Annotated in this window: 48 protein-coding genes (2 of these 48 only partly in view); 29 read left to right on the forward strand and 19 right to left on the reverse strand. The window is 64.3% G+C overall.

Annotated features, from left to right (window positions below; translation table 11 throughout):
• The 5 genes from AC0L3P_RS19710 to hpaH form a co-directional block, all read right to left on the reverse strand.
• On the reverse strand, positions 1-253 hold the beginning of the coding sequence (locus AC0L3P_RS19710) for a fumarylacetoacetate hydrolase family protein (protein WP_473304170.1). It extends 617 nt beyond the left edge of the window; the window shows 253 of its 870 coding nt (coding positions 1-253); its start codon is at positions 251-253; its stop codon lies off the left edge, out of view.
• Between the two features lie 174 nt (positions 254-427).
• On the reverse strand, positions 428-1,411 hold the full coding sequence (gene hpaD, locus AC0L3P_RS19715; protein ID WP_473304174.1) for a 3,4-dihydroxyphenylacetate 2,3-dioxygenase: 984 nt from the start codon (positions 1,409-1,411) through the stop codon (positions 428-430).
• Between the two features lie 105 nt (positions 1,412-1,516).
• Complete coding sequence (hpaE, locus tag AC0L3P_RS19720) at positions 1,517-3,055, reverse strand: 5-carboxymethyl-2-hydroxymuconate semialdehyde dehydrogenase (RefSeq protein WP_275170576.1); 1,539 nt, start codon at positions 3,053-3,055, stop codon at positions 1,517-1,519.
• The gene (locus AC0L3P_RS19725; protein WP_275170577.1) at positions 3,048-3,446 is read right to left on the reverse strand and encodes a 5-carboxymethyl-2-hydroxymuconate Delta-isomerase; all 399 of its coding nucleotides are present in this window, start codon (positions 3,444-3,446) and stop codon (positions 3,048-3,050) included. Before AC0L3P_RS19725 ends, hpaE begins: the two co-directional genes overlap by 8 nt.
• Before the next feature lie 30 nt (positions 3,447-3,476).
• Positions 3,477-4,283: a 2-oxo-hept-4-ene-1,7-dioate hydratase gene (gene hpaH, locus AC0L3P_RS19730; protein WP_275170578.1), complete on the reverse strand. Its 807-nt coding sequence runs from the start codon at positions 4,281-4,283 to the stop codon at positions 3,477-3,479.
• A 109-nt stretch (positions 4,284-4,392) separates the two neighbouring features.
• On the opposite strand from hpaH, the gene hpaR reads away from it, so the two are divergent.
• The 16 genes from hpaR (at position 4,393) to AC0L3P_RS19810 (ending at position 25,397) form a co-directional block, all read left to right on the forward strand.
• Positions 4,393-4,911 carry a homoprotocatechuate degradation operon regulator HpaR gene (gene hpaR / locus AC0L3P_RS19735; protein WP_354057515.1) on the forward strand — a complete coding sequence of 173 codons (519 nt, stop codon included), beginning with the start codon at positions 4,393-4,395 and terminating at the stop codon, positions 4,909-4,911.
• 117 nt (positions 4,912-5,028) lie between these two features.
• Positions 5,029-6,114: a malate/lactate/ureidoglycolate dehydrogenase gene (locus AC0L3P_RS19740; RefSeq protein WP_473304186.1), complete on the forward strand. Its 1,086-nt coding sequence runs from the start codon at positions 5,029-5,031 to the stop codon at positions 6,112-6,114.
• A 141-nt stretch (positions 6,115-6,255) separates the two neighbouring features.
• Complete coding sequence (locus AC0L3P_RS19745; RefSeq protein ID WP_473304188.1) at positions 6,256-7,032, forward strand: HpcH/HpaI aldolase family protein; 777 nt, start codon at positions 6,256-6,258, stop codon at positions 7,030-7,032.
• Between the two features lie 169 nt (positions 7,033-7,201).
• Positions 7,202-8,725 (forward strand): UxaA family hydrolase, encoded by a 1,524-nt coding sequence (locus AC0L3P_RS19750; protein WP_275170580.1) that lies wholly within the window; start codon positions 7,202-7,204, stop codon positions 8,723-8,725.
• Positions 8,726-8,911: 186 nt separating this feature from the next.
• Complete coding sequence (locus AC0L3P_RS19755) at positions 8,912-9,433, forward strand: PAS domain-containing protein (RefSeq protein WP_473304193.1); 522 nt, start codon at positions 8,912-8,914, stop codon at positions 9,431-9,433.
• The gene (locus AC0L3P_RS19760; RefSeq protein ID WP_473304195.1) at positions 9,411-10,715 is read left to right on the forward strand and encodes a methyl-accepting chemotaxis protein; all 1,305 of its coding nucleotides are present in this window, start codon (positions 9,411-9,413) and stop codon (positions 10,713-10,715) included. Before AC0L3P_RS19755 ends, AC0L3P_RS19760 begins: the two co-directional genes overlap by 23 nt.
• A gap of 287 nt (positions 10,716-11,002) precedes the next feature.
• Positions 11,003-14,272, forward strand: coding sequence for a transglutaminase family protein (locus AC0L3P_RS19765; RefSeq protein ID WP_473304199.1), 3,270 nt, complete (start codon positions 11,003-11,005; stop codon positions 14,270-14,272).
• 27 nt (positions 14,273-14,299) lie between these two features.
• Positions 14,300-16,825, forward strand: coding sequence for a circularly permuted type 2 ATP-grasp protein (locus AC0L3P_RS19770; RefSeq protein WP_473304203.1), 2,526 nt, complete (start codon positions 14,300-14,302; stop codon positions 16,823-16,825).
• Entirely contained in the window at positions 16,822-17,700 is an 879-nt protein-coding gene (locus AC0L3P_RS19775; protein ID WP_473304205.1) for a transglutaminase family protein, read from the forward strand. The genes AC0L3P_RS19770 and AC0L3P_RS19775 overlap by 4 nt, the downstream gene beginning before the upstream one ends.
• 217 nt (positions 17,701-17,917) lie before the next feature.
• Positions 17,918-18,745, forward strand: coding sequence for a metal-dependent phosphohydrolase (locus AC0L3P_RS19780; protein ID WP_275170586.1), 828 nt, complete (start codon positions 17,918-17,920; stop codon positions 18,743-18,745).
• Between the two features lie 12 nt (positions 18,746-18,757).
• Positions 18,758-19,648, forward strand: coding sequence for an alpha/beta fold hydrolase (locus AC0L3P_RS19785; RefSeq protein WP_473304208.1), 891 nt, complete (start codon positions 18,758-18,760; stop codon positions 19,646-19,648).
• A gap of 137 nt (positions 19,649-19,785) precedes the next feature.
• Positions 19,786-20,412 (forward strand): GTP cyclohydrolase I FolE, encoded by a 627-nt coding sequence (gene folE / locus AC0L3P_RS19790; protein ID WP_473304210.1) that lies wholly within the window; start codon positions 19,786-19,788, stop codon positions 20,410-20,412.
• Positions 20,413-20,438: 26 nt separating this feature from the next.
• Complete coding sequence (locus tag AC0L3P_RS19795) at positions 20,439-21,962, forward strand: FAD-dependent oxidoreductase (protein WP_473304213.1); 1,524 nt, start codon at positions 20,439-20,441, stop codon at positions 21,960-21,962.
• Positions 21,963-22,090: 128 nt separating this feature from the next.
• Entirely contained in the window at positions 22,091-22,666 is a 576-nt protein-coding gene (locus AC0L3P_RS19800) for an HdeD family acid-resistance protein (RefSeq protein WP_354056349.1), read from the forward strand.
• A gap of 112 nt (positions 22,667-22,778) precedes the next feature.
• Positions 22,779-23,987 (forward strand): ABC transporter substrate-binding protein, encoded by a 1,209-nt coding sequence (locus tag AC0L3P_RS19805; RefSeq protein WP_354056347.1) that lies wholly within the window; start codon positions 22,779-22,781, stop codon positions 23,985-23,987.
• 195 nt (positions 23,988-24,182) lie between these two features.
• Complete coding sequence (locus AC0L3P_RS19810; protein ID WP_354206951.1) at positions 24,183-25,397, forward strand: acyl-CoA dehydrogenase family protein; 1,215 nt, start codon at positions 24,183-24,185, stop codon at positions 25,395-25,397.
• Positions 25,398-25,451: 54 nt separating this feature from the next.
• Here AC0L3P_RS19810 and AC0L3P_RS19815 read toward each other — a convergent pair whose 3' ends face one another.
• Entirely contained in the window at positions 25,452-26,789 is a 1,338-nt protein-coding gene (locus AC0L3P_RS19815) for an epoxide hydrolase family protein (protein WP_473304216.1), read from the reverse strand.
• A gap of 639 nt (positions 26,790-27,428) precedes the next feature.
• On the opposite strand from AC0L3P_RS19815, the gene AC0L3P_RS19820 reads away from it, so the two are divergent.
• Complete coding sequence (locus AC0L3P_RS19820; protein ID WP_473304218.1) at positions 27,429-27,920, forward strand: septal ring lytic transglycosylase RlpA family protein; 492 nt, start codon at positions 27,429-27,431, stop codon at positions 27,918-27,920.
• A gap of 101 nt (positions 27,921-28,021) precedes the next feature.
• On the opposite strand, the gene AC0L3P_RS19825 is transcribed toward AC0L3P_RS19820, so the two are convergent.
• Positions 28,022-29,992: an AI-2E family transporter gene (locus AC0L3P_RS19825; protein ID WP_473304220.1), complete on the reverse strand. Its 1,971-nt coding sequence runs from the start codon at positions 29,990-29,992 to the stop codon at positions 28,022-28,024.
• A gap of 749 nt (positions 29,993-30,741) precedes the next feature.
• The gene (locus tag AC0L3P_RS19830) at positions 30,742-32,481 is read right to left on the reverse strand and encodes a methyl-accepting chemotaxis protein (RefSeq protein WP_473304224.1); all 1,740 of its coding nucleotides are present in this window, start codon (positions 32,479-32,481) and stop codon (positions 30,742-30,744) included.
• A 224-nt stretch (positions 32,482-32,705) separates the two neighbouring features.
• On the opposite strand from AC0L3P_RS19830, the gene AC0L3P_RS19835 reads away from it, so the two are divergent.
• From AC0L3P_RS19835 to AC0L3P_RS19850, 4 genes are all read left to right on the forward strand, one after another.
• Positions 32,706-34,088: an ethanolamine ammonia-lyase subunit EutB gene (locus AC0L3P_RS19835; RefSeq protein ID WP_473304225.1), complete on the forward strand. Its 1,383-nt coding sequence runs from the start codon at positions 32,706-32,708 to the stop codon at positions 34,086-34,088.
• A gap of 150 nt (positions 34,089-34,238) precedes the next feature.
• On the forward strand, positions 34,239-35,825 hold the full coding sequence (locus AC0L3P_RS19840; protein WP_473304227.1) for a B12-binding domain-containing radical SAM protein: 1,587 nt from the start codon (positions 34,239-34,241) through the stop codon (positions 35,823-35,825).
• Between the two features lie 6 nt (positions 35,826-35,831).
• On the forward strand, positions 35,832-36,617 hold the full coding sequence (eutC, locus tag AC0L3P_RS19845; RefSeq protein ID WP_473304230.1) for an ethanolamine ammonia-lyase subunit EutC: 786 nt from the start codon (positions 35,832-35,834) through the stop codon (positions 36,615-36,617).
• A 206-nt stretch (positions 36,618-36,823) separates the two neighbouring features.
• Complete coding sequence (locus AC0L3P_RS19850) at positions 36,824-39,190, forward strand: efflux RND transporter permease subunit (protein WP_354056333.1); 2,367 nt, start codon at positions 36,824-36,826, stop codon at positions 39,188-39,190.
• Positions 39,191-39,311: 121 nt separating this feature from the next.
• Here the strand turns inward: AC0L3P_RS19850 and AC0L3P_RS19855 are convergent, their stop codons facing one another.
• Positions 39,312-39,809: a hypothetical protein gene (locus AC0L3P_RS19855; protein ID WP_106942534.1), complete on the reverse strand. Its 498-nt coding sequence runs from the start codon at positions 39,807-39,809 to the stop codon at positions 39,312-39,314.
• Between the two features lie 460 nt (positions 39,810-40,269).
• Here AC0L3P_RS19855 and AC0L3P_RS19860 point away from each other — a divergent pair, with 460 nt between their 5' ends.
• The 6 genes from AC0L3P_RS19860 (at position 40,270) to AC0L3P_RS19885 (ending at position 46,454) form a co-directional block, all read left to right on the forward strand.
• Positions 40,270-40,503, forward strand: coding sequence for a hypothetical protein (locus AC0L3P_RS19860; RefSeq protein ID WP_007593627.1), 234 nt, complete (start codon positions 40,270-40,272; stop codon positions 40,501-40,503).
• A gap of 194 nt (positions 40,504-40,697) precedes the next feature.
• On the forward strand, positions 40,698-41,582 hold the full coding sequence (gene hpnC, locus AC0L3P_RS19865) for a squalene synthase HpnC (protein WP_354206935.1): 885 nt from the start codon (positions 40,698-40,700) through the stop codon (positions 41,580-41,582).
• On the forward strand, positions 41,572-42,411 hold the full coding sequence (hpnD, locus tag AC0L3P_RS19870; protein WP_275170603.1) for a presqualene diphosphate synthase HpnD: 840 nt from the start codon (positions 41,572-41,574) through the stop codon (positions 42,409-42,411). The genes hpnC and hpnD overlap by 11 nt, the downstream gene beginning before the upstream one ends.
• Positions 42,411-43,667 carry a hydroxysqualene dehydroxylase HpnE gene (gene hpnE / locus AC0L3P_RS19875; protein WP_354206932.1) on the forward strand — a complete coding sequence of 419 codons (1,257 nt, stop codon included), beginning with the start codon at positions 42,411-42,413 and terminating at the stop codon, positions 43,665-43,667. Before hpnD ends, hpnE begins: the two co-directional genes overlap by 1 nt.
• A gap of 73 nt (positions 43,668-43,740) precedes the next feature.
• A complete protein-coding gene (gene shc, locus AC0L3P_RS19880; RefSeq protein ID WP_473304244.1) occupies positions 43,741-45,708 on the forward strand; it encodes a squalene--hopene cyclase in 1,968 nt (655 codons plus the stop codon).
• A complete protein-coding gene (locus AC0L3P_RS19885; RefSeq protein WP_275170606.1) occupies positions 45,705-46,454 on the forward strand; it encodes a phosphorylase in 750 nt (249 codons plus the stop codon). Before shc ends, AC0L3P_RS19885 begins: the two co-directional genes overlap by 4 nt.
• A 166-nt stretch (positions 46,455-46,620) precedes the next feature.
• Here the strand turns inward: AC0L3P_RS19885 and hpnH are convergent, their stop codons facing one another.
• Positions 46,621-47,781 carry an adenosyl-hopene transferase HpnH gene (hpnH, locus tag AC0L3P_RS19890; protein ID WP_007593619.1) on the reverse strand — a complete coding sequence of 387 codons (1,161 nt, stop codon included), beginning with the start codon at positions 47,779-47,781 and terminating at the stop codon, positions 46,621-46,623.
• Between the two features lie 35 nt (positions 47,782-47,816).
• Positions 47,817-48,743: a 4-hydroxy-3-methylbut-2-enyl diphosphate reductase gene (gene ispH / locus AC0L3P_RS19895; RefSeq protein ID WP_219684809.1), complete on the reverse strand. Its 927-nt coding sequence runs from the start codon at positions 48,741-48,743 to the stop codon at positions 47,817-47,819.
• A gap of 462 nt (positions 48,744-49,205) precedes the next feature.
• On the opposite strand from ispH, the gene hpnN reads away from it, so the two are divergent.
• Positions 49,206-51,794, forward strand: coding sequence for a hopanoid transporter HpnN (hpnN, locus tag AC0L3P_RS19900; protein ID WP_275170608.1), 2,589 nt, complete (start codon positions 49,206-49,208; stop codon positions 51,792-51,794).
• Here hpnN and AC0L3P_RS19905 read toward each other — a convergent pair.
• Positions 51,762-52,394: a DUF2147 domain-containing protein gene (locus tag AC0L3P_RS19905; RefSeq protein WP_473304249.1), complete on the reverse strand. Its 633-nt coding sequence runs from the start codon at positions 52,392-52,394 to the stop codon at positions 51,762-51,764. The genes hpnN and AC0L3P_RS19905 overlap by 33 nt on opposite strands.
• Positions 52,395-52,535: 141 nt before the next feature.
• On the opposite strand from AC0L3P_RS19905, the gene hpnO reads away from it, so the two are divergent.
• Positions 52,536-53,927 carry an aminobacteriohopanetriol synthase HpnO gene (gene hpnO, locus AC0L3P_RS19910; RefSeq protein WP_473304252.1) on the forward strand — a complete coding sequence of 464 codons (1,392 nt, stop codon included), beginning with the start codon at positions 52,536-52,538 and terminating at the stop codon, positions 53,925-53,927.
• A 2-nt stretch (positions 53,928-53,929) separates the two neighbouring features.
• On the opposite strand, the gene AC0L3P_RS19915 is transcribed toward hpnO, so the two are convergent.
• The 7 genes from AC0L3P_RS19915 to AC0L3P_RS19945 form a co-directional block, all read right to left on the reverse strand.
• Positions 53,930-54,235: a HigA family addiction module antitoxin gene (locus AC0L3P_RS19915; RefSeq protein WP_247349855.1), complete on the reverse strand. Its 306-nt coding sequence runs from the start codon at positions 54,233-54,235 to the stop codon at positions 53,930-53,932.
• Between the two features lie 12 nt (positions 54,236-54,247).
• The gene (locus tag AC0L3P_RS19920) at positions 54,248-54,529 is read right to left on the reverse strand and encodes a type II toxin-antitoxin system RelE/ParE family toxin (RefSeq protein WP_247447272.1); all 282 of its coding nucleotides are present in this window, start codon (positions 54,527-54,529) and stop codon (positions 54,248-54,250) included.
• Between the two features lie 69 nt (positions 54,530-54,598).
• A complete protein-coding gene (locus AC0L3P_RS19925) occupies positions 54,599-55,360 on the reverse strand; it encodes an anti-sigma factor family protein (protein WP_473304260.1) in 762 nt (253 codons plus the stop codon).
• Complete coding sequence (locus AC0L3P_RS19930; RefSeq protein ID WP_473304262.1) at positions 55,357-55,905, reverse strand: sigma-70 family RNA polymerase sigma factor; 549 nt, start codon at positions 55,903-55,905, stop codon at positions 55,357-55,359. Before AC0L3P_RS19930 ends, AC0L3P_RS19925 begins: the two co-directional genes overlap by 4 nt.
• Before the next feature lie 142 nt (positions 55,906-56,047).
• Positions 56,048-56,383 (reverse strand): cupredoxin domain-containing protein, encoded by a 336-nt coding sequence (locus tag AC0L3P_RS19935; protein WP_473304264.1) that lies wholly within the window; start codon positions 56,381-56,383, stop codon positions 56,048-56,050.
• A gap of 24 nt (positions 56,384-56,407) precedes the next feature.
• The gene (locus AC0L3P_RS19940; protein WP_473304268.1) at positions 56,408-57,352 is read right to left on the reverse strand and encodes a metallophosphoesterase family protein; all 945 of its coding nucleotides are present in this window, start codon (positions 57,350-57,352) and stop codon (positions 56,408-56,410) included.
• Between the two features lie 186 nt (positions 57,353-57,538).
• Positions 57,539-57,671, reverse strand: the end of a protein-coding gene (locus tag AC0L3P_RS19945; RefSeq protein WP_473304273.1) for a GMC family oxidoreductase. It continues 1,487 nt past the right edge of the window; only the last 133 of its 1,620 coding nucleotides appear in the window; its start codon lies off the right edge, out of view; the stop codon is at positions 57,539-57,541.

Here is a 57,671-nt window from a genome sequence, read left to right on the forward strand (position 1 = left end):
TGACGCCGATGCAGATGATCTTTTCCGGCGCGGGTACCGGCGGCAGCCAGATGATATCGCCGAGCGCGTGATCGGGCGTGCGGCCGGCGGCTTCTTCGGCGAGGCTCGCGAGCTTTCCTGCCGCGATCACCTCGCGCAGCGTCGGATAATCTTTGGCGTGGCGCGCGGAGAGCTCGACAACGCCGCCATCGACGACGGCGCCGTACTTCGTTTCACCCTTGACGGAATAGGTGGCGAGGCGAGGGAGGTTCATTTGCTGCTCTTCATTCCTCGTCGTCCCGGCGAAGGCCGGGACCCATACCGCGTGATCTCTCGATTGGAGAAGGTAGAAGTACCGAACAACGTGTCTTCGCCAAACGTCTCCCTGTGGCTATGGGTCCCGGCTTTCGCCGGGACGACGGCTTGGGAAGCTCGACAGTCACTGACATTAATCCGCCACCAGCACGTCGGCCACGAACTTCGGCTCACGCACGGCTTGCCCGGAGAACGGCGAGCCCTGCTCGAACCAGGAGCGCGGGGCCGGCGCGCCCCATAATGTCTGGCGGCGCGGATCGCGCAGCGACCAGCGCAGCGGCTCGTGGTCGTGGTCGCCGGTGAAATAGTCGCTGGTGTAGAGCTCGAGCCTGTGACCGTCGGGGTCGCGGACGTAGAGGAAGAACGCATTCGAGATGCCGTGGCGGCCGGGTCCACGCTCGATGTTCTTCACGAAGCCTTGCGAGGCCATGACGTCGCAGAGATGGATGATGTTCATCGCCGTCGGCGTCCAGTAGGCGAAGTGGTGCAGCCGCGGGCCCTTGCCGTTGGTGATGGCAAAATCGTGGACATTGCCCTTGCGATGCATCCAGGCCGCGGCGATGCGCCCGTTCGGTCCGTCCTCCTCGGCGTATTCGGTGAGACGAAAGCCGAGCCGGGCATAGAATTCGACGGTGTCCTGCACCTCGGCGGCGAACACGTTGAAATGGTCGAGCCGCTGCGGATGGCAGCCCCTGTAGAGATCGTAGCGGCGCAGCAGATGCGGCCGCCGGTCCATCGACGCATACAGCTCGATCTGGAAGCCGAAGGGGTCGATGAACTGCAACGTGCGGCCCTGGAAGGGCTGATCGACGAAGGCGTAGCCAAGACCGTTCTCGGACAGGAACTTCGCGGCCTTCTCCAGATCCCCGTCATTGCCGACCTTGAAGCCGAGGCGGTTGCAGGCAGGCGCCGCCGCCTTGCGCAACACCAGCGAGTGGTGCTGATGCTCCTCGGCGGCGCGCAAGTAGACGACCTTGTCGTCGGCGTCCTCGACATGCAGGCCGACAACGCTTTCATAGAACTCGCGGCTGAGCTTCAGGTCGGTGACGTCCAGCACGGCGTGGCTGGAGCGGATGATGTTGAACGGCGGCTCGAAGATATGTTGCGGTACGGGCATTGCGTTTCCCCTCTCTAGACCCGGTCATTCCGGGGCGTTCCCTTAGGACCGAACCCGGAATCTCGAGGTTCCGGGTTCGCTTCGCGCCCCGGAACGACGGTGGCTCTAAATTCCCAGCTTCTGAATCTTGTGCGTGCCTCGCGCGAGCGAGACGTGCTTGGTTTCCATGTAGAAATCGAACGAGTAATCGCCGCCGTCGCGTCCGATGCCCGAGGCCTTCATGCCGCCGAACGGCGTCGGCAGATGGCGGACGTTTTCCGAGTTCAGCCAGATCATGCCGGCTTCCAGCGCATCAGCGACACGCAGCGCGCGGCCGACATCGTTGGTCCAGACATAGCCGGTCAGGCCATAGCGGATGTCATTGGCGATCTCGATCGCGTCTGCTTCGTCCTTGAAGGGCAGCACGGTGAGGAAGGGGCCGAACACCTCTTCCTGCGCCACGCGCATCTTGCCATGCGCGCCGGTCACCAGGGTCGGCTCGACATAATGTCCGCCGCCCGGGCCGTCATAGGCCTTGCCGCCGACCGCGATCGTCGCGCCGTCCTGGCGTGCGACGTCGAAATATGAGCAGACTTTTGCGAGGTGCCGCTCGTGGATCAGCGGCCCGATCTCGGTTGCGGGATTGAGGGGATGGCCGACCTTCAGCGCTTTCACCCGCGCGGTCAGCTTCTCGATGAACTTTTCGGCGACGCCGGCCTGGATCAGCAGGCGGCTCGACGACGTGCAGCGCTCGCCGTTGAGAGAGTAGATCATGAACACGACGGCATCGAGCGCGCGGTCGAGATCGGCGTCGTCGAACACGATCACCGGGTTCTTGCCGCCGAGTTCGAAATGCACGCGCTTCAAGGTCGGCGCGCCCTGAACCATGATCGCCGAGCCCGTCGAGCTTTCGCCGACAAAGCCGATCGCCTTGATGGCGGGATGCTCTGTCAGCGCCTTGCCGGCCTCTTCGCCGAAGCCGTGGACGGTGTTGAGCACACCGTCGGGAACGCCGGCTTCCTTGACGAGCTTTGCCAGGATAGCCGCCGTGATCGGCGACCATTCCGCCGGCTTGTGCACGACGGTGCAGCCGGCTGCGAGGGCAGGGGCGATCTTCCAGGTCGAGAGCATGAACGGCGTATTCCACGGCGTGATCACGCCGACCGGGCCGATCGGCACGCGGGTCGAGATGTTCCAATGCTCGTCGCTCGGCGTGTTCTGGCCGTCGCGCGCCTCGCCGCATCGGTCGGCAAAGAAGCGGAAATTCTCGGCGGCGCGGATCGCGGCCTTGGCCATGAAGCGATAGGCCTGGCCGGTGTCGATGCATTCGAGCACCGCGATGTCCTCGGCATTGTCCTCGATGGCGTCAGCGACGCGATGCAGCAGCTTCTTCCGCATCGCCGGCGCCATGTCGCGCCAAGACTTGAAGGCAAGTGCGGCAGCGGTGGCGGCGCGATCGATATCCTCGGCGTTGCCGCGGGCGACGCTCGCGAGTGTCGCGCCGTCGACTGGCGATTTCGTCTCAAACGTCTCGCCTGAGATCGACGGCACGATCTTGCCGTCGATCATGTGGCCGATGCCGTCGGCGCGCAGCGTCTTCAGCAGCGGTGCGATGCGGTCGCGATTGGCCTGGAACACATCGGCTTTCGGCGTGGGCTTATCCATGGGCGGCCTCCGCTTTCAGGGCGTCGTGGATGTTGTTGCGCTTCCAGCTCGTGTCCTTGTCGTTGATCTGCATGTCGAACGAGAGGGCGAATTTCGAGCTTGCGAACACGGGATCGAGATGCCGGGAGAGCGCCTGGAAGACATGCTCGCCGGCCTCTTCGCGGGTTTTGAGGTCACGGCCTTCGCCAATGCGCAGCACCATGTCGAGAAAGCCGTAGTCCTGCCGCGCGTCCGCGATCGCATAATGCTCGCATTTGACGGCGCGGACGCGGATGCCGCCGAGCGGGAAGATGCCGGTCTCGACCGCGGCCTTGCGCACCACCTCGCACGCCGCGCCGATGTCGAGGCGGTCGTCGAGATTGGCCGAATATTCGATCGTGAAATGCGGCATCGCGGTTTCACTCCCTGTTTTTTTGTTCGTCTAAGCGAAGTAGCAGCTCACCGAGCCGTAGGCGCCATAATCGGCCTGAATTGTGTCGCCCTTGCGGGTCTCGATCGGACGGATGAAAGAGCCGGCGAGCACGATTTGTCCGGGCTCAAGCGCAAGGCCGAGCGGTGCGATCTTGTTGGCGAGCCAGGCGACGGCAGTCGCGGGATGATTGAGCACGCCCGCGGCAAGGCCGGTTTCCTCGAGCTGGCCGTTCTTGAAACAGAGCGCACCGATCCAGCGCAAATCAGCATCCAGCGGGCGGATCGGCCGACCGCCGAGCACGATGCCGGCATTGGCCGCGTTATCGGCGATGGTGTCGAAGATCTTTCGCGTCGCCTTGGTCCGGGGATCGACGCGCTCGATGCGCGTGTCCAGAATCTCCAGCGCCGGCACGACGAAATCGGTGGCGTTGAGCACGTCGAACAGGGTGCAGTCAGGGCCCGCGAGGCGCTTGCTCATGACGAAGGCGAGCTCGGCTTCCACGCGCGTCGCGATGAAGCGCTCCGTCGGGACGAGGCCGCCATCGGCGAAGAACATGTCGTCGAGCAATACGCCGGAATCCGGCTCATTGATTCCAAGCGCGCTCTGCATCGCCTTCGAGGTCAGGCCGATCTTGTGTCCCCTGACGATGCGCCCCTCGGCAATCTTGACGTCGACCCAGGCCTTCTGAATCGCGTAGGCATCAGCGATGCTGATGGCGGGAAAGTCCTGCGACAGCTGCCGGATCTGCGTACGGGTCTTCTCCGCCTGATGCAGACGGCTCGCGCAAGCTCGGATATCGTCGTTGGAAAGCGCCATTTGTGATCTTACAAAATGTGGAGCTCGAAGATACTTAACATGTTAAGTGAATGCGTCAACGCTATTTTGGCTTGCTGCACTGCAAACGTTTTGCGGTTGAAGGGGCATCATCGTGAAGAGACCGGCTGATCCAGCGGACGACGGCGCCACCGCCGCGCGACAGGTGCCGATGCGCGACTTCTCGCGTTCGTTGCCGATGTCGTTGCTGCGGGCACGCGAAGCCGTGATGCGGCAATTCCGTCCCTCGTTGCGTGAGCATGGGTTGACCGAGCAGCAATGGCGCATTCTGCGCGCGCTCGCGGCGATCGACACGGTCGAGGTCACGGAACTCGCGCGCACCGCGTTCCTGCTCGGCCCGAGCCTGTCGCGCATCCTGCGCGATCTGGAGGCGCGCAACCTGATCGAGCGCAAGACCGCCAAGGCGGACCAGCGCCGCAGCATGGTCTCGATCTCGGAAAAAGGCGTGAAGCTGATGGCGTCCGTGGCGCCGTCCTCCGAAGCGATCTATGCGGAGATCACGCGCCGCTTTGGCGCGCGCAAGCTCGTCGAGTTGCAGGGGATGCTCGGCGAGCTCGAACAAAGTCTCGCAGGGCTCGGTGCCGGCGAGGAGGCAAGTGCCGAGGAGTGAAAGCAGATATGCGCGAGCGCGCGGCAACAATCATGGACATCGCCGCATTTTTTCGCTCAAGTGCCGCTCAAGCCGATGACTGCAAAATCGGCGCCAGGTAGAGGCAAACAGACCCTCATGGTCACCATCCAGGTTCAGAAGCTGATCGACTTCGTCACCGAGGTCTTCGCGCATGCGCAGTCGTCGCCTGACGAAGCCCGGCGCATCGCCACTTATCTAACCGCGGCGAATCTGACCGGCCATGACAGCCACGGCGTGATCCGCGTCCCCCTCTATATCCGTTGGCAGAAGTCCGGCGCGGTCGTGCCCAACCAGAACGCCGAAATCGTGCTCGACACGCCCTCGCTCGCGGTGGTCGACGGCAGGTTCGGCTACGGCCAGACCGTGACGCCGCAGGCGGTCCGGATCGGCATCGAGAAGTGCAGGAAGGCGGGACTTGCCGCCGTCGCGCTGCGCAATGCCGGCCATATCGGCCGCGTCGGCGATTGGGCCGAGATGGCCGCCGCCGAAGGACTGATCTCGGTTCATTTCGTCAATGCCGCAGGCTCGCTGCTGGTGGCGCCGTTCGGTGGCGTCGAGAAACGGCTCTCCACTGCCCCCTATTGCGTCGGCATTCCGCGCGAGGGCCAGGATCCGATCGTGCTTGATTTTGCGACCTCAGTCGTGGCCGAAGGCAAGGTGCTGGTCGCGAGCCGCGGCGGCAAGAAGCTGCCGAAGGGCGCGCTGGTCGATGCCGACGGCAGCCTGAGCGAGGAGCCGGCCGTGCTCTACGGGCCCTACACGCCGGACGGGCCGCGCGATCACACCAAGGGAACGGGCGCAATCCGTGCGTTCGGCGAGCACAAGGGCTCGGGCCTTGCCTTCATGTGCGAGCTGCTCGGCGGCGCCTTGACCGGAACCGGGGCCACGTCCGGGGGTCGGCGCTTCGCCAACGGCATGCTGGCCTTCTACGTCGATCCGAAAGTGGTCGATACCTCCCATGTCTTCGACGCAGAGGTGTCGCGCTATGCCGACTTCATCCGTGCCACCAAGCCGGTGGCCGGGGTCGACCAGGTGCTGATTCCCGGCGACCCCGAGCGGAAAACCCGGGCTGAGCGGACCCGAAACGGCATCCCCTTGCCGGATGACACCTGGGCGGCAATAGTGAATACCGCCCGCGAGGTCGGCGTCAGCGAAGTCAGCATCCAGAGGGCGACCGCATAGGTCTTGCGTCATTGCGAGCGTAGCGCGACGCGCCAGTTCGCGGTAACAGCGGTTGTGCTGTCGCGACGCTCGTCATGGTGACGATGGTCCAAATCACACGGTCCAAATAACACGGTCCGAACAACAAAGAAGGAAGGCAACGTGGCGAACAAGGTCAAGGAAATCTGGAAGTCGGGCAAGGCCGTGGTCAACGCGTGGCTCGCGATTCCCTCCGGCTTCTCGGCCGAGATGATCGCGCAATGCGGCTTCGACAGCGTCACCATCGACATGCAGCATGGCGTGCAGGATTATCTGTCGATGGTGCAGTGCTTCCAGGCGATGGACAAGCACCCGATCACGCCGATGGTCCGCGTGCCCTGGAACGAGCCCGGCATCATCGGCAAGGTGCTCGATGGCGGCGCCTATGGCGTGATCTGCCCGATGGTCAACACGCCGCAGGAAGCCAGGAACCTCGTCTCCTATTCCAAGTACCCGCCGAAGGGCGTGCGCTCCAACGGCCCGATCCGCGCCGGCATGTACGGCACCGCCGGCTCCTACCAGAAGACGGCCAACGACGACATCGTGCTGCTGCCGATGATGGAGACCAGGACCGCGGTCGAGAACATGGAAGCGATCTTCGACGTCGAAGGCATCGACGGCGTCTATATCGGCCCGTCCGACCTCGGCTTCTCCTACGGCCTCGAGCCGAAGCTCGATCGCACCGAGCCCGAGATCCTCGCGATCTACGAGAAGATCATCAAGGAGTGCGGCAAGCGCGGCCTCAACCCGGGCATCCATTGCAGCGGCGCCGAGGGTGCCGCGCGCGCCATCAACATGGGCTTCAAGCTGGTGACGCTCTCGAACGAGGTCGGCCTGATGACGACCTACGCCAAGATGCAGGTCAACGCCACCCGGAAGGATTCCGGCGGCAAGGCCTGATCTCTCTCTGTGTCCCGGACGCGGTGCGGCGCGTAGCGCCGCTCCGCAGAGCCGGGACCCAGAAGCCAGTGAAGCAAATTACGTAAACAACCGGGCCCCGGCTCAGCAGCGCGCCGTTTCACGCTGCGCTGCGTTCGGGGCACGATAGTTTCGATACAGGAGACCTCCCATGACTATCAGCCCCGTCATTCGCCTGCATCCCGATGATGGCGTGCTGATCGCGCGCGCGAGCCTGCCGCCGGGAACGGTAGTCGCCGACGGCGTGACCACGGTCGAGCGCATTCCCTCCGGCCACAAGGTCGCGATCAAGCCGATCGCAGTCGGGGAGCCGGTGATCCGCTACGGCCAGATCATCGGCTTTGCGACCACGCCGATCGCGCCGGGCCAGCACGTGCACGTGCAGAACTGCGGCATGGGCGATTTCGCCAAGGACTATGCCTATTGCGCCGACGTCAAGCCGACGCCGAATTTCGATCTGCCGGCGAGCTTCGAAGGCATCCGCCGCCCGGACGGCCGCGTCGCCACGCGCAACTATATCGGCATTCTCACCTCGGTGAATTGCAGCGCGCATGTCGCAAGCCTCGTCGCCGATGTGTTCAAGAAGAATCCGTTCACCGGCGACAATCCGCTGGCCGATTTCCCTAATGTCGACGGCGTGGTCGCGCTGACCCACAAGACCGGCTGCGGCATGACGCAGAACGAGCCCTTAGCGCTGCTCCGCCGCACGCTCGGCGGCTATGCGCGGCACGTGAACTTCTCTCATGTCATCGTGCTCGGCCTCGGCTGTGAAGTGAACCAGATCGGCGGCCTGATGGAGGAGCAGAAGCTCGCGGGACGTCTGCGCGCGATGGACATCCAGGAGGTCGGCGGCACCCGCAAAACGGTGGAGGCGGGTATCGCCTTCGTGCGCGAAGCACTTGCGGAGTCGAACAAGGTGAAGCGCGAGTCCGTCCCGGTGAGCGAATTGACCGTGGCGCTGCAATGCGGCGGCTCGGACGGCTATTCCGGTGTCTCCGCCAATCCGGCGCTGGGTGCGGCCAGCGATCTCATCGTGCGTCACGGCGGCACCGTGATCCTGTCGGAGACGCCGGAGACCTATGGCGCCGAACATCTGCTCACGCGCCGCGCCGTCAGCCGCGAGGTCGGCGAGAAGCTGGTCGATCTCATGCGCTGGTGGGACGAATACACGACGCGCGAAGGCGCCGAGATGAACGCCAATCCGAGCCCGGGCAACAAGGCCGGCGGTCTCACCACCATTTTGGAGAAGTCGCTCGGCGCGATGGCGAAGGCCGGCACCACCAACCTCGTCGAAGTGCTGCGCTACGCCGAACCCATTACCAAGAAGGGTTTCGTGTTCATGGACACGCCCGGCTACGATCCGGTTGCCGCGACCGGTCAGGTCGCCGGCGGCGCCAATCTGGTCTGCTTCACCACGGGCCGTGGCAGTGTGTTCGGCTGCAAGCCGGCGCCCTCGATCAAGCTCGCCACCAACACGCCGATGTACAAGCGCATGGAAGAGGACATGGACGTCAATTGCGGCACCATCCTCGAAGGCGAGGAGAGCGTCCAGCAGTGCGGCCAGCGCATTTTCGATCTCATCCTCAAGACCGCGTCCGGGCAGCCGACCAAGAGCGAGAGTTTTGATTTCGGCGGCGCCGAGTTCGCGCCATGGGTGTTGGGCGCGACGATGTAGTCCCCTCGTTGCGCGTCGGCGGTAGCCCCACACTGCAAGCGACGCTCCTAAGTAATGATACGGAGCCGTCAAGTGATCACGGGCGTTCCCGCGGTCACACCTGATTAACATCTTCTGCCGTAATCCCTGGAGCGATGCGAGCTCCACTCATGTGGGGCGTTCGCCCTTCGTGAGGATTCGTCAACGATGACGCGTGCGATACGGCCGACCGGCGTGGAATATCTCCTCGGAGAGGAGGAGCTGATCGTGTCGAAGACCGATCTCAAAGGCCGCATCACCTACGCCAACGATGTCTTCATCCGGATGGCGAAGTACTCCTGGAAGGAGCTGATGGGCGCCCCCCACAGCCTGATCCGCCACCCCGAGATGCCACGCTCCGTCTTCAAGCTTTTGTGGGACACGCTTCAGTCCAGGCAGGAGATCTTCGCCTACGTCGTCAACCTCGCGAAGGACGGCAGCCATTACTGGGTGTTCGCCCACGTCACGCCGACATTCGACGAGCGTGGCAATATCGTCGGCTATCACTCCAACCGTCGCAAACCCGATCCTGCGCAGATCGAGCGTATCAAGCCGATCTACAAGGCGCTCTGCGCGGAAGAGGCGCGGCATGCCAATGCCAAGGACGGCATGCATGCGAGCTTCGAGGCGATGGTCGGGCTGCTCAAGCAACAGGGTGTCGGTTACGATGAATTTGTGCTCTCTCTCTAAGGCGCAGGGAGCGACCGCGCTCGCATCCGTCCTTGCCGTCGTTGCGTTCGTGCTCTCGCTCGCCGGCGCCACCGGAATTTCCGGCGCGGCGTTGCTGGGCGCGACGGTCGTGCTGCTCGTCTATGCCGTCTGGTGCCAGCACCGCACGGCGCTGGCCGTCGACGAGGTGGCAGACGTGTGCCGCAAGGCCGCGCGTGGCGACCTCGAGGCGCGCATCCTCAGCATCCGCCAGGCCGGACGGATCGGCGCCATTCAGAAGTCGGTCAACGACATGCTCGACATCACCGATGCCTATTTGCGGGAAGCTTCGGCGTCGATGGACTATGCGAGCCGCGGTAAATATTTCCGCAAGATCCTCGCGCGCGGATTGCCCGGCTCGTTCCGCCGTTCAGCCACCGTCATCAATTCCGGCACCGACAGCCTCGGCCGCCGCGTGGTCGAGATCGCGGATCTCGCAAAGCAGTTCGGCACGCATCTCGACCAAGTCGCCGGCACTCTGATGGGCGCGGCGACCGATCTCGAATCCGACGCCGGCCAGATGGCGGCGGCGGCCGAGAAGACCAGCCGGCAGACCTCCGGCGTGCTCAGTGCGTCCGACCAGGCCTCGCGCAACGTCGCCACCGTCGCGAGCGCCGCGGAGCAGCTCGCATCATCGATCGCCGAGATCAGCCGCCAGGTGGCCGGCTCGACCACGAGCACGGGGCGGGCGGTGAACGAAGCCAATCGTGCCGGCAGCGAGATTCGCACGCTTGCGGATGCGGCGATGCGGATCGGCGACGTGGTTAAGCTGATCAGCGAGATCGCCGAGCAGACCAATCTGTTGGCGCTCAACGCCACCATCGAAGCCGCGCGGGCAGGCGAGGCCGGCCGCGGCTTCGCCGTGGTCGCATCCGAGGTCAAGAGCCTCGCCAACCAGACCGCGAAAGCGACCGAGGAGATCAGCGCCAAGGTCGGCGAGATGCAGCAATCGACCACCAATTCGGTCGCCGCCGTCGAGGCGATCGCGCAGACCATCACCGAGATCAACGGCATCACCGCCTCGATCGCGACTTCGATCGAGCAGCAGGGTCTCGCCACCCGTGAGATCGCCCGCAACGTCCAGGAAGCCTCGGCCGGCACCTCGCAAATGTCCTCCAACGTCACCGGCATCAGCGAAGCCGCCGCCGACACCGGCCGCGTGGCGAGCCGCGTCAACAGCGCCTCCGAACGCGTCCATGGCGAGGTCGAGACGCTCCGGCGCGAGGTGACGCAGTTCCTGCAACGGCTGACGTCAGCGGCGTAGGACATCGCGGAGAGGACGCGCATTCTTCCCCTCTCCCCTTGTGGGAGAGGGTGGCTCGCCGCTCAGCGGCGAGACGGGTGAGGGGTCTCTCTCCGCGCGCACCTCTCACGCCGGAATTCGCGGAGGCGTACCCCTCATCCGGCGCTTCGCGCCACCTTCTCCCGCAAGGGGAGAAGGAAGAAAGCGACCGCCCGCACCTGTCGTAGGCACCCTTTGCCCGTTGTTAGTGCTTGATCGAGGTCACCAGCGGTGTTCTGCTCAAAAAAGCTGCTGGAGTACCGCACCCCGTGTCGATCTACGTCGCATTACACCACGTCACGCACTACAAATACGACCGCCCGATCGATCTCGGCCCGCAGACCATTCGTCTGCGACCGGCGCCGCATACCCGCACGCCGATCCTGAGTTATTCGCTCAAGGTCACTCCGGCCAATCATTTCGTGAACTGGCAGCAGGATCCGCTGGGCAATTGGATCGCGCGTTACGTCTTTCCGGAGAAGACGACCGAGCTCAAGATCGAGGTCGATTTCACGGCGCAGATGACTACGGTCAATCCGTTCGACTTCTTCGTCGAGCCCTATGCCGACAGCTTTCCGTTCGAATATACGCAAGATCTCAAGACGGAGCTCGCGCCTTATCTCGAGACCGTCAAGCCCGATCGGCTGTTCGCGAAATATCTCGACACGATCCCGCCCGAAGCCCCGAACACCGTCAATTTCCTGGTCGATCTCAACAGGGAGTTGCAGAAAAGGATCGGCTACGTCATCCGCATGGAGGCGGGCGTGCAGACGCCGGAGGAGACGCTCTCCTCCGCGGCTGGCTCGTGCCGCGACTCCGCCTGGCTCCTGATCCAGACCTTCCGTCACCTCGGTCTCGCCGCCCGTTTCGTCTCCGGCTATCTGATCCAGGTCCGTCCCGACATCGATCCGATCGAGGGACCGCCGGAGGTTGAGAACGATTTCACCGATCTCCACGCCTGGGCGGAGGTCTACCTGCCGGGCGCGGGCTGGATCGGATTCGACGCGACCTCGGGCATGCTCGCGGGCGAGGGCCACATCCCGGTCGCAGCGACGCCGCACTATCGCTCGGCCGCGCCGATCTCCGGCGGCGCCGGCTTCGCCGAGGTCGAATTCGCCTTCGACATGAGCGTCAAGCGCATTCGCGAGGCGCCGCGCATCACAAAACCGTTCTCCGACGAATCCTGGATACGGCTCAACGATCTCGGCGAGCAGGTCGACGGCGATCTTGCGGCGCAGGACGTGCGTCTGACCATGGGCGGCGAGCCGACCTTCGTCTCCGTCGATGATCTCGAAGGCGCCGAGTGGAACACGGACGCCGTCGGTCCTACTAAGCGCGGGCTCGCCGACGATCTGATCCGCCGCCTGCGCGCGCGTTTCGGACCCGGGGGCCTGCTGCACTTCGGTCAGGGCAAATGGTATCCGGGCGAAAGCCTGCCGCGCTGGGCGTTTGGCCTGTACTGGCGCAAGGACGGCGTACCGATCTGGAAGAATGCCGACCTCATCGCCAGCATCGAAAATCCGCGGCCGGCGCAGGCCAAGGATGTCCAGGCGTTCGTGGAAGGCGCGGCGCTGCGGCTTGGTCTCGATCCCGGCTACATCATGCCGGCCTATGAGGACACCGCGTACTGGCTGCAGAAGGAATCCGAGCTTCCCGTCAACGTCGATCCGTCCGATTCCAAATTGTCCGATCCGGAGGCCCGCGCGCGGATGGCGCGGGTGTTCGAGCAGGGGCTCAACAACCCTCGCGGCTTCGTGCTGCCGGTGCAGCGCTGGAATGCGGCGCCGCGCTGGCGTAGCGAGCGCTGGCAGCTCCGGCGCAGTCATCTGTTCCTGATGCCGGGCGATTCGCCGCTCGGCCTGCGCCTGCCGCTGGACTCGCTCGGCTATGTCGCGCCCGATCAATATCCCTACATCGTCGAGCGGGATCCGATGGAGGCCCGCGGCAAGCTGCCGGTGTTCAGCCTTCCGGCGCGTCCGGACTCGCCGGAGCGGCTCGAGCCCGAACAGCTCAACACCTCGGTCCCGGTCCGCACCGCGATGTCGGTCGAGGTCCGCGACGGCGTGCTTTGTGCCTTCATGCCGCCGGTCGAGCAGATCGAGGATTATCTCGAGATGATCGCGGCGCTCGAAGCGACGGCCGAGGAGATGCAGCTCCAGGTCCACGTCGAGGGCTATCCGCCGCCATTCGATCCGCGCGTCGACGTCATCAAGGTGACGCCCGATCCCGGCGTGATCGAGGTCAACGTCCAGCCGGCAAAGAACTGGCGCGAGGCGGTCGACATCACCGTCGGGCTCTATGAGGATGCCGGCAAGACACGCCTCGGCGCCAACCGCTTCCTGGTCGACGGCCGCCACACCGGCACCGGCGGCGGCAATCACGTCGTGGTCGGCGGCTCGAGCCCGCAGGACTCGCCGTTCCTGCGCCGGCCTGATCTGTTGAAGAGCCTGGTGCTGCACTGGCAGCGTCATCCGGCGCTGTCCTATTTCTTCTCCGGCCTGTTCATCGGCCCGACCAGTCAGGCACCGCGCATCGACGAAGCCCGCCACGACAGCATTTACGAGCTCGAGGTCGCGCTCACGCACGTGCCGCCGCCGGGCGTTCAGGCGCCGCTGTGGCTGGTGGATCGCTTGTTCCGGCATCTCCTCGTCGACATCACCGGCAACACCCATCGCGCCGAGATCTGCATCGACAAGCTCTATTCACCGGACGGCACGACCGGCCGTCTCGGCCTGGTCGAATTCCGCGCGCTCGAAATGCCGCCGGATCCGCGCATGTCGCTGGCGCAGCAGCTGCTGATCCGCGCACTGATCGCAAAATTCTGGCGCGAGCCGCAACAAGGCAAGTTCGTGCGCTGGGGCACCGCGCTGCATGATCGCTTCATGCTGCCGCACTTCATCTGGGAAGATTTCCTCGAAGTGCTGACCGAGTTGAAGCAGTCCGGCTATCCGTTCGAGCCTGAATGGTATCTCGCCCAGCTCGAATTCCGCTTCCCCGCCTTCGGCCGCATCCATCATGGCGGCGTGACGCTGGAGCTGCGGCAGGCGCTGGAGCCCTGGCACGTGCTCGGCGAGGAGGGCTCGGCCGGCGGCACCGTGCGCTATGTCGACTCATCCGTCGAGCGGCTCCAGGTCAAGGCGGAGGGGTTCGTCGAGGGCCGCCATATCGTCACCTGCAACGGCCGTCGCCTGCCGATGACCGCCACCGGCCGCTCCGGCGAAGCCGTGGCCGGGGTCCGCTTCAAGGCCTGGCAGCCGGCCTCAGGCCTGCATCCGACCATTCCCGTTCACGCGCCCCTGACATTCGACCTCATCGATACCTGGAACGGCCGCTCGCTCGGCGGCTGCGTCTATCACGTCGCCCATCCCGGCGGCCGCAGCTACGACACCAAGCCGGTCAACACCTACGAGGCCGAGGCGCGGCGGCTGGCGCGCTTCCAGGACCACGGCCATACGCCGGGCCCGATGCAGCCGCCGCCTGAGGAACGCACAAATGAGTTTCCGCTGACCCTCGACTTGCGGACCCCGCTCCTGCAATGAGTATGATGCGGGGGCAGGGAGAGGCGCATGGCCGAGGGCGCAGCCGAAGAGGACGACAAGGCGGGTAGGGCGCAAGGTCAACGTGATGGCCAGCGCCGCTTTGCGCAATGGGTCCGCGACTACAAGCGCCTGCCCGGCATCCCCGACGAGTTTCTCGGCCCGGACGGCAAGCCCCGCGCGGTCTGGAGCCGCTTCTTCGACGCCTTCGGCGCGCTCGCGCCCGACGAGGTCGAGCGGCGGTTCGGCATGGCCGACCGTCATCTCCGCGAGGCCGGCGTCACCTATCGCGCGCCCGGCGAGAGCGCCGACCGCGCCTGGTCGATCAGCCATCTGCCGCTGCTGATCGACGAGGCCGACTGGAAGCAGCTGTCCGACGGCATCACCCAGCGCGCCGAGCTGCTCGAGCTCGTGCTGCGCGACATCTATGGCGAGGGCCGCCTCGTCGCCGAAGGCGCGTTGCCGGCGGCCGCGATCGCGGGCAGCCCCGAATATCTCCGTCCCGTCTGCGGCGTGCCGCCGCCGGGCGGGCGCTATCTCTCGCTTTATGCCGCCGATGTCGGCCGCGGGCCCGACGGCCGCTGGTGGGTGCTCGGCGACCGCACGCAGGCGCCGTCGGGCGCGGGCTATGCGCTGGAGAACCGCCTGGTGCTTTCGCGCGCGTTCTCGGATCTCTACAAGTCGATGAACGTGCCGCGCGTCGCGCCGTTCTTCGAGGCGTTTCGCGACAGCCTTCGCGCGCGCGCCGACCGCGACGAGCCGCGGATCGGCGTGCTCACGCCGGGCAGCTTCAGCGAGACCTATTTCGAGCACGCGACGCTGGCGCGCTATCTCGGCTTCCTGCTGGTCGAGGGCGACGATCTCGCCGTCAGCGACAACCATATCCACATTCGCACGGTTGCGGGTCTCAAGCGCCTCGACGTGCTGCTGCGCCGCGTCGATTCCAATTCGCTCGATCCGCTCGAGCTCGATGCCTCCTCGCGGCTCGGGGTCGCCGGCCTGATCGACGTGCTGCGCAAGGACGGCGTCGTCGTCGCCAACATGCCGGGATCGGGCGTGCTGGAGGCGCGCGCGATGCTCGGCTTCCTGCCGGCACTCAGCCGCCGCCTGCTTGGCGAGGAACTGAAGATGCCCCACATCGCGACCTGGTGGTGCGGCCAGCGCTCAGCGCGCGACGAGGTGTTGTCGCGGCTCGACGAGGTCGCGATCGAAGGCGCCTATCGGCGCGGCGTTCCCGGTTTCGACAGCAACGGTCCGGTGCTCGCGAGCGAGCTCGACGCCGCCGGCCGCCGGCGCCTGAGCGACGCCATCGCCGCGCGCGGCATGGACTATGTCGGCCAGGAGGTGGTGCGGCTCTCGACCATGCCGGTGTGGGAGCAGGGGCAGATCACGCCGCGTCCCTTCGTGCTGCGCGTGTTCGCGGCCGCGACGCCCGACGGCTGGGCCATCATGCCAGGCGGCTTCTGCCGGATCGCCGAGCAGCCGGATGCGCGCGCGGTGTCGATGGGCGACGGCGCGCGTTCCGCCGACGTCTGGGTGGTCTCGGACAAGCAAGTCTCGACCGCGACGCTGCTGCCTGCGGTCGACAAGGTGCGCATCCGCCGGATCGCGGGCGTGCTGCCGAGTCGCGCCGCCGACAATCTGTTCTGGCTCGGCCGCTATCTCGAACGCGCCGAGGCGACGTTGCGGCTGGTGCGGGCGCTGGGCTCGCCGAGCGGGCCCAACAAGGGCACCGCGGCCTCGCTGCAATCGGCGGAGCGTATCCAGCGCCTGCTGGTGACCTGGGGCGCGATCTCGCAGACCTCGCGCGCGGCGCCCGGCCGTATCGTCGCCGAAGCGCTGCAGAGCCCGGAGCGTTTCGGCTCGGCACTGTCGCTGGTCCGCGCGGCCCAGCGCACGGCGACCTCCTTGCGCGAGCGGCTGTCGCCGGACGCCTGGCAAGTCATTACCGAGATGGCCGAGCGGCTGGCCGTCGAGGTCGAGGACGACGACAGCGTGCTGAGCGCGGCCGAGCTGACCTTGCAGGAGCTCGCGAGCTTTGCCGGCCTTGCGCATGAGAACATGAACCGCGCCGCCGGCTGGCGCTTTCTCGATATCGGCCGTCGCACCGAGCGCGCCATCAACACCACGCGTTTTGCGCGGCAGTTTGCCTATGACGAGGCCGGCGACGAGGATCTCGATATCCTGCTGACGCTGGTGGATTGCCAGATCACCTACCGCTCGCGTTATCTGCTGGCGCCGATCCTGGCGCCGGTGCGCGACCTCGCCGTGCTCGACAGCTACAATCCGCGTTCGGTGGCGTTCCAGGTGACGGCGCTGAATGAGCATATCGCCGCACTGCCGAGCCTGAAGGAGCACGGCCTGATCGAGAAGCCGCAGCGGCTTGCGGTCGCGATGCAGGCGATGCTCGCGACCGCGGAGGCCGAGAAGCTCGAGGTCAAGACGCTGTTCGCACTGGAGCAGGATCTGCTCAGCCTCGCCGAGGCGGTCGGGCAGCACTACTTCCCGCACGGCCCCAATGCCAGCCGGCCGGAAAAGCTGACGGGGCTCGCGTGATCTACGACATCCGTCACGTCACAACTTACGAATACGAGAGTCCGGTCAGCTTCGCCCGCTGCACGCTGCGGCTGGAGCCGAGGAGCGGCCATGGCCAGGAGCTGATCTCGCACAAGGTCGAGATCCGTCCGCGCCCCGCGGAGCGTAGCGTCCGGCGCGATTTCTTCGGCACCCTCACCGAGAGCGTGGTGATCGAGGCCGCGCATCGCACTCTGCGCATCGATTCCCGCTCTCGCGTGAAGGTGTCGCGCCAGCCGCCGGCGCGCGCCGCTGCCAGTCCGGGCTGGGAGAGCATTCGCGACATCGCCTTCGAGGCGACGAGCCTCGGGCCGTCCTCGCCGGTCGGCTATGTCTTTGCGAGCCCGCTGGTGCCGGTGCTGGGACCGGTTAGTGCCTATGCGGCGGAAAGCTTCGCGCCCGGCGCGGGCGTCCTCGCCGGGGCGGTCGATCTGATGCATCGCATCCGCACCGAATTTCGCTACGATCCCAAGGCGACGGTGATCTCGACGCCGCTCAACGAGGTCTTCGTCAAGCGCCATGGCGTCTGTCAGGATTTTGCCCATGTGATGATCGCGGGCTTGCGCGGGCTGGGCCTGCCCGCGGCCTATGTCAGCGGATATTTGCGCACCATTCCGCCGGCGGGCCAGCCGCGCCTGCAGGGCGCTGACGCGACCCATGCCTGGGTGTCGCTGTGGTGCGGGGAGGAGCTTGGCTGGGTCGATTTCGATCCGACCAACGATCTTATGGTTGCTGGCGACCATATCGTGCTCGCGGTCGGCCGCGACTTTTCCGACGTTTCGCCGGTCGACGGCATCATCGTCGGCTCGCCGAAGCAGAAGCTCGACGTCGCCGTCGACGTGCTGCTGGTGGAATGATTGCGGGTCCTGCCGTGCCCGCGACGCCCTAGCCTGGGTGTATCGAACCGGCACCGCAACTGCGATATCGCGGGGCACAACCGCAAACATATTTGCGTGTTTACGCCCCCGGGTTTTGCCAGTCGGCCAAGATGGGCTATGCTGGCGCCTGCGTCGAGGACGAGAATGAGACGTCGGGAGTTGATGTGGGACACCACCGACAGACGGGGCTGCATCCATGATGACGTTACCGAGACTGGCGGCGGAATCCCTGGAGAAGACGCTGGGTTCGTTCATGCGCCGCAGGTACGGCGATTCTCCGGCAAACATCGTCGAGAGCGCAACCCGCACCGCGATGGAATGCATCGGAAACAGCGACGCTCTCTATCATAATGTCGAACATACGATGCTGGTCACGCTCGCGGGCCATTCCATCCTGAGCGGCCGGTATCTTCATATTCATCTCTCGGCCGAGGATTACGTCCACGTCCTGATCGCGTGTCTTGCCCATGACATCGGCTATGTCCGCGGCCTGTTCGAAGAAGATGACGAGGACGGTTTTTTGGTCGATGCGGCAGGCACCAAGGTCTCCCTGCCCCGCGGCTCATCAGATGCCAGCCTGATGATGTATCATGTCGACCGATCCAAGCTGTACGTCATGCGCCGGCTGCAGCACATTCCAGGGCTTGATCCGGAACGCATCGCCCGCGCCATCGAGGGGACACGGTTTCCGGCCCGGGAAGGCCAGGACTATGACGACGACGCCTCGATCCTGCGCGCCGCCGACTTCATCGGCCAGCTCGGCGACCCCAACTATCTGCGCAAGGCCAACGCGCTCTACTACGAATTCGAAGAAGTCGGCATGAACCGCCAGCTCGGCTACGATTCGCCGGCCGACATCGTGAACCGCTATCCGCAGTTCTATTGGAATAGCGTCGCGCCGCACATCCAGACCGAGATCGGCTACCTCAATAAGACCGAGATCGGGCGGCAGTGGATCGCCAACCTCTACAGCAACGTGTTCCGCGCCGAGCGCGACATCACGTTGTCCGGGCCGCAAAAATAGCTTCGCCTTGTAATGCAACAAAAAACAATTACCACCGATATCCTCGACATCGCCTATCGCGAATACGGCGCGCCGGACGGCTGGCCCTGCATCATGGGTCACGGCTTTCCCTACGACGTCAACGCCTATGCCGAGACCGCGCCGATCATTGCGCAAGCGGGCGCGCGGGTGCTGGTGCCCTGGCTGCGCGGCTACGGGCCGACGCGATTCCGCTCCGCTGCGACATTGCGCTCCGGCGAGCAGGCGGCGCTGGGCGCCGATCTCCTGGCCTTCATGGATGCGCTTGGAATCTCTCGCGCAGTGGTCGGCGGTTACGACTGGGGCGGGCGCGCGGCCTGCGTGGTCTCGGTGCTGCATCCGGAGCGCGTGATCGCCCTCGTCTCGGGCAATTCCTACAACATCCAGAACATCGCGCGTTCGATGGAGCCGGCTTCGCCAACGGAGGAGGCGGCGCTCTGGTATCAATATCTCTTCCACAACGAGCGCGGCCGCCGCGCGCTGGAGCGCAACCGGCGCGGTTTTGCGCGCCAGCTCTGGTCGATGTGGTCGCCGACATGGGCCTTCGACGATGCGACGTTCGAGACCAGCGCGATGTCCTTCGACAATCCTGATTTCGTCGATGTCGTGATCCACTCCTATCGACATCGTTACGCGCTGGTCGCGGGCGATCCCGCCTATGCCGCGATCGAGGCGAAGCTCGCCGCCCAGCCGCCGGTTCGGGTGCCGACCATCGCGATCGACGGCGACAGCGACGGTGTCAATTCCGGCACCGCGCACCATGCACGCAAATTCGAGGGCTTTTTCGAGCGGCGCGTCTTTACAGGGGCCGGCCACAATTTGCCGCAGGAGCGGCCGGCCGAATGGGCGCGGGCCGTGCTCGATGTGCGGAAAGCGGCCTCATAGAGCCGGGTTTCTCGTCCCTCAGTCTTGCCGCTCTCGCGGATTCCAATTTTTCCTGGTCCCGGGAACCTTTTCCAATCGCAGCCGTCCAAGCTGTGGGGCCGCTTTCTGTACGCGGTTCGGTGCAGGGGAGGTTTTCGATGAAGACACAAACGCGCAGGCTGGAACGTGTCGCGGTCGCGCAGGCGCCGAGCGAGCGGCCTGAGAGGACGGAGGTCGAGCAGGCGATCCGGACCATGATCCGCTGGGCCGGCGACGATCCCGAGCGCGACGGTCTGCGCGAAACGCCGGACCGGGTCGCGCGTGCCTTCGAGGAGTATTTCTCCGGCTATGCGCAGGATCCGACCGAAATCCTGCAAAAGACGTTTGAGGAGATCGAAGGCTATGACGAGATGATCGTCCTGCGCGGCGTTCGCTTCGAAAGCCATTGCGAGCACCACATGGCACCGATCGTCGGCCGCGCCTGGGTCGCTTATATTCCGCAAGGGCGCGTCGTCGGCATCTCCAAGCTCGCGCGTCTCGTCGACATCTACGCCAAGCGCCTTCAGATCCAGGAGAAGATGACGGCGCAGATCGCCAACACGATCAACGATGTGCTGAAGCCCGAAGGCGTCGGCGTCATCATCAAGGCAACACATCACTGCATGACCACGCGCGGCGCGCACAAGCCCGGGACCGATCTCGTCACCAGCCGCATGCTCGGCGTGTTCCGCGATAATGCGTTGACCCGCCAGGAGCTGCTGGGGCTGGCCAATTCGGACGATTGATCGCGATGGCTCAAGGAGGCAACGCCATGACCGAGGACAAGAAGCCAAGCGGCCCCGACCTGAGCCGAGGCGTGACGCTCGCCGCGTTCAAGGATGGCAAATTGCTCGGCCATGTCGGCGAGGAAGACGTCCTGCTGGTGCAGGCCGGCGGCGAGATCTTTGCGATCGAGCCGACCTGCAGCCACTATCACGGTCCGCTCGCCGAAGGGCTGGTGGTTGGCGACACCATCCGCTGCCCCTGGCATCACGCCTGCTTCTCCTTGCGGTCAGGCGAGGCGAGCCGTCCGCCGGCGCTGAATGCGTTGGCGGTGTGGGAGGTCTCGCGCGATCAGGACAAGATCGTGGTTCAGCGCAAGCGCGAGGTGCCGAAGCCTCCGGCGCCTCACCGGACAGCGCCAACGCCGGAAAAATTCGTCATCATCGGCGGCGGCGCGGCGGGTTTCGCGGCGGCGCAGACGCTCCGTCGCGAGGGCTTTGCCGGCGCCATCACGATGCTGAGCAATGACAGCGCGATGCCGGTGGACCGGCCCAATCTCTCCAAGGATTACCTCGCCGGCAACGCGCCGGAGGATTGGCTGCCGCTGCGGGGCGAGGACTATTATCGGGACGCCGGCATCGATCTCAGGCTCAACACGAATGTCGCCGCGATCGAGGCGAAGACGCGTAGCGTGACGCTGGGCAACGGCGACAGGCTGCCGTTCGACCGGCTGCTGCTCGCGACCGGCGCCGAGCCGGTCAGATTGCAGATTCCGGGTGCCGACCAGCCTCATGTCCACACCCTGCGCGCCGTCGCCGACAGCCGCGCCATCATCAAGGCGGCCGGCGGCGCCAAGCGTGCGCTGGTGATCGGCGCCAGCTTCATCGGCCTCGAAGTTGCGGCCTCCTTGCGGGCACGCAAGATCGAGGTGCACGTGGTCGCGCCGGACGAACGGCCGATGCAGAAGGTGCTCGGTCCCGAGATGGGCGACTTCGTGCGCGCGCTGCATGAGGAGAATGGCGTCAACTTCCATCTCGAGGACGCGGTGGAAAAACTGGACGGCACGCGCGCCACGTTGAAGAGCGGCGGCGTGATCGAGGCCGAACTGGTCGTGGTCGGCATCGGCGTCAAGCCGCGCCTTGCGCTCGCCGAGCAGGCGGGGCTTGCGGCCGACCGGGGCGTCAGCGTCAGCGAATATCTGGAGACCAGCATAGCCGGTATCTTTGCGGCCGGTGACATCGCGCGCTGGCCCGATCCGCATTCGCGGCAAACCATCCGCGTCGAGCACTGGGTCGTGGCGGAGCGGCAAGGCCAGACCGCGGCGCGCAACATGCTCGGCAAGCGCGAGCGCTTCGAGGCCGTGCCATTCTTCTGGTCGCAGCACTATGACGTGCCGATCAACTATGTCGGCCACGCCGAGAGCTTCGACGACATCGCGATCGACGGCAGCATTTCCGGCAAGGACTGCCTGCTGAAGTATCGCAAGGGCGGCCGAGTCCTTGCGATTGCTTCAATTTATCGCGATCTCGACAATCTCAAGGCCGAGCTGGAGATGGAGCGGACGCGCGGCTGAGGTGCCGCATCCGATCTTGATTTGCGTCAATGTTGCTGCCCGCGAGGGCTGCTGTGCTGGCTGTCTCCGGTGCGGCGCGCGCTATTCTGGCCTGTGCCCGCTGGCTTCCCACGCAGGAGTGGCCCATCATGACAAATGCCTCGGATATCTCCCATCCTTCCAGCCTGGGCTCCGGCATCGCGGCCTTGCATGGCAAATGGGGATGGATCGTCGCTCTCGGCGTGGTCTATCTCATTGCCGGATTCGTCGCGCTCGGCAGCATGGTGATGGCGACTGTGGCGAGCGTGATCGTGGTTGGCGCCATGATGATCGTCGCAGGCGCGGCCGAAATCATCGGTGCGTTCCAGATGAAGAGCTGGGGCAAGTTCGTGATCTGGGCCTTGCTCGGCGTGCTCTACATCGTCGCGGGCTTCCTGACCTTCGCGAACCCGCTGTTTGCTGCGGCGCTGCTGACCCTGTTCCTTGGCGCCTCACTGCTCGCCTCCGGCGCGGTCAGGCTGTTTCTCGCCTTCAGCATGAAGCGCGAAAGCCCGTGGGTCTGGGTGGCGCTGTCGGCCGTCGTCACGCTGCTGCTCGGGCTGTTGATCCTGGCACGTTGGCCGGTGAACAGCGTCTACATCCTCGGCCTGTTTCTCGGCATCGACCTGATCATGGCGGGCGCGGGCTGGGTCAGCCTGGGCTTCAGCCTGAAGCGGCGGCACTGATCAGCAACTCGACGCAAGACCCTCTCGCGGAACTCCGCTGATCTGACGTGCTGGCAAAAAGCAGCACGTCGCGCTTTCCGACTCGCGCGGCGATCATCACCGGGGAGAAACCATGAAAGCCGCTTTGGCCCTGGCTGCAGCGCTGGCTGCCTGCCTGTCCACGCCTGTCTCCGCGCAAAAATCCTACGGTCCCGGTGTCAGCGACACCGAGATCAAGATCGGCAACACCATGCCCTATAGCGGCCCCGCATCGCCGCTCGGCATCACTGGCAGGGTGATCTCGGCCTATTTCGACGAGGTCAACGAGAAGGGCGGGATCAACGGCCGCAAGCTCAATCTCCTGTCGCTCGACGACGCCTTCTCGCCGCCGAAGACCATGGAAGCGGCGCGGCGTTTGGTCGAGGGCGACGGCGTCGCCTTCATCTTCGCGACCATGGGCACCGCGCCGAGCTCGGCGATTGCGAAATATCTCAACAGCAACAAGGTGCCGCAGCTGTTTCTGATCAGCTCGGCCTCGAAGTGGAACGACCCCGCCAACATGCCGTGGTCGATGGCGCTGCCGTGGGCACCGAACTACACCAGCGAGGCCGCCATCGACGTCGCCTATGCCCGCGCCAAGAACCCGAACGCGCGCTTCGCGGTGCTCTATCAGAACGACGACGCCGGCAAGGAATATCTGCGCGGCGTCAAGGAAGCGCTTGGTGCCGACGCCGACAAGGCGATCGCGATGGCGTCGAGCTTCGAGGTGGCCGACCCCACCGTCGATTCCCAGGTGCTGACGCTCGCCAACACCAAGGCCGACGTATTCATGATCTATTCGGTGACGCCGCGCGCCTGCGCCCAGGCGATCCGGAAAGCGCATGAAGTCGGCTGGCAGGCGACGCGCTTCCTCGCCTCGGGCTGCGCCAACAAGGCCACCGTGATGGTCCCCGCCGGCCTCGATGCCGGCAAGGGCGTGCTCTCGCTCGGCTCGCTCAAGCCGTTCGTCGAGGCGCCGAAGAACGATCCGGCGATGACGGCCTATATCGACTTCATGAAGAAGCGCCTGCCCAATGCCGACGTCAACAACGTCGCGGGTCTCTACGGCTACACCGTCGCCGAGGCACTGGTGGTCTTGCTGAAGCAGTGCAAGGATAATCTGACGCGCGAGAACATCATGGCGCAGGCGGCCAATTTGAAGAACGTGCCGCTGTCGCTGCTGATGCCCGGCATCACGCTCAACACCACGCCGCAGGATTTCCGCCCAATCAAGGACGGCTATATGCTCCAGTTCGACGGCAACGACTGGATCGTCGCGAGCGAGCTGCTGCGCGGCACGTGAGGGACTGCGGGCGCGACCGCACAAACGGTGCACCCTCTCCCCTTGTGGGAGAGGGTGCATCGCCGCGAAGCGGCGAGCCGGGTGAGGGGTCTCTCTCCGCGCGCGAAGCTGTTTATTGCGTTCGCGGAGAGAGACCCGTCATCCGGCGCTTCGCGCCACCTTCTCCCGCAAGGGGAGAAGGAAAAGGAGGACACCATGGACTTTCACCACTCCGAGCGTTCGCTCGAGCTGCAGGAGCGCGTCCGCCGGTTCATGCGGACGCATGTCGAGCCGGTCGAGGCGCTCTATTACGAGCAGGTCAAGCCGGAGGCGACACGCTACAAGACGCCGCAGATCCTTCAGGACCTGAAACGGCTGGCGCGCGAGCAGGGGCTTTGGAATCTGTTCCTCTCCGGCGAGCACGGTCCGGGCCTCAGCAATCTCGAATATGCGCCGGTGAAGGAGATCATGGGCCGCATCCTCTGGGCGCCCGAGGTGTTCAATTGCTCGGCGCCCGATGTCGGCAACATGGAGGTGCTGGCCAATTACGGCACGCCGGCACAGCAGGAGCGCTGGCTGAAGCCGCTCCTGGAGGGGCGCATCCGCTCCGGCTTCTCGATGACGGAGCCGCAGGTGGCCTCCAGCGATGCCACCAACATCCAGTGCGAAATCAGGCGCGACGGCGGCGACTACGTCATCAACGGCCGCAAATGGTTCACCTCCGGCGCGATGAACGAGGATTGCGAGATCCTGATCGTGATGGGCAAGACCGCGCCCGACGATCCCGATCGCCACCGCCAGCAATCCATGATCCTGGTGCCGAGAGCGACTCCCGGCGTGCGCATCGTCCGCGACATGCTGACCTACGGCTACGACGACGCGCCGGTCGGCCATCCCGAGATCGTCTACGAGAACGTTCGCGTGCCCGCGGAGAACATCCTGCTCGGCGAGGGCCGCGGCTTCGAGATCGCGCAAGGCAGGCTCGGTCCCGGCCGTATCCATCATTGCATGCGGCTGATCGGCTGCGCCCAGCGTGCGCTGGAATTGATGTGCCAGCGCGCGGTCTCCCGCACGGCATTCGGCAAGCCGCTCGCAGAGCAAGGCTCGGTGCGCGAGGACATCGCACACTCATTCTGCGAGATCGCGCAGGCGCGCTTGCTGACGTTGCAAGCCGCCGACAGGATGGACCGCGAAGGCAACAAGATGGCGCGCGACCTGATTGCCGCCGCCAAGATCGTGGTGCCCAGCATGGCCGCCCGCGTTATCGACCGCGCCATCCAGATCCACGGCGCCGCCGGCGTCTCGCAGGACACGTTCCTGGCCCGCGCGTATGTCTACGCCCGCTTCATCCGGATCGGCGACGGACCGGATCAGGTGCATCTGGCCGCGGTGGGGAAGGAGCTGATCAAGCGCGGCGGGATGATGGGCTAAGCAACGCCCTCCGCAGTTAGATCGCCACCTTGCCGGCGACGCCCTTGACCACGGTCACTGGACCAGATGTGCGGGCCGAAGCGGCCTGAATGCGGCGCGGAGCTCGGCGGAGAAAAGCGCCGGCTGCTCCCAGGCAGCAAAATGACCGCCTTTGTCGACCTCGTGGAAGTAGGTCAGGTTGCGATAGGCCCGCCGGGCCCACGTCTCCGGGGCTTGATAGCTCTCGCCCGGGAAGACCGTGATGGCCACCGGCAGCGAAATCTCCGCAGTCTTCTCCGGACCTGCAAGGGCGGGACTGCGCCCGCTATATTCCCAGTAAAGTCGCGCCGAGGAGGTGGCGCTGTTCGTCAGCCAGTACAGCGTGATGTCGTCGAGTACCTCGTCGCGGGATTTTTCGGAGTCGGTGCCGTCAAATTTCCAATGCGAGAAGCCGGGGTGCCCGAGCATCCAGGCAGCCAGACCGGCGGGAGAATCCGTCAAGCCGTAGCCGATCGTTTGCGGCCTGGTTCCCATCATCAGCGCGTAGGACCGGTTGCCCATCTTGCCGGCCGCACTGAATGCATCGAACGCTGCGCGCTCTTTGGCGGAAAGGTCTGCCGGGGCGGGCCCGCCGGCCGCCAGGATCGCGGCAATATCGGGCGGGACGATCGCCGGCAAATTGATATGGATGCCGAGCAGTCCTGCCGGCGCCAGCCGTGCCATCGCACTCGAGACCGGCGAGCCCCAGTCCCCGCCCTGCGCGACATAGTGGGTGTAGCCCAATCGCTTCATCAGTTCCGCCCAGATGCGCGCCGTGCGGTCAGGACCCCAACCGGTATCGACCGGCTTGCCAGAGAAGCCATAGCCGGGCATCGACGGGATCACGACGTCGAACGCGTCTTCGGGCCGGCCTGCATGGGCCGTTGGATCGGTGAGTGGATCGATCAGCTTGAGCTGCTCGAAGACCGATCCCGGCCAACCATGGGTTATGACGACAGGGAGGGCATTGCGATGTTTGGAGCGGACATGAATGAAGTGGATATCGATGCCGTCGATGTTCGTGACGAACTGCGGAAGCCGATTCATTCTCGCTTCGATCTGTCGCCAGTCATAGGCCGTCCCCCAATAGTCGACGAGGGACCGGAGCTTCGCCAGCGGGATACCTTGGGACTGATCGGAAACAGTCTCGCGATCGGGCCATCGCGTCGCCAACACGCGTCGGCGAAGCTCGGCAAGGTCCTCCTCCGGCACGGCAATGTGGAAGGGCCGAATTGTGCTTTCGCCCGCGGCCGCCGCTCTACGCAGTGGAAACACGCTCGTGGAAATCACCGCTGCAATTCCAACCGCTGCGGTGCTCAAAAGCGCGCGCCGGCTTCTGTCGATGGTGTTATCGGAATTGTATGGCATCGGCATGGGACCGCCTCCTGGCTGCAGGCGATCGGAGCCTGCGGAGCAGGGCAGTCCTTCGTCTGGCTCTGCAACATGGCTCGGAAGCTGGTCAATAGCTCGTTAAGGCTTGTTAGATGCTGTGAGCAGTTGCGACTGATGCCGGGCAAGGTGAAGAAGACAAGCTCAGCATTTCTGTCCCATGTCCTAGACACGGACGGAGCGAACAAGCTGACCGGATCTGTGCGTCGGCTCGTTGTCCCGGAACGTGTTCAGCATCGCGCCTTGCTGCGCAAGGACATTGCAAACTCCCTCTGCGACATCGCGCAAGCAAGCCATCTCACGCTAGGAGGCTGCCTCCGCCGCAGCGTCGCTGCGATGATCGCTTCTGCAACGACAACGTCGATGAGTATGAAACCACGGTCAGGCCGACGAGCGCACCGGTTGTCCTGATTGGTGCCGCCGTGAGAGTCATGTCGTCGCACTATTCACTGTCGCTCTCGTCGTCATGCTGTTGACGCAATGTCTGTCTTAGACGGCGACAACTAAAAACACCGTGCTGGAACTGTTGCGGTTCCTACAACGGTTCCGGAGCCAGGGGTTGGCTCCACCCGCAATATGATTTGCGGCATCGGAACCGAACAATCGAAAATCACAGGAGATATAATGGGGTTCCGATCGAGCGCCGCAGTTTGCGGCGCCGTGGTTGCGCTTGCCGTTTCCGTTCCTATTGCGCGATGTGAAGCTGGTGGGGTTCACTCAAGCGCTGCCGACGATGCCGCTTCCGGGGAAGCGATCGTTGGCGCGGCATCCATGTACAATCCGTTCAAGCCTGGCAAAGAGGAGGGCGGCCCGAAGACGGCCTCCGGCGAGCGCTATGATCCCTCAGTCTGGTCGGCTGCAATCAAGACGAGCTTGCGTAAGAAATTCGGTGGGGTCCAATTTGGCGCGAAGCCGAAATACGCCCTCGTCGAGGCTGTCGGCAAGAAGGTCATCGTCAGGATAAATGATGTGGGACCGCTAAGGCCTGGCCGCATCATCGACTTCAATGAGCGGACCATGCGCCATTTCGATCCGAGCCTGGAGCGCGGAGTCATTCCTGACGTAAAAGTCCGGCCGCTTGCCGGCGGCGATTGGACCCCCGGACCGGTTGGTTGAATCGCGCAGTACGAACGAAGGTCGCGGGCGCCGCGCCATCGCCATGATGACATCATGGTTTGCTGCGCGCCCGGAGCAGCCATATCTGCGCGTCTAAACTACTAAGCGGCCGTGATCTTCGAAGTCTGGCCTTCGGCTCCTGTGCCAAGGCCATCCACACCCGTCGCCTCTATGCAGAGTTTAAGCGCCCCGCCCAGAGTTGCAGCAGCCAAATCCGCTTTGGCACCTTCCCGCAGAGTTTCCAGCGCCGCTGGGTCGATGTCCTTCATCCAGCAACCCAGAATGATTGTAGCGTTCGGCAATTTACGGCGAAGCCGTCGCACCGAGTAACGCATATGGGCAGGACTACTTGCGTCCATATAGACAAGACAGGCAATGGCGACCCCGGCGGTCTCCAACCGGAAGATATTCGCCGTCGATAACGCTCCCGCTGCTTCAACTCGTGCCGACAAGCCATGCGCATTCGTCAGTTGAGCCAGCATGATCGCAGCGGCTTCGTCGATCGGATTTCGTCCAGCCAGGCAGAGCACGGGATGATCGCCTTGCCATTCGGAAGGCAAGTCCTCCTTGCGCAGAACCCGCAGACTCTCATAAGGCGCGTCCTCAGCCACGCCTTCTATGGCAGATGTAGCTTCGACATCTGTGGTCGGGTTGACCTTCGGCGACGGACGTTCATCCTGCTCCGAAATGTTATTGGCAAATTCTTGGACTGCATCCCTGATCTTGGTCAGCCGGTCGGGAGCCAGAGCGCCGCGCTCGGCATCCGCTTGAGCCAGCTGCAGTCCTCGCAGGGCGACTTCGTCGTAATAGGAGCCAAGAGATCGCTCCTTCAAGAACTCCTCGGCCTTTGCCGATGCTTCTGTCGGATCGCCGGCGAGCATCCGCTGATAGAATATCTCAGGCGGAGAGAGCGCTGGTCGGTCTCCAAACATGACGTCCAGGAACTCCAGGCGCTCGACATGGCGGCCCAGTACGACCAGACACACTGTAAGGGGTGTTGCCAGAACGAGGCCGATCGGACCCCAGAGCGCCGTCCAGAACGTCGCAGAAGCGACAACGGCCACCGGCGACAGTCCCGTGCTGTGTCCATAGACCATCGGCTCCAGCACATGGCCGACGACGGGCTCCACCACCACGAACAGCGCGATCGTCCAAAGCAGCATCGTCCAGGTTGGATCGACCGCGACCGCGAGAGCGAGAGGAAAGGCGGCGGCGATGACCGCCCCAATGTAAGGCACGAAGCGCAGCACTGCTGCCAGAATGCCCCACAGGATCGCGCTTGGAACGCCGATCAGCCACAGACCCATTCCGATGATGATGCCGAAGCCCCCGTTCACGAGAAGCTGGATGAGGAAAAGCCGGCTGAGGCGGCTCGCCGCGTCATCAAGGGCAGCCGTGGTGCGCTGCAGGTCATCCGAACCGGCCAGCCTGATCAGACGATTACGAAGATCCTCGCGCTGAAGCAAAATGAAGATCACGAATATGACGATGATCCCGGTCGTTGCGAGCGGATGAAGCAATGGTGAAATCAGCGTTTGCAAGCTCTCCAGCGCGCCGGGATCGGGCTGGAGCACTTCCACAGGAACGGGCTTCGGCTGGGCCGCTTTCGGAGCTGCTATGGTCCCCAACGAATTCGCGGCCTCCTTCGGCTTGTCGAGCTCCTTGCTGAGGTCCTTCAACATGCTGGAAGCTCGCTCGAGCGTGCCTCGACCGGCGGTGGTCTCACGGAAGGATTGGATCTTCTCGCTTATTGTGGACTGATATCGCGGCAAATCGCCGGCCAGCTGCGCGAGTTGGGTAGCGAGGAGACTGCCCATCGCAAATATGAATGCGAAGGCGATTACGACCACGCTCACCACAGCCAAACTGCGTGGAATGCGCAGACGCTGAACCAGTCGAACCAGGGGCGCCAGCACGAAGCTGAGCAAGACAGCCAGCGCTATCGGAATGATGATCTCGCGACCATAATACAGCACCATGACAATGATCGACGCGAGAATGGCCATCGCCACGGCGCTCAATAGGGAAATCAGCTCTTCCGGTGTTCGTGCTTTGAATGGCTGCCTGATCACAGCTCCTCGCTAGGCCGGGAAAGACGGCGAGTTGTTGAGGGTTCAGTGAGTTCGGACCGCACATCTTTGGGAAGGTCGTCTAGTCCTGACATGACGCAACCTGTCGAAGTCGATGCATGAGCTTCAGGCCGGTTTGCGAGGCCGGCCACAACTGACCAGGCCCGATCGGCTAGGGCTACGATCCCGACGGGTACGCATTGTTGCCATGAGCATCTGGAGCGGACGATGTTGCGCTGACGGCGGCATTGAATCGGGAGCGCCAAGCCACGTTGGGGATGAACAAGCCACGCCGGGTTTAGTTCCGCGCGCTGCTCCAAGAGCGCGGTATGGCGCCCCGCTTAGCTCGCGCTAGCGATTCGGCGTGTGATCTTTCCGGCCTGCTTCCCGCCGAAAAGCCTGAGCATTTGGGCCGCTTCCAAGGATCATTGTCTCCTGCATCGCTTCCGATAAACCCAGGTGGTGGCGATAGCAAAAAGCCGCGGACTGCTCCGCGGCTTTGGTTCACAGGGAGGCGGCCTCAGCCAGCCTTCGGCTTCTCACGATCTGCCGGCCCAGCGCGGAAGGCTCCAGCATTGACATCATGCCCCTGTTTTGCCCGACGAGTCAAATGTCATTTCGTAAAATACGAATAGCTTTGGACTAGAGCCAAGCCATTGATATCGCCATCCCCGGCTACTGCGCATGGGGTTGTTTTCGCGTTTTTTGGTGGAGCGACCCCGCCGCCGGCTCTGCTGGCGATCGACGTGCTGCTATCCCGCCTTGGCGATACGGCCGTCCGCTGCGCCCGAGCGCAGGTTCTGGAAGAACTTCTCCACCTCGCGCGATAGCGTCTCCGCCGTCTCGGTCACGCTGCTCGCAGCCGTCAGCACCGAGGAGGCCGCAGTGTCGGTCTCGCCGATGGCGTCGCGGAGCGAGCTGATGTTGGCGACGAGGGTCTCGTTGCCTTGGGCGGCCGATTGCGCGTTGGACGAGATCTCGCGCGTGGCGGCGTCCTGCTGGCCGATGGCGCCGGCGATCGCCGAGGTGACGTCGTTGATCTCGCGCACCGCGCCGCCGATCTCGCGGACGGCGTCGACCGCGTTGCGGGTGGAGGACTGGATCATCGAGACGTTCTCGCTGATGTCGGCGGTCGCCTTCGCGGTCTGGCCTGCGAGTGCCTTGACTTCGTGTGCGACGACGGCAAAGCCGCGGCCGGCATCGCCCGCGCGCGCCGCCTCGATGGTGGCATTGAGCGCGAGCAGATTGGTCTGCTCGGCGATCGCCTGGATCAGGCTGAGCACGCCGTCGATGCGTTGCGTGGCGGCCGCCAGGCTCTCGATCTCGGCGATCGATTTCTCGGTGCGCTGGCCGGTCTGCTCGACCGCGCTGGCGGATTGCCGCACCTGGCGGCCAATCTCCACCACCGACGCAGACAGCTCCTCGGCCGCGCCTGCAACCGCCGTGACGTTGTGAGAGGCCTGCTCGGTGGCGTTCGCCGCCGTGCCGGCGCGGCTGCTCGCGTCCGCGGTGACGCGGGTGATGGTCTGCGCCGTCTCGCGCATGACGGATGCGTTGTCGCTGAGGCCGCGCATGATTGCGCCGATCGCCTCGCGAAACGCGTCGACGGATTGCTCGATGTGGCGGGCGCGCTCCTCGCGCGCGGCGGAGTCCTGCGAGACCTGCGAGGCGAGGTTGCGGTTACGCCCCATCGCGTCCTGGAAGATCTGGATCGCGCGTGCCAGTGCGCCGATCTCGTCGGCGCGGTGGCTATGGGGCACCACGACGTTCTCGGCGCCGTCAGCGACCTGCTTGATGGTCGCGGTGATGGCGGAGAGGGGGCGTGCGATCGACCGGGCGATGATGACGATGCCGATCACGACGAGGGCGAGCGCCACGCCGGCGAGGCAGGTCAGGACGAAGGACAGCGTGCGATTGGTCTCGGTCTCGTGCCCTATTTGCCTCGCGCGCTCGGCATAGACCTTGGACAGCGCCTCGAGATCCTTGTTCAGCGCCGAGCGCACGGCGCGGTTGGCGTCGTTGTCGCCCCATTCGCGGCCCGCGGCCGCATTGATCTCGACGCCGCGGCGCACCAGCTCTTTGCGAAACTCGACGAACTGCTCGATGCGCTTCTTGAACGTGGCGAACTGCTCGGCATCGTCAGCCTTGACGATGGTCTCCCAGCGCTTCACGACGTCGAGGATCTGGGCGTTGAACTTGAGCAGGCCCTCGCCGTATTTCTTCACCACGGCCGGTTCAGTCGACATGTAGACGCCGCGCGATTCCATCACGACCGCGTAGACCAGCGAGTTGACCCGCTCGACATTCAGCGCGGCGGCGTTCGCGGTCTCGATTGCGTTCGTCAGGTCGGCGCCGCGGCGGCTGTTGTAGTCGGACAGCATCGCGATCGCCGCCGTGAGCAGCGCGAACAGCGCGAAGATCGCGTAGAGCTTGGTCGCAAGCGTGAAGCGGCCGGCGAGGCCGGTGGCATTCCCAGATTGGTCGATTGTCATGGTTTTCAGAGGCCCGAATGGCCGGAAGCGGCCCGGAGAGCGCAGTCGTACAAATTGATGCAAAACTATGCAGAATGAAGATGGACGCGGCGTTAACGGCGGGTTTGGCCCCCCTTCGCCCTTGGTCGAAAGAAAGGTAAGATATTTCAGCGTCTTGATCTGAAGGTATAGTCTTGGGATCGGCCCTGGAGTCGGCCTCTGGCCGACGAACCCCGGAGAGACGATTGGTCTACCGCCACACCATCGACGCCACGACCTACACGTTCCCGGATTTGCGCGACTTGCTCGCCAAGGCGACGCCGCCGCGCTCCGGCGACCGGCTGGCCGGGATCGCCGCCGCCAGTGCCGAACAGATGATCGCGGCGCGGATGGCGCTGGCCGACGTCCCGCTCGGGCAGTTCTTGCAGGAAGCCGTCATCCCCTATGAGACCGACGAGGTCACGCGCCTCGTGATCGACAGCCACGACGCCAAGGCCTTCGCGCCGGTGGCTTCGCTGACGGTCGGTGCCTTTCGCGACTGGCTGCTGTCGGATGCCGCGACGGCCGAAATCTTGCGCAAGCTGGCCGGCGGCATCACCCCGGAGATGGCGGCCGCGGTCTCGAAGCTGATGCGCAACCAGGATCTGATCCTGGCGGCGCGGAAATGCGAGGTCACCACCGCTTTCCGCAACACCATCGGCCTGAAGGGCCGGATGAGCACCCGGCTCCAGCCCAACCATCCCTTCGACGACGCCAGGGGCATCACCGCCTCCATCCTCGACGGCATCCTGCTCGGCGCCGGCGATGCCTGCATCGGCATCAATCCGGCGAGCGACGACCCGACCGTGATCGGCCAATTGCTGCGGCTGCTCGACGAGATCATCGCGCGGCTGAAGATCCCGACCCAGGCCTGCGTGCTGACCCATGTCACAACGACGCTGTCGCTGATCGGGCAGGGCGTACCGGTCGACCTCGTCTTCCAGTCAGTCGCCGGCACTGAGGCCGCCAACCGCAGTTTTGGCATCGACCTCGCGCTTCTGAAGGAGGCGCAAGAGGCCGGGTTGTCGCAGAGGCGCGGTACGGTCGGCCAGAACGTGATGTATTTCGAGACCGGGCAGGGCTCGGCGCTATCGGCCAACGCCCATCGCGGCGTCGACCAGCAGACCTGCGAGGCCCGCGCTTATGCGGTGGCCCGCGCCTTTGCGCCCCTCCTGGTCAACAGCGTGGTCGGCTTCATCGGCCCGGAATATCTCTACGACGGCAAGGAAATCATCCGGGCCGGCCTGGAGGATCACTTTTGCGGCAAGCTGCTCGGCCTGCCGCTCGGGATCGACATCTGCTACACCAACCATGCCGAGGCGGACCAGGACGACATGGACAATCTGCTGACGCTGTTGGCGGCCGCTGGCGTCACCTTCATCATGGGCGTTCCCGGTGCGGATGACGTCATGCTGAATTATCAGTCCACGTCTTTTCACGACGCGCTCTACGTCCGCGACGTCTTCGGACTGCGCCGCGCGCCGGAATTCGACGACTGGCTGGCGCTGTCGGGTATTGCGGGTCCCGATTTCCGTCTTGCCGGCGATGCAGGCCTGCTGCCCGATTTTGCCTCACGGCTGATCGCGTGACGCGGCGGAAGCACCAGGCGACTCGAGGAAACCATTGGTGCCCTAGGGAATTATGCTCATGCCACAATATTGAGAAATTCCGGCGGCAGCATTACGCTATGTCTGTCTGGCAATTTCCGCAGCTAAGTCGAGCGTGGCGGGGGAGCTTTGATGCGAGCTGAAAGTAACGGGACGTCCCGGCGGATTCTGTGCGTGTTTCCGCGATACACATCGTCGTTCGGGACGTTCGAGCATTCCTACCCCCTGACCGATGGCGTCCGCGCCTTCATGCCGCCGCAAGGGCTTTTGCTGCTCGCGGCCTATCTGCCCGAGGAGTGGCAGGTCAAATTCGTCGATGAGAACCTTCGCCGTACGACGAGGGAAGAGTTCGAATGGGCGGAGGCGGTCTTCGTCAGCGGCATGCACATCCAGCGCCCGCAGATGAACGATATCTGCCGCCGCGCCCACGAGTTCGATCTGCCCGTCGCGCTCGGCGGTCCCTCCGTCAGCGCCTGCCCGGATTACTATCCCTCCTTCGACTATCTCCATGTCGGCGAGCTCGGCGACGCCACCAATCAGCTGCTCGAAATCTTGTCTCGCGATACCTCGCGTCCGGAAGCGCAGGTGGTGCTGACCACCAAGGACCGCGTGCCGATGACGGAGTTTCCGATCCCGGCCTACGAGCTCGCCGACGTGAAGAAATACTTTCTCGGCAGCATCCAGTATTCCAGCGGCTGTCCGTATCAGTGCGAGTTCTGCGACATCCCCGGCCTCTACGGCCGCAATCCGCGCATCAAGTCGCCGGAGCAGATCATCGCCGAGCTCGATCGCCTGCGCGAATGCGGCATGACCGACACGGTCTATTTCGTCGACGACAATTTCATCGGCAACCGCAAGGCGGCGCTGGACCTCCTGCCGCATCTGATCGAATGGCAGAAGAGGACCGGCTACATGGTGCGGCTCGCCTGCGAGGCGACGCTCAACATCGCCAAGCGACCGGAAATCCTCGAGAAGATGCGCGAGGCCTATTTCGTCACCATCTTCTGCGGCATCGAGACGCCCGACCCCGATGCGCTGAAGGCGATGCACAAGGACCACAACATGATGGTCCCGATCCTCGAGGGCGTGCAAACCATCAACTCCTACGGCATGGAGGTCGTGTCCGGCATCATCATGGGGCTCGACACTGACAAACCGAACACTTCGGAGGCGCTGCTCGCCTTCGTCGAGGACTCCCGGATTCCGCTGCTCACGATCAACCTGCTTCAGGCGCTGCCGAAGACGCCGCTCTGGGACCGTCTGGAGCGCGAGGGACGCCTGGTCGAGGACGACGGCCGCGATTCCAATGTCAACTTCCTGTTGCCCTACGACGACGTCGTCGCGTCCTGGAAGCACGCCATGGCCGTCGCCTACGAGCCCGAGAAGGTCTACGCGCGCTTCCAGTATCAATGCGACCACGTTTACGTGCACCGCCTGAAGATGCCGACGCCGGCCGAGATGAAGACCTGGCCCAACATCAGGCGCGGCCTCGTCATGCTGCGAAACATCTTCTGGAAGGTCGGCGTGCTCGGCGACTACAAGCGCGTGTTCTGGAAGTTCGCGCTGGGCCGCATCAAGCGCGGCGATCTCGAAGGCCTGATCGGCTGCACCCTGATCGCCCACCATCTCATCACCTTTGCGCGGGCGGCCTCGACCGGCCAGCAGAACGCCTCGAACTATTCGATCCGGCTACGCGAGGCCTCCGTCCCCGCCGAATGATGCGACATGTCTGATCCGGCCACCCCGCGTCGTCCGACCCTCGATCTGCGGTCGCTCACGCCCGCGCGCGTCGCACTCGGGCGCAGCGGCGCCAGCCTGCCGACACGGGCACTGCTCGATTTCACGCTGGACCATGCCCGCGCCCGCGATGCCGTGCATGCCGTCTTCGATGCGCCGCGGCTGGTCGCGGATCTCCGCGCGCTCGGCCTCGTCGTCACCGAGGCGAACAGCCAGGCGGTCGACCGCGGGGACTATCTGCGGCGGCCCGATCTGGGCAGACGGCTCGATGCCGGATCAGCCGAGGTCCTGACGCGGAGCGCCTCGGAGCCGTGCCAACTCGCGGTCGTGATCGGCGATGGGCTGTCGGCGGCGGCGGTCCACGCCCATGCGGTCGCGCTCGTAATGCGCCTGCTGCCGTTGCTCGCAGCCGACGATGGTGTCGCGATCGGCCATGTCGTCGTCGCCTCAGGCGCGCGCGTCGCGCTCGGCGACGAGATCGGCGCCATTCTCGGCGCGCGCATGGTGGTGACGCTGATCGGCGAGCGGCCGGGCCTGTCGGCGCCCGACAGTCTCGGCGCCTATCTGACTTTCGCCCCGAAGCCTGATCGCAGCGATGCCGAGCGCAATTGCGTGTCGAACATCCACAAGGCCGGGTTGAGCTATGACGAGGCCGCCTTCAAGATCGCCTGGTTGGTCGGCGAGGGGCTCGCGCGGGAACTGACCGGTGTGGCGCTGAAGGACGAGAGCGCGGACCGCGCGCCGCGTCGAATTGGCACGGCTTTGCCCGGATGAAGGGCATTAAGGCAAAATCGCCATATCTTGATCGATTCGGCCACACTCCGCCTGCTTGCGAGAAGGGTGATTGACCTGCTAAACCCCTCGCGGCGATTTTCTGCGCATTTTCAAAGGGCAAGCCTCCCATTGGTATGGCATTTTCAAGCCGTTCGCGGGGCGCGACAAGCTCACAGACCCGAGCCGATTTAGGAACTGGACAAGGCATGCTCGAAAAGCACAGCGAGAGTGAGGTTCATGTCGACAAGGTCGAGCAGGGACCTGCGTCCTCGATCGCCTTCGGGCTGGAGCGCATCGGGCTGATCGCAGTCCGGGCGCCCATCGTCTCGTGCATCGTCCTGCTCGTGCTGATCGTCGGCGCCGTGTTCGGCATCCACCGGATCAAGATCGACGATTCGCTGTCGCAGCTGTTCCGGTCCAACACGCCGGAATTCCGCCAGTACGAAGCGGTGACCAAGAAGTTCCCGGCTGAGGAATTCGACGTCCTCGTCGTGGTCGAGGGCAAGACCCTGCTGGCGCGGAACAACCTCGAGAAGCTGCGCGACTTCGTCACCGACATGCAACTGGTCGAGGGCACGCGCGGACTGGTCTCGCTGTTCTCCGCGCGTCAGGCGCCGGCGCCGGGCAAGCTTCCCGCCGCGCTGTTTCCGCCCGAGCTACCCGAGGGCGAGGCCTATAACAAGTTCATCGAGGGCGTCAAAGCCAACGAGATCATCCGCGGCAAGCTGTTGTCCGAGGACGGCACGCTGGCGCTGATCGTGCTGTCGCTCGATCCGGAGGTGGTCGCCTCCAACAAGCTGACCAAGACCGTCGCCGACATCCGCGCGCTGATGAAGGAAGACCTCGGCGACACCGGCCTCAACGTGCAGCTTTCCGGCGTGCCGGTGATGCAGCTCGAGATCCGCAACGCGGTCGAGCGCGACGGGCTCACCTACAACATCCTCGGCATTCTCGCCGGCTGTGTCATCGCCATCATCTTCTTTAGAAAAATCTCGTTCATGGTGGCGGCGGCGTTCCCGCCCATGATCGCGATCCTGCTGGCGCTCGGCGCGCTCGGCTGGGCCAATTTCAATCTCAACATGTTCCTGAACGTGATGACGCCGCTCATCATGGTGATCAGCTTCTCGGACTCGATGCAGCTGACTTTCGCCGCGCGCGACCGGCTGATCGCGGGCCAGGACAAGTTCACCGCGTTCAAGAACGCGGTGCTGGTGGTGGGGCCGGCCTGCGTGCTGACGCACGGCACCGCCGGCATTTCCTTCATCGCGCTCCAGTTCTCCGACTCCGATCTGATCCGCAAGTTCGGCGAGGCGGGTCTCGCCGCCACCATCATCGCGCTGGTCGCGGTGTTGTCACTGGTGCCGGTGTTCGGCGTGCTGTTGGTGCGCAACGAGAAGGTCTTTGCGACCAAGTTCCAGAGCGCGGATGCCGGCGTGCAGGCGCTGCGTAATTTCTGCTACTGGATCGCGGTGCGCATGGTGGGCCGTCCCGGCCTGTTCAGCCTGATCGCCGTGCTGTTCGTCGCCGGCCTCGGCGTCATCTACGCCAATCTTGAGCCGCGCTACCGGCTCGCCGACCAGGTGCCGGACAAGCGCCAGGCGGTCGCCGCCAGCGACCGGCTCGACGCCAAGCTCACCGGCGCCAATCCGGTCAACGTTCTGATCCAGTTCCCCAAGGGTGAATCGCTCTATTCGCCGGAGACGCTGCAGACCATCGCGGACGTGCACGCGACGGTGGAGAAGGCAGCCGGTGTCGGCAACGTCTGGTCGGTCGAGACCCTGCGCCGCTGGCTCGCGGATAAGGCCGGCAGCGCCGATGTCGCGACGCTGAAGGAATATGTCAGCGTCATTCCGGAGCATCTGGTGCGCCGGTTCATCGATGCCGAGCAGGACGCCGTCGTGGTCGCAGGTCGCGTGCCGGACAAGGATTCCAGCCAGCTCCTGCCGATCGTCGACAAGCTCGATTCCGAGCTCGACGCCGTCCGCAAGAAGCATCCCGGCTATGAAGTGGCGGTCACGGGTCTTGCCGCGATTGCCGCGCGCAACTCGGCCGGCATGATCGAGAAGCTCAATCGCGGGCTCACCGTCGAATTCGCGCTGGTCGCGATCTTCATCGGCCTGGCCTTCCGCTCCTGGGTGGTGATGTTCGCCTGCATCCTGCCGGGCATCTTCCCCGTCGTGATGTCGGGAACGGTGCTGTGGGCAATGGGCGAGGGACTGCAATTCGCGAGTGTCGTGGCTCTGACCGTTTCGTTTGGCCTGGGCTTAAGCGCCACCATCCACTTCCTCAACCGCCTCAGGCTCGAGAGCAAGCCGGGCGTCGGCTCGGCGCTCGCGGTGGAGCGCGCGACCGTGCTGGTCGGCCCGGCATTGATCCTGACCACGCTGGTCCTGGCCTGCGGTCTCGTCGTCACGGTGTTCTCCGACCTGCCGTCGCTGCGGCTGTTCGGCTGGCTCAGCGCCTTCTCGATGGTCATGGCGCTCGTCGCCGACCTCTTCATCCTGCGGCCGACGGCGATGTGGCTGATCAATCTGCACGGCAAGCTTCAGGGCACCGACAAGCCGGCGATCTGAGCGGCTTCATTCATCCGACCTGGAATCGGCGGGGTCCGGGCGACTGCGCCGCGTCTCCGGAAAACAACAAGCCCCGGTTCGCGAGAACCGGGGCTTGCTGCTTTCGAAGGGGTAAGAGCTGTCAGCCCTTCGTCATCGTGATGTTGACGCCGCGAATTTCGCCCTTGGATGAGATCTGCACCGTCTGCTTGGTGCCGTTGGTGCGCAGCGACAAATTGGCGGCAAAGCCGTTGGCCTCGACGAAAACCTCGATCTGGCCGCCGCCGGCGGTGCCCTGCAGATTGCCGAAGATGTTGCGGTTGGTCTCGCTCCAATTGCCGGAGATCCGCTCACCCTGGCTGGTCACGTCGCTGGTGAGGTCGAACTTGTAGCTGTCGGACGCGCAGTGCAGCGCCTGCTTGAGGCTGAGACCGGTGCCGGCAACCTTGTAGTCCGCCTTGCAGCGGATGCGCTCGGTGGAGCCGTCGGACAGCGACACCGTACCCGTCCCGGTCCACGCGCCCTCGAAACCTGCAAACGGTCCGGACGACTGAGCCTGACTTGCCGAAACTGAGAACAGCAGCACAGCGCCGATGCCGGCCGCCTTGATTGCCAGTTCAGATCGCCCAAAGAATTTCATCTCAAAATATCCCGTTTTGGAACGACGTCCGCTTGTCACCAAGGACGTCTCGCCACATCGAAGGTTTAGTGTTCCGAGCCTGTGTCAGGTTCAATGGCCGGCCGCCCACATGTCGGCATCGCGAAGCGCGCTTGCCATGGTTGACCTCCGGATTCTCTGCGTTTCGGCATGTTTCTGGCGCCCAAGGCGGGATGGAGAGATGCAGCTCTGCAACAGGTGCGCAGCAAAACGCGGCGTGCCTGAATTATGGCGTAGTATCAATCTCTTACATTTGCCAGAGAAGGCGCAGGGAAGACCTGATTTGGTGGACGTGGCGCCAATTTGGCCGCATTTGCCAGTGCTTGTGCCTTCTCTGAGGCCGCTACTCCCGCGGCGACTTGCCATCAGAACAATCCGATCCGGTCGTCGCCCTGTGCTGCCCGGGATTGGTGCGATTCTGCCGTCAGAATGAAGGAATACAATGCGTAAGCTTCTCGTCGCTCTCACCTTGCTGTCGGCCTCCCTCTCGACCGCAGCGTTCGCCCAGCAAGGGCGCGGCACGGACGCCGAGCAGAAGGCCTGCTCGCGCGATGTGCAGAAGCTCTGCCGTCCGGTCATCGACCAGGGCGATTTCACCATCCTGGCCTGCCTCAAGGAGAACCGGGCCAAGATCTCGCAGGCCTGCGACCAGGTCCTGAAGAACCACAACCAGTAAGCTCGGCCACTGGCCCACAAAAGGCGGCCTCCGGGCCCGCCTTTTCGGACCTGATCTGCAAAGGGCAGCCATCGAGAGACAGGATTGGTTTTGCGGCCGTATTCCCCTATATGGGGGCCGCGGCGGCATCGCCGGCACGGGCTAGCGCGAGCGAAAAAGCCCTTCCTGTCCAAACGATTGTAGACCAGCCCTCGATGACCTCTGCGAGCGAATTGCGATCCGGCAAGGGTGAGCGCGACGAGAATTTTCCCGTCGCGTCCTGGATCATTCATCCGCGTCATCGCGCGCTGATCCTGGCGTATTACAATTTCGTCCGCACCGCCGACGACATCGCCGACCACGCCACGCTGCCGCCGGACGAGAAGCTCGCTTATCTCGACCTGCTCGAGGCGGAATTGCTCGGCAAGGGCGACACCCAGGCCGAGGCCGTCAGCCTGCGGCACGCACTGGCCGAACGCGGCATGGCGCCGCGCCACGCGCTCGACGTGCTCATCGCGTTCCGCATGGACGTGACCAAGTTGCGCTACGAGAATTGGGACGAGGTCATCCATTATTGCCGCTACTCGGCGATGCCGGTCGGCCGCTTCATGCTCGACGTCCATGGTGAGAGCACCTCGACCTGGGCCGCGTCGGATGCGCTCTGCGCAGCGCTGCAGATCAACAACCACCTTCAGGATTGCGGCAAGGATTTCCGCGAGCTCAACCGCGTCTACCTGCCGCGCGATGCGCTGGCCGCGAGTGGCGCCTCGGTCGAGCAGCTCGGACTGGCGCAGTCGCCGCCGGCGATGCTGGCCTGCCTTCAGGCTCTCGCCGTGCGCAACGAAGCGCTGCTCGAGGAGGGCAGGTCGTTAGCTGCGGAGATCCGGGATTTCCGCCTCGGCGTCGAGGTCTCCGTGATCCAGGCCTATGCCGACCGCATCGTGCGCCTGTTGAAGGTGCGCGATCCCTTGCGCGAGCGCGTGCACCTGAACAAGCTCGAGCTCCTCACCTTCAGCCTCGCCGGCATGATCGGCGAAGTCGGCCGCCGCGCGGTCGGACGCAAAGCCATTTCCAGACCGGGGACTGCACATGACGCTTGAGGCGACCTCGCCCGGCGCCAATTATGGCTCGACCGCATCCGGCAGTTCGTTCTACGCCGCGATGCGCATCCTGCCGCACGACCAGCGCGAAGCGATGTTCCAGATCTACAGCTTCTGCCGCCAGGTCGACGACATCGCCGATTCCGATGGCCCGCGCGACGAGCGGCTCGCCGCCCTTCAGGCGTGGCGCAACGACATCGATGCGCTCTACCAGGGCAATCCGCCGCCGCGGCTGAAGGACTACGTCGCGTCGGTGAAAAGCTTCGGCCTCAAGCGCGAGGATTTCCTTGCGATCGTCGACGGCATGGAGATGGACGTGCCGCAGGACATCCGCGCGCCCGACATGGCGACGCTGGATCTCTACTGCGATCGCGTTGCGAGTGCCGTGGGGCGGCTGTCGGTCCGGGTCTTCGGCCTGCCGGAAGAAGATGGCATCGAGCTCGCGCATCATCTCGGCCGCGCGCTCCAGCTCACCAACATCCTGCGCGACATCGACGAGGATGCGGGCCTCGGGCGGCTCTATCTGCCGCGCGAAGCGCTGCTGCATGCCGGCATCACCTCCAACGATCCGGACCGCGTGATCGTCGAGCGCGCGCTGCCGAAGGTCTGCCTGCCGCTGGCGCAACGCGCAAAGGTGTATTTCGAGAAATCGGACGAGATCATGAATCGCAACCGGCGCCGCGCGGTGCGCGCGCCGCGGATGATGTCGAAATACTATCATGCCATTCTGGATCTCCTGATCGCGCGCGGGTTCAACGCGCCGCGTGAGCCGGTGCGTGTGTCGAAGATCACACGCATCGCCATCCTGCTCCGTTACGCTCTCATCTGATGCAAAAAACAGCTCACATCATCGGTGCTGGAATCTCCGGCCTCTCCGCCGCCGTGCGGCTTGCCAATGCCGGCTTCAAGATCGCCGTGCACGAGGCGACGCAGCAGGCCGGCGGCCGCTGCCGTTCCTATTTCGACGGTGCCACCAATCTCACCATCGACAACGGCAACCATTTGCTGCTGTCCGGCAATAGCCACGCGCGCGCCTATGCGCGCTCGATCGGCACCGAGGCGGGCCTCGTCGGTCCGGAGCGCGCGCAGTTTCCCTTCGTCGACATCACGACCGGGCAGCGCTGGCAGATCGATCTCGGCGACGGCCGGCTGCCGACGTGGGTGCTCGACGAGAGCCGCCGCGTCCCCGACACCGGGTTGACCGATTATCTGAAGCTGGCGCCGCTGATCTGGGCCTCGGAAGAGACGCTGGTCGGCAAGTCCATTCCCTGCGAGGGCATCCTCTATCAGCGCCTGGTGCAGCCGCTACTGCTGGCGGCGCTCAACGTCGATCCACCCGAAGGCTCGGCTGGGCTTGCCGGCGCGATCGTCCGCGAGACGCTGCTTGCCGGCGGGCAGGCCTGCCGTCCCCTGATCGCGCGGGACGGACTAAGTGCGGTGCTGATCGAGCCTGCCGTGACGTTCCTGCAGGAGCGCGGCCACACCGTTCAGCTCGGCCATGAGCTGCGCTCGTTTGCGACCCATGACGGCAAGGTCGGTGCGCTGAATTTCGGCGGCGAAGATGTGGTCCAGATCGGCGCGGGCGACGTCGTCGTGATGGCGGTGCCGCCGCGCGCTGCCTCCAACTTGCTGCCGGGCCTGAAGACGCCGACCGAATTCCGCGCCATCGTGAATGCGCATTTCCGCGTTGAGCCGCCAGCGGGATCGGCTCCGATCCTCGGCGTAATCGGTGGCGTCGTGGAATGGCTGTTTGCGTTCCCGAACCGGCTTTCCGTCACCATCAGCAACGGCGACCGTCTGGTCGAGATGCCGCGCGAGGAACTCGCGCAGGCGATCTGGAACGACGTCTGCAAGGCGGGCGGTGTTTCCGGCGAGCTGCCCCCTTGGCAGATCGTGCGCGAGCGCCGCGCCACATTTGCGGCGACTCCGGCGCAGAATGCCCTGCGTCCAGGGCCGGTCACTGCGCTGAAAAACCTGTTTCTTGCAGGCGATTGGACTGCTACGGGATTGCCTGCAACCATCGAGGGATCGGTCCGATCCGGTGATCGCGCCGCCGATCTGGTTCTGGCCGCCAAGGGATACTGACAGGCGGCCCTGACGGGCATTTGTCCCGGTCAATTTCGACCAATTCAATCGACTATCGGAGCAATCGAGCGAGATGGATTCCGTGAACGCGACCAGCCGCGAAGCCCAAGAATTGAGAAACTTGGAATCGAGCATTGTGTCGGCCACCGAAGGCGTCCTCGGCTTCCAGCAACCCGACGGCCATTGGGTGTTCGAGCTCGAGGCAGATTGCACCATTCCCGCCGAATACGTGCTGCTGCGCCATTATCTGGCCGAGCCGGTCGATGCCGTGCTCGAAGCCAAGATCGCCAATTATCTTCGCCGCGTTCAGGGCGCCCATGGCGGTTGGCCGCTGGTGCATGACGGCGAGTTCGACATGAGCGCCAGCGTGAAGGCGTATTTCGCGCTGAAGATGATCGGGGATTCCATCGACGCGCCGCACATGGTGCGTGCGCGCGAGGCGATCCATTCCCGCGGCGGCGCCATTCACAGCAACGTCTTCACGCGCTTCATGCTTGCGATGTTTGGCGTCGTGACCTGGCGCGCGGTACCGGTGCTGCCGATCGAGATCGTGCTGCTGCCGTTCTGGTCGCCTTTCCACATCAACAAGATCTCCTACTGGGCGCGCACCACCATGGTGCCGCTGATGGTCATCGCCGCGCTGAAGCCGCGGGCGAGGAATCCCAAGGGCATCGGTATCGACGAGCTGTTCCTGCAGGATCCGCGCTCGATCGGCATGACTGCCAAGGCGCCGCACCAGAGCATAGCCTGGTTCGTGCTGTTCCGCGCGCTCGACGGCATTTTGCGCGTGGTCGAGCCGATGTTTCCCAAGAGCCTGCGCAAGCGCGCGATCGATGCAGCGCTCGCCTTCACCGAGGAGCGGCTCAATGGCGAGGACGGCATGGGCGCGATCTATCCGCCGATGGCCAACATCGTCATGATGTACGACGCACTCGGCAAGGACGAGAACTTCCCGCCGCGCGCAATCACGCGCCGGGGTATCGACAAGCTGCTCGTGATCAAGGACGACGAAGCCTATTGCCAGCCTTGCGTCTCGCCGGTGTGGGACACGACGCTGACCGCTCACGCGCTGCTCGAAGCCGGCGGTAACAGGGCGGTGCCGGCGGCGAAGCAGGGTCTCGACTGGCTGATCCCGAAGCAGGAGCTCGAGGTGAAGGGCGACTGGGCGGTGAAGCGGCCCGACGTGCGCCCGGGCGGCTGGGCCTTCCAGTACAACAATGCCCATTATCCCGATCTCGACGATACCGCGGTGGTCGTGATGTCGATGGACCGGATGCGCCGGGAGCACGGCGCGACCGGCTATGACGCCGCGATCGACCGTGCGCGGGAGTGGATCGAGGGCATGCAGAGCGACGACGGCGGCTGGGCTGCCTTCGACGTCAACAATCTCGAATATTATCTGAACAACATCCCGTTCTCGGACCATGGCGCGCTGCTCGATCCACCAACCGAGGACGTCACCGCGCGCTGCGTCTCGATGCTGGCCCAGCTCGGCGAGACCGCGAAGACCAGCAAGCATGTCGCGGACGGGATCGACTACCTCCGAAAGACCCAGCACCCGGAAGGGTCCTGGTATGGCCGCTGGGGGATGAACTTCATCTATGGAACCTGGTCGGTGCTGTGCGCCCTCAACATGGCCGGCGTCCGCCATGACGACCCCATGATCCGGAAAGCCGCCGGCTGGCTGGCCTCGATCCAGAACAAGGACGGCGGCTGGGGCGAGGATGCCGTCAGCTACCGGCTGGATTACCGGGGCTGGGAAGCGGCCCCCTCGACCGCCTCGCAAACGGCATGGGCCTTGCTTGCCCTGATGGCGGCAGGCGAGGTTGATCACCCGGCCGTCGCCCGCGGGGTGGAGTACCTGATTGCAACACAGAACGAAAAAGGACTGTGGGACGAACAGCGGTACACCGCCACAGGCTTTCCCCGTGTATTCTATCTACGGTACCATGGTTACCCGAAGTTCTTCCCGCTGTGGGCATTGGCGCGGTATCGGAACTTGCGGAACACCAACAGCAGGGTGGTAGGGGTCGGAATGTGACTTTGGGGACGGGGGACTATCTTACCGCGGGTCAAACCGTTGATCCGAGGCCGATATTGATCGTGACTGGACTGGTTCAGGAGGCCCGCATCGCGGCCGGGCCCGGAATGGCGGTCATTTGTTCGTCGAGCAGCCCGACCCAGTTGCGGGCGCTGTTGACCGTGCTGGATCCCGAGACGATTCGCGGTGTGATCTCCTTTGGCGTTGCCGGCGGGCTCGACCCGACGCTGCGCTCCGGCGACGTCGTGCTGGCGACCGAGGTGCTCGCGGGCGACACCCGCTGGGCCGCCGGCCTCTCGCTCGGCGACGACCTGATTGACCGCCTGACGTCGGGGCGCCGCCGCGTGGTGCGCGGCAGCCTCGCCGGTGCCGAGGAAGTGGTTACGGGGCGCTCCTGCAAGGCGGCGCTGCATTCCGAGACCGGAGCGGCCGCCGTCGATATGGAAAGCCACATCGCGGCCGCCTACGCCGCCGAGGCCGGCTTGCCGTTCGCCGCGGTCCGCGTCATCAGCGATCCCGCCCATCGCGCGCTGCCGGCGCTCGCCCGCGCCGCCATCAAGCCGAACGGCCAGATCGACGTGCTGGCCGTGCTGCGCGGCATCGCGCGCAATCCGACCGCGCTGCATGGACTGGTCTCGACCGGCCTCGACTTCAACCGCGCGCTGCGCAGCCTGCGCGGCTGCCGTGACTTCCTGATCGGCACCGAGCTGGTCGAGGGCGAGGCGCTGGTCTCCGAGGCGGCCTGAGCGGGTTCTGCGATCTGACAAAACAAAAGGCCCGGTCGCGATGGCGACCGGGCCTTTTGTTTTGATCTGCGTAGCTCGGATGGAGCAGAGCGCAATCCGGGGCCTTCAACGCGGAGGCACCCTCCCGGATTTCGCTTGCGCTCCATCGGGCTACAGGTCACCGCGCTTACGCGGCGGTCGAAGCCTTCCGTGCGGCCTTCTCCTGGGCAGCGGCGGCCTCGTCCTTGCGGATCTCCGACAGGCGCTTCTGCACTTCCGCCGAGAAGATATACTGGGCCGGACGCTGCTTGCTCATGTCGATCTCCGGCGCCATTGGACCCGTGGTCCTGATGCCGCGCAGCGACACCCACATCGCCTTCAGCGGGTTGTTGATGGCAGCGGTCGCCGCCGTCGGCTCGTAGCCGCAATGGGCCATACAGTCGGCGCACTTCTCGTACTTGCCGGTGCCGTAGGTCTCCCAGTCGGTCGTGTCCATCAGCTCCTTGAAGGTCTTCGCATAGCCTTCGCCGAGCAGGTAGCAGGGCTTCTGCCAACCGAAGATGTTGCGCGCGGGCATGCCCCAGGGCGTGCACTCATATTCCTGGTTGCCGGCGAGGAAGTCGAGGAACAGGCCGGAATGCATGAAATTCCACTTCTTGCCTTTGCCCATCGCAAAGACGTCGCGGAACAGCTTCTTGGTCTTGGTGCGGTTGAGGAAGTGCTCCTGGTCGGGCGCGCGCTCATAGGCGTAGCCGGGCGACATCGAGACGCCGACACCGAGCTCGACCGTGAGGTCGAGGAACTTGGCGATCTCCTCGGCCGGGTGGCCGTCGAAGATGGTGGCGTTGACGTTGACGGTGAAGCCGCGGGCCTTGGCCGCCTTGATCGCGGAGACGGCGCGGTCGAACACGCCCTTCTGCGACACGGCCTTGTCGTGGTGCTCCTTCAGGCCATCGAGATGCACCGAGAAGAACAGATAGGGCGAGGGCTCGAACAGATCGAGCTTCTTCTCGAGCAACAACGCGTTGGTGCAGAGCGAGACGAACTTCTTGCGCGCGACGAGGCCGCGCACGATCTCGCCGATCTCCTTGTGGATCAGCGGCTCGCCGCCGGGAATGGCGACCATCGGCGCGCCGCACTCGTCGGCCGCGTCCCAGCACTCCTGCGCGGTCATGCGGCGGTTGAGGATTGCATCCGGATAATCGATCTTGCCGCAGCCGACGCAGGCGAGGTTGCAGCGGAACAGCGGCTCCAGCATCAGCACGAGCGGATAGCGCTTGCGGCCAAGCAGCTTCTGCTTGATCAAATAGCCGCCGATACGCATTTCCTTGAAGAAGGGGATAGCCATTACAAGTTTCTTTCTGGGCTTGAAATTCGGGTGGGTCAGCTCGCAGCCAGTTGGGCCGGAAGCCGGAATTCGATGTTTTCCTCGCGGCCGGGGAGCACCGAGACCTTGACCGGTCCGATCCGCCGCATTGCTTCGATCACGTCATCCACGAGTACCTCGGGCGCCGAAGCGCCAGCCGTGACACCGACGGTTCTGGCATCTTTCAACCACTCGGGATTGAGCGCGCTGCCGTCGGCAATCAGATAACTCGCGACACCGGCCTCAGTGCCGATTTCGCGGAGCCGGTTCGAGTTCGAGCTATTGGCAGCGCCCACCACCAAGATCACGTCGACCAGCTTGCTCAAATCCCTTACCGCAGATTGGCGGTTCTGTGTCGCATAGCAGATATCCCGGATATCCGGACCTTGAATATCTGTAAAGCGGGCCTGCAGGGCCGAAATGATGTCCTTGGTGTCATCCACAGACAGGGTGGTCTGGGTGATATAGGCCACTGGCGTATCCGCCGGCAGCTCAAGGGCCTTAACCTCTTCAACGCTTTGGACCAGCAGGACGGGGGCGGGAACCTGGCCCATCGTACCCTCGACCTCGGGGTGGCCAGCATGGCCGATCAGGATCAGGGTGCGGCCCCTGGCGATGTAGCGCTTCCCCTGATTGTGAACTTTCGTGACCAGAGGGCAGGTGGCATTGAGCACTGGAAGGTCGCGCGCGGCCGCTTCTTCCTCGACGCTGCGGGCGACGCCATGAGCGCTGAAGACCGTCACGGCCTTCGGCGGCACCTCTGACAGTTCCTCGACGAAGATCGCGCCTTTGTTTTTCAGGCTCTCGACGACGTACTTGTTGTGCACGATCTCATGGCGCACGTAGACGGGCGGGCCGTACTTCTCCAGCGCCCGTTCCACGATCTCGATTGCACGCACCACTCCCGCGCAAAAGCCACGCGGTTGCGCCAGATAAACTTCCATTGGACGCCCATCACGCAAGTTGCACAAATCCGCTCTCAAGTTCAGGGGTCACCGCGATACGAACCAATGAGTTGCAATATCCGCACCACGGTTTCGCGCAGGCGGTAGCTGCCCACCCCTGTCGCCGCCCCGGTGCATGGAGGCGCAGCACTTTGTGTCAAAAAATCGGCAGTAAGGAAAGGTGGAACGAACTTTGGTTCCCTACTGGATCACTTTTGCGGTACTATAGTAGAGGGCGCCCATTGCCGCAAAAGTGGAGACATTTGTGCGCGCGCTTCGTCACTTTCCCGCCTCAACTCCCCGGCTATACCGACTGCCCCGCATGATTTTGCCATGGTCTTCCGCCGTTTACCTCGAACCTTCTGACGGCGATAACCACTCAAAACAGCAATAGGTTTCGGCCGGGAACTCCGTTAAACAGCGGGCGTTTCCGGCAAGCTGTTAACCGCAGAAAGAAAAGTAGTGCTGCAAAGCGTAGTCGTTGCCACCGTCAGGGCCTGCACCCGGTTTGCCTCCCTCGTCGTCGTTCTCGGGCTCCTGCTGGCGGTGGGGGCGGGCTATTACACGTCCCGGCACTTTGCCATCAACACCGACATCAACTCGCTGATTGCCCAAAATCTGGACTGGCGCCAACGCGACCAGCAGTTCGATCGCGCCTTCGACCGCGATGCGACGATCACGGCGGTGGTCGAAGCCAAGACGCCGGAGATGGCGACCGCGGCGTCGGACGCGCTCTATGCCAAGCTGAAGGACAACAAGACCGACTTCCAGTCGATGCAGCAGCTCGGCACCGGCGAGTTCTTCGAGAAGAATGGTCTGTTGTTCCTGCCGACCGAAGAAGTCGGCAAGGTCACCAGTCAGTTCGAATCCGCCGCGCCCCTGATCGAGATCATGGCGGGCGATCCCTCGATCCGCGGCCTGACCGGCGCGCTGGAAACGGGACTTGCCGGCGTCAAGCGCGGCCAGGTCAAGCTCGACAACACCGAACGGCCCTTCAACCAGATCGCGCAAACGGTCGAGACCGTGCTCAACAAGGGGAACGCGACCTTCTCCTGGCGCGAACTCGTCAGTGACGACCCGCTGACGGATTCGGACAAGCGCGCCTTCATCGAGTTCAAGCCCGTCCTCGACTACAACGCGCTCGAGCCCGGCAAAGGCGCAACCGATGCGATCCGCAAGGCCGCAGCCGATCTGGATTTTGCCACCAAATATCAGGCGCGCGTGCGACTGACCGGTCCGGTCCCGATCGCCAACGAGGAATATGCAACCGTCCAGGAAGGTGCCGTCGTCAACGGCATCGGCACGGTCCTGGTCGTGCTGCTCATCCTGTGGCTGGCGCTGCATTCGGCGAAGATCATCTTCGCGGTGTTCGTCAATCTCTTCGTCGGTCTTGCGCTGACGACCGCCGCGGGCCTGATGATGGTGGGCTCGCTCAATTTGCTGTCGATCGCGTTCGCCGTGCTTTTCGTCGGCCTCGGCGTCGATTTCGGCATTCAGTACAGCGTCCGCTATCGCTCCGAACGCTACAAGCACAACGACCTTTCGGGCGCGCTGGTGCTGGCCGCCAAGCGCTCGGCAATTCCGTTGTCGCTGGCGGCAATGGCGACCGCGGCCGGCTTCCTCTGCTTCATCCCCACCGACTACAAGGGCATCGCCGAACTCGGTCAGATCGCCGGCGTCGGCATGCTGGTGGCGTTTGTTACCAGCATCACCGTGCTCCCGGCGATGCTGAAGCTGTTGAACCCGCCCGGCGAGAAAGAGCCGGTCGGCTACGCCTTCCTGGCACCGCTCGATCACTTCCTGGAGAAGCACCGCGTGCTGGTCGTCGGTGGTACGATGTTTCTCGCGGTCGCCGGCCTGCCGCTGCTCTATTTCATGAAGTTCGACTTCAACCCGATGAACCTGCGCAACCCGAAGGCAGAGTCGATCGCGACCTTCCTCGATTTGCGCAAGGATCCCAACACCGGCGCCAATGCCATCAACGTGATGACCACGTCGGAAGAGCAGGCAAGGCAGGTGGAGGCGAGGCTGGAGAAGGTGCCGGAGGTGTTGCGCGTGATGTCGCTCAACAGCTTCGTTCCTGAAGACCAGGCGCCGAAGCTGAAGCTGATCGCGCAGGGCGCCAAGGTGCTGAACCCCGCGCTCAATCCCGACCAGATCGACGCCGCGCCGACGGACAAGGAAAACGTCGATGCGCTGAAATCCTCGGTCGACAATCTGCGCCGGACCGCAGGCGATGCGAAGGGCCCGGGTGCGGTCGCTTCGCGTCGGCTCGCGGACGCGCTGGACAAGCTCGCCAATGGCGATGAAGCCACGCGGAACAAGGCGCAGGACGTGTTCGTCGCGCCGATGAAGATCGTGTTCGACCAGCTCCGGAACGCGATGCAGGCCGAGCCGGTCACCCTGAAATCATTGCCGGCAGATCTCGTTAGCGCCTGGAAGAGCAAGGATGGCATCATCCGCGTCGAGGCGCTGCCGAAGGGCGATCCCAACGACAACGACACGCTGCGCAAATTTGCGGCGGCTGTGCTCGTTGCCGAGCCGACCGCGATCGGCGGTCCGGTCTCGATCCTGAAATCCGGCGACACCGTGGTGAAGGCGTTCATCCATGCCGGAATCTATGCGCTGCTGGTGATCGGTCTGTTGCTGTGGATCACGCTGCGCCGGTTCGTCGACGTGCTGATGACGCTGGTGCCACTGCTGGTGGCCGGTGCGGTGACGCTCGAGATCTGCGTGTTGATCGGCTTGCCGCTCAACTTCGCCAATATCGTCGCGTTTCCGCTGCTGCTCGGCGTCGGCGTGGCCTTCAAGATCTACTATGTCGTGGCCTGGCGCTCAGGCAGGACAAACCTGCTCCAGACCAGCCTGACGCGCGCGATCTTTTTCAGCGCGCTGACAACGGCGACCGCGTTCGGCAGCCTCTGGCTGTCGAGCCATCCCGGCACGTCCAGCATGGGCAAGCTGCTCGCGCTGTCGCTGGTAACGACGCTCGCCGCCGTGCTGCTGTTTCAGCCCGCCCTAATGGGCAAACCCCGCAATCTCAGGGAGTAGGCAGATGTCGCCGACCTGGTCGGCGGCGCCCTTCTGACCGGGTTTGGCAGTGCCGCCGGGCTTGGGAAGTGCGGGCGCAGGCTGCGCCGCCGTAGCGCCCGTCGTTGCCGGGGCTTTCGGCGCGGCGCCGGTGGGCTTCGGCGCGCCCTTGGCCATGGCGTTGGCGGGGCTCAGGGGAATCGGGGGGCTGACCCGGGTCCAGGTCTCGCCACCGCACAGGAAGCCCATCACGCAGCCCTTGATCTCGAGCTGGTCGGTGCCGACCGGCGTGATGGTCGCGCTGTAGAGCTGGCCGTCCTTGGCGTTGTAGACCTGACCTTCCCACTGATCGGCGCCGGGCTTCTTCTTCATGTCGATCAGGGTCGCCATGCCTAGCGTGGGCCGGGTCTTTTTCGAGGCGTCCGGATTGTTCTCGTCGCGGCCGCCGGGCTGTTTTTCCCAAGAAACCGCGCCCCACATGCTGCCATTGCATTGGGCGACACGAATGTTGGCGACGCCATCGGCAACCCGCCAGTCGCCGGTCGGATCGGCGGCGAGCGCCGGGGTCAGGCAGGCGTAACCGCCAGCCAGTATTAGTCCGGTGTAAAGGGCTAAACGCATGATAGTTCCTTGGCAGTGCAACATGGTCTAAAGCTCTGCTTGCGAAGATGGTCCGAAAAAGGGCAAAAGGCCGCACAGACCGTTTTTGGCAACGGTCCGTTTTCAGTTGACGAGACGGCCCTCAACCGAAGTATGTAGCGGATGCACAGCCCAAATCCAGACATGTCTCAGCTGTTTGCGGACCGCCAGGCCCAGCGCAGCGCCCTGCATAATCGGCATCTGAACGAGCAGTTCGTTCGGGTTCTGAAGACCATCGGCTACGATGTCGGCTTCCAGAAGGGGCAGGGACAGTACCTCTACGACCGGGACGGGGCGCGCTATCTCGACCTCTTGTCCGGTTTTGGCGTGTTTGCGATCGGGCGCAATCATCCTGTCATGCGCGAGGCGCTCAAGAGCGTTCTCGATGCCGACCTGCCCAACCTCGTCCAGTTCGACGTCTCGGTGCTCGCTGGCGTGCTCGCCGAGCGGCTTTTGAAGTACGTCCCCTATCTCGACAAGGCGTTCTTCGCCAATTCCGGTGCCGAATGCGTCGAAGCGGCGATCAAGTTCGCCCGCGGCGCCACCGGCCGTCCGGGCATCGTCTATTGTGCCCACGGCTATCACGGCCTGACCTATGGCGCGCTGTCGCTGACGGGCGATTCGAACTTCCGCACCGGCTTCGAGCCGCTGCTGCCGGGCTGCACCTCGATCCCGTTCAACGATCTCGCCGCGCTCGAAAAGGCGCTGACCTCGCGCGAGGTGGCGGCCTTCGTGGTCGAGCCGATCCAGGGCAAGGGCGTCAACATGCCCACCGACGAGTTCCTGCCGGGTGCGGCTGCGCTCTGCAAGAAATACGGCACGCTGTTCGTCGCCGACGAGATCCAGACCGGCATGGGCCGCACCGGCCGCTTCCTCGCGGTCGAGCACTGGAACGTCGAGCCCGACATGGTGCTGCTGTCGAAGTCGCTGTCCGGCGGCCATGTGCCGGTCGGCGCGGTGCTGACGCGCAAGAGCATCTTCGAAAAGATATTCAACCAGATGGATCGTGCAGTGGTGCACGGTTCGACCTTCTCCAAGAACGACCTGGCGATGGCCGCGGGCATCGCCACGCTCGATGTCATGGAGTCCGAGAAGCTGATCGAGTCCGCCGCCAAGCGCGGTGCCGAACTGCGCCTCGCGCTCACGCGCATGGTGCCCGGCTACGAGCTGTTGAAGGAAGTTCGCGGCAAGGGCCTGATGATCGGCGTCGAGTTCGGCCCGCCGAAATCGCTGCGACTGCGGGCGTCCTGGAACGTGCTGGAGGCGGCCAACAAGGGCCTGTTCTGTCAGCTCATCACCGTGCCGCTGTTCAAGGACCACAAGATCCTCACGCAAGTCGCCGGCCATGGCAGCCACACCATCAAGCTGTTGCCGCCGCTCACCATCACCGAGGAGGACTGCGGCTGGATCGAGCGCGCCTTCGACGACGTCATCGCCGGCAGCCACAAGGTCCCCGGCGCGATCTGGTCGCTTGGCAAGACGCTGGTGGACAACGCGGTGCGGCGGTCGGCGTAAGCTCAGGCCGCCTTGGGCTTGTTCACAGTCTCGATGCGGTCGAGAGCCTTCCCGAGATCGCGTTTGGCGATCTGGATATCGTAATCGTTCTGGAGATTGAGCCATAGCTCGGCGGTCGTGCCGAGGGCCTTGGCGAGTCGAAGTGCTGTGTCGGCGGTGATTCCGGTCTGCTCACTCGCAATCCGCTCAATACGCGTACGCGGCAGGCCGCATGTCTTGGCAAGCGCGCCCGCCGACATGTCCAGCGGGCTCAGGAATTCTTCCCGCAGAACCTCACCAGGATGCATGGGCTTGAGTTTCTTGGCCATCGTCGCATTCTCCTAGTGATAATCCACGATCTCGACCTGAACGGGACCTTGTGATGTCCACACGAAGCACACTCGGAACTGGTCGTTGATCCTGATCGAGTGCTGTCCCTTGCGATCGCCCGTGAGGGCTTCAAGGCGATTTCCGGGTGGTGCCCTCAAATCGCTGAGTTCGCCCGCAGCGTGAAGATAGCGCAATTTCCGGCGAGCAACCTTCACCAGGTCCGCCGGAAAGCGTTTGGGGCTTTCGCCGTTAAAGACCGCTTCAGTCGTTTTATCTCGAAACGTCCTGATCACTCAGTCAATGTATCATTGGTTGATACATGCGCAAGGGATTTGTATCAATTTCTGATACGACTCTAGGGGTTACCCTTCCACATTCGCCTTCATCGCTGCCTCGAACTTGTCGACGAATTCGGCGAGCTCGTCGGCGCCGAGATCGCTGACGGCCCAGAAGTTCAGGCCGCGATTGCCCCAGCGCCGGCAGTTGAAGCCCTGCATGGTCTCGGTCTTGGGCGCGCGGTATTCCGCGTTCGATGTCTGCGACACGAACAGATTGACCACGTGCTGCCGGCGCTTGTAGACGACCGCGCCGATGGCGCGTGCGTCGATATAATCGAGCCTGCCGCCGACCAGCGTAAAACCTTGTGCGGTGAGGTCGATCACGGGCGGGGCGACGTCGAGCTTGCCGTTGAACCAGGGCTTCACCGTGTGCTGGTCGGTCGAGACCACGTCGATGAGGTGGCCGGCCTGGAGCGAGCGCAGATGCGCGGAGACGACCTCCGACAGGATGCGCTGCTGGTCGTCCTGGCGCAGCACCAATGCGACAACGCCGGATGCGGCGAGCGCGGAGACTGCCGAGCCCATCGCAAAGCCGCGCAGCACGGAGCGGCGGCTCGGCTGTTGACGCTGCGGCAGCGAGGCCTCGATACGCGCACGCAGGCTGGCCGGTGCGGTGTAGCGCAAATCGGCGTCCGCGAATACGCGACGCATCTCGCGTTGGGCCGAAAACTCCGCAGCGCAGGCCGGGCAGCCGGCGATATGGGCTTCGACCTCGCGCGCATGGCCGGCATCGAGCTCGTTATCGAGCAGCGCGTGAAGCAGGATCCTTGCTTCGTCGCAGGTCATCTTGCTTGCTCCTCATCGGCCGTCCAGGCCGCGCGCAGCATGGCGCGCGCGCGGGCGAGGCGGGACATCACGGTGCCGACGGGTGCACCGACGGCCTCGGCGATTTCACGATAGGACAGGTTGTTGATCTCCCGCAGCACGAATGTTTCCTTGAACGGTTCGGCGAGCGCGTCGATCAGCTTGCGGATCGCGCCCGCATCGCGGCTGCGCAGCACTTCGGTTTCCGGGCTTGCCTCGGTCTCCTGCCAGATCGGCGTCTGCTCGGCAGCGCCGGGGGTATCCTCGATCGCGCTGTGCCTGTACGTGCGGCGTGCATATTCTGCATTGCAGACGTTACGCAGGATCGCGAACAGCCAGGGCTTCATCGCCGGCCCGCGATAGCTGTCGAAATGCTTCAGCGCGCGCAGATAGCACTCCTGCACCGCGTCCTCTGCATCGGAGGGGTCACGCAAGAGATAGCGCGCGAGCGTGTAGACGTCGTCGAGATAGGGCAGCGCCGCCTCACGGAAGCGTTGCGCCTTCTGCAAATCGTCGTTAGCGGGCATCGCTCCTCGCTTTGCCTCTTGTTCTGCTCGTTGATTCGTTTCGTCGCTGTTCGTTTCGTCCCTGTGTGTGACCGAAGGCACACGAGCCCGGCCGGCGTGGGACCACCGGCCGGGCAAGACGTTGATGCCTTGGTTCGAGATGTTACTCAACCTTGATCATCCCCGTCATGTGCGGGTGCAGAGAACAAAAATATTTGTAGTCGCCCGCATTGGTGAAGGTGAACGAAAACTTGTCGTCAGTGTCCAGGGTCTTGGACCTGAATTTGCCGGCCGACACCACGGTGTGGGGGATGTCGTCCCGGTTGGTCCAGGTCACGGTGGTGCCGACCTTGATCTTGAGTTCGGCCGGCTGGAAGACGAAATTGTCGATATGCACCTCCATGTCTTCGGCATGGGCGGTTGTGGCGGGTAACAGCATGGCCGCGGCCAAAGCGAGACCGAAGGCGCCACCGAAGTCGCGGCGATTGAGAGTCTTCATCTGTCAGTTTCCGTTCGCCCTGCATCAACCCTGGAGCGGCGTGTCGATGATCGCGAGCCGCTGCTCGTTCTGCTTGAAGTTGATGCTGGCAACGCCGAGCATCGCGCGGAGCTTTGCATCCTCGACCTTCATCGGTCCGGGCGAGGGGGCAGCTCCCGGCGCCGGCTGCGGGAAGGCGGTCGAGCGCGCGGTATGGAACGTGACGTTGCCCTCGACCTTCTGCATCACCTGGTGAATGTGGCCGTTCAGCACGGTGACCGAACCAAACCTTTTCACCTGTTCCAGCGCGCGGGCGCCGTCCTCAGTGCCCCAGCCCCATTCGGGGTAGACTGTCCAGAGCGGGATGTGGGCGAACAGCACCATCGGCGTCGATTTCGACTTGCCGCGCAGGTCGTCCTCGAGCCAGGCCAGTTGCTCGGCGCCGAGATTGCCGAGGCCTCCGGACTTGAGGTCGACGACATTGACGAGGCCGATGAAGTGCACGCCGCCGGCGTCGAACGAATACCAGCCTGCGCCCTTGGTGCCGCGGCCGTAGCGCTCGCGATAGAACTTCACCTCCTCGTCGAGGAAGTCATGCTCGCCGGGCACGTAGTGCACGTCGAGCTTGCTCTGCGAGATGATGCGATCGGCATTGTCGAACTCGGCGGCCTTAGACAGATGCGTGATGTCGCCAGTGTGGATCATGAACGACGGCTTGGTCGGCATCGCGTTGATCTTGTTGACCGCTTCCTCCAGCGTGCCGAGCGCGTTGGGATTGGCTGGCTTGTCGAAGCCGACATGGCTGTCGCTGATCTGGAGGAAGGTCATTCCGGGCGCGACCGCGGTCGCAGCTTGCGCGGAATCGATGATGCCGAGCGAGCGCGGCACGCCACCGGCGATGGTCCAGAGCACCCCGGTGCCGGCCCAGGTCATGCACTCCAACACTTTGCGGCGGCTTAAGCCGTCCTCGCCGTGATCGTGTCCGCTCATCGCGCAGCTCCACTTCGCCCGGAATTGGGCTTCGGGGAGGTGATTGGGGGAGCGGGGGTGTTATTCCCGGACGCGATGACGTTTCCGTGAGGTGGTTGGACGCGTAGCCCGTATGGAGCGTAGCGGATACGGGACCAATCGAGCGTCCTCTCCCGGATTTCGTTACGCCCCATCGGGGCTACGCATTCACTTCGCATCCTCCAAAATCATCGTCGCGCCTTTCTCGGCGATCATCGCGGTGGGCGTGTTGGTGTTGCCCGACGTGATGGTCGGCATGATCGAGGCATCGACAATTCGAAGGCCGCTGAGGCCGTAGAAG

The sequence above is a fragment of the Bradyrhizobium sp. WSM4874 genome (genome assembly GCF_055811835.1).

Excerpts from the sequence above, each read along its gene's own strand:
- hpnE (WP_354206932.1), top strand. The coding sequence starts at position 42,411 with ATGCAAAAAACAGCTCACATCATCGGTGCTGGAATCTCCGGCCTCTCC.
- hpnH (WP_007593619.1), bottom strand. The coding sequence starts at position 47,781 with ATGGCTATCCCCTTCTTCAAGGAAATGCGTATCGGCGGCTATTTGATC.
- AC0L3P_RS19740 (WP_473304186.1), top strand. The coding sequence starts at position 5,029 with ATGGTCACCATCCAGGTTCAGAAGCTGATCGACTTCGTCACCGAGGTC.
- AC0L3P_RS19935 (WP_473304264.1), bottom strand. The coding sequence starts at position 56,383 with ATGAAGACTCTCAATCGCCGCGACTTCGGTGGCGCCTTCGGTCTCGCT.
- AC0L3P_RS19780 (WP_275170586.1), top strand. The coding sequence starts at position 17,918 with ATGATGACGTTACCGAGACTGGCGGCGGAATCCCTGGAGAAGACGCTG.
- AC0L3P_RS19855 (WP_106942534.1), bottom strand. The coding sequence starts at position 39,809 with ATGAAATTCTTTGGGCGATCTGAACTGGCAATCAAGGCGGCCGGCATC.
- AC0L3P_RS19755 (WP_473304193.1), top strand. The coding sequence starts at position 8,912 with ATGACGCGTGCGATACGGCCGACCGGCGTGGAATATCTCCTCGGAGAG.
- AC0L3P_RS19760 (WP_473304195.1), top strand. The coding sequence starts at position 9,411 with ATGAATTTGTGCTCTCTCTCTAAGGCGCAGGGAGCGACCGCGCTCGCA.
- AC0L3P_RS19925 (WP_473304260.1), bottom strand. The coding sequence starts at position 55,360 with ATGACCTGCGACGAAGCAAGGATCCTGCTTCACGCGCTGCTCGATAAC.
- AC0L3P_RS19800 (WP_354056349.1), top strand. The coding sequence starts at position 22,091 with ATGACAAATGCCTCGGATATCTCCCATCCTTCCAGCCTGGGCTCCGGC.
- AC0L3P_RS19840 (WP_473304227.1), top strand. The coding sequence starts at position 34,239 with ATGCGAGCTGAAAGTAACGGGACGTCCCGGCGGATTCTGTGCGTGTTT.
- AC0L3P_RS19860 (WP_007593627.1), top strand. The coding sequence starts at position 40,270 with ATGCGTAAGCTTCTCGTCGCTCTCACCTTGCTGTCGGCCTCCCTCTCG.
- shc (WP_473304244.1), top strand. The coding sequence starts at position 43,741 with ATGGATTCCGTGAACGCGACCAGCCGCGAAGCCCAAGAATTGAGAAAC.
- AC0L3P_RS19725 (WP_275170577.1), bottom strand. The coding sequence starts at position 3,446 with ATGCCGCATTTCACGATCGAATATTCGGCCAATCTCGACGACCGCCTC.
- AC0L3P_RS19815 (WP_473304216.1), bottom strand. The coding sequence starts at position 26,789 with ATGCCGATGCCATACAATTCCGATAACACCATCGACAGAAGCCGGCGC.
- hpaE (WP_275170576.1), bottom strand. The coding sequence starts at position 3,055 with ATGGATAAGCCCACGCCGAAAGCCGATGTGTTCCAGGCCAATCGCGAC.
- hpnC (WP_354206935.1), top strand. The coding sequence starts at position 40,698 with ATGACCTCTGCGAGCGAATTGCGATCCGGCAAGGGTGAGCGCGACGAG.
- AC0L3P_RS19810 (WP_354206951.1), top strand. The coding sequence starts at position 24,183 with ATGGACTTTCACCACTCCGAGCGTTCGCTCGAGCTGCAGGAGCGCGTC.
- AC0L3P_RS19940 (WP_473304268.1), bottom strand. The coding sequence starts at position 57,352 with ATGAGCGGACACGATCACGGCGAGGACGGCTTAAGCCGCCGCAAAGTG.
- ispH (WP_219684809.1), bottom strand. The coding sequence starts at position 48,743 with ATGGAAGTTTATCTGGCGCAACCGCGTGGCTTTTGCGCGGGAGTGGTG.
- hpnD (WP_275170603.1), top strand. The coding sequence starts at position 41,572 with ATGACGCTTGAGGCGACCTCGCCCGGCGCCAATTATGGCTCGACCGCA.
- hpaD (WP_473304174.1), bottom strand. The coding sequence starts at position 1,411 with ATGCCCGTACCGCAACATATCTTCGAGCCGCCGTTCAACATCATCCGC.
- AC0L3P_RS19750 (WP_275170580.1), top strand. The coding sequence starts at position 7,202 with ATGACTATCAGCCCCGTCATTCGCCTGCATCCCGATGATGGCGTGCTG.
- folE (WP_473304210.1), top strand. The coding sequence starts at position 19,786 with ATGAAGACACAAACGCGCAGGCTGGAACGTGTCGCGGTCGCGCAGGCG.
- AC0L3P_RS19915 (WP_247349855.1), bottom strand. The coding sequence starts at position 54,235 with ATGGCCAAGAAACTCAAGCCCATGCATCCTGGTGAGGTTCTGCGGGAA.
- eutC (WP_473304230.1), top strand. The coding sequence starts at position 35,832 with ATGTCTGATCCGGCCACCCCGCGTCGTCCGACCCTCGATCTGCGGTCG.
- AC0L3P_RS19770 (WP_473304203.1), top strand. The coding sequence starts at position 14,300 with ATGGCCGAGGGCGCAGCCGAAGAGGACGACAAGGCGGGTAGGGCGCAA.
- AC0L3P_RS19850 (WP_354056333.1), top strand. The coding sequence starts at position 36,824 with ATGCTCGAAAAGCACAGCGAGAGTGAGGTTCATGTCGACAAGGTCGAG.
- AC0L3P_RS19785 (WP_473304208.1), top strand. The coding sequence starts at position 18,758 with ATGCAACAAAAAACAATTACCACCGATATCCTCGACATCGCCTATCGC.
- AC0L3P_RS19820 (WP_473304218.1), top strand. The coding sequence starts at position 27,429 with ATGGGGTTCCGATCGAGCGCCGCAGTTTGCGGCGCCGTGGTTGCGCTT.
- AC0L3P_RS19805 (WP_354056347.1), top strand. The coding sequence starts at position 22,779 with ATGAAAGCCGCTTTGGCCCTGGCTGCAGCGCTGGCTGCCTGCCTGTCC.
- AC0L3P_RS19930 (WP_473304262.1), bottom strand. The coding sequence starts at position 55,905 with ATGCCCGCTAACGACGATTTGCAGAAGGCGCAACGCTTCCGTGAGGCG.
- hpaH (WP_275170578.1), bottom strand. The coding sequence starts at position 4,283 with ATGGCGCTTTCCAACGACGATATCCGAGCTTGCGCGAGCCGTCTGCAT.
- AC0L3P_RS19905 (WP_473304249.1), bottom strand. The coding sequence starts at position 52,394 with ATGCGTTTAGCCCTTTACACCGGACTAATACTGGCTGGCGGTTACGCC.
- AC0L3P_RS19830 (WP_473304224.1), bottom strand. The coding sequence starts at position 32,481 with ATGACAATCGACCAATCTGGGAATGCCACCGGCCTCGCCGGCCGCTTC.
- hpnO (WP_473304252.1), top strand. The coding sequence starts at position 52,536 with ATGCACAGCCCAAATCCAGACATGTCTCAGCTGTTTGCGGACCGCCAG.
- AC0L3P_RS19795 (WP_473304213.1), top strand. The coding sequence starts at position 20,439 with ATGACCGAGGACAAGAAGCCAAGCGGCCCCGACCTGAGCCGAGGCGTG.